Source organism: Snodgrassella alvi, assembly GCF_002777745.1.
Classification (GTDB): domain Bacteria; phylum Pseudomonadota; class Gammaproteobacteria; order Burkholderiales; family Neisseriaceae; genus Snodgrassella; species Snodgrassella alvi_D.
The window spans coordinates 1-57,671 of sequence record NZ_MEIO01000048.1; the positions used below are offsets into that span (position 1 = coordinate 1).

Consider the following 57,671-nt stretch of genomic DNA (forward strand, 5'->3'; position numbering starts at 1 on the left):
CCGTGGCAGGATAATATTGCCGGGCCGGATATTTTGATGTCCAAAAATGCGCAAGGTGAGATTAAAACCTATATTCAATGTGATTTTGTTGGCGAAGTTCAGCAATGCAAGCATCGATTTTATCTTGATAATTTACCCTTATTGATACGCATAACTTATAACCGCCAGTATTTGAAACTCTGGCAGCAAACCCAAAAAAATATAGCCGGCATACTGGATAGCTGGGTGGTTACGGATAAAGGCGCATTAATTAAGAAGCAGGCAGGGAAGGTGTAAAAATTCCTGCTGATTATGTCTGTTGGGAAGCAGGTGTCTAAACTACCGCTTTTAATAAAAACTGGCAGTCATCACTGGCAGAAAATCTTGCCATTTATTTTTATCAAACTATGCTTTTTCGCCATTAAATTCTACTTACCCCCACTACTGTGCATTAATCGTAAAAAATGATTGTTGCTTTCAGCTTACCATTTCATTACATAGATTAATTTTTGTATAACTGCTTATTTATTTTAGATTAAAACTGTGCTAATTTCTATACTCGTTGCTACAGAGGATACATCAGTATGAAGAGCATATTTAAACCGTATTTCAAGCTTATCTGTTTAAGCTGCCTGCTACTGCTGGCCGGTTGTGATGATAAGCAGGCTGGTGATAAAGCGGTGCAGCAGCAACCGGCACCTGTAGTGCCCCATCAGGACAGATTTGGCCGCTATGACTCTATTGGTAATCTGGGCGGTAAGCCGGTAAGTATCCCCGGCGGGGTGGTATTTACCTGGGTACGCTATATCGGCGACCCGGGCGATTTTGACTCCAGCAAACAAGCGCAAAAGTATCAGCGCCCGCCGATTACTTACCAATTGCCTATTGAAGGTTTTGATTTTCAGTACCGGCTGACAGATGGCGCGGTAATGAGCTATAGAGAGCAAACAGAAGAGGATTATCTGCGTGATAACAGAACTTTGATTCCAGAGGGGAAGCCGTTTCCATGGGGCTACACCATTGTTTACAATATTGTTGATCCACACCAGCCACTTAATTTTAATAAAGCACTGGCTGACGAATTACAAGCCACCAAGAAAGTCTGGCACTTTGACTATTTTGAACAACCACAAAAAATATATGGCTTAACTTATTTCAAAGCCAATAATGGGATTGATCCCAGCACCAATCAGCCGTGGCAGGATAATATTGCCGGGCCGGATATTTTGATGTCCAAAAATGCGCAAGGTGAGATTAAAACCTATATTCAATGTGATTTTGTTGGCGAAGTTCAGCAATGCAAGCATCGATTTTATCTTGATAATTTACCCTTATTGATACGCATAACTTATAACCGCCAGTATTTGAAACTCTGGCAGCAAACCCAAAAAAATATAGCCGGCATACTGGATAGCTGGGTGGTTACGGATAAAGGCGCATTAATTAAGAAGCAGGCAGGGAAGGTGTAAAAATTCCTGCTGATTATGTCTGTATTGTTAACAACTGATGAAAGAGATAAGAATATGTCTAAACCACAGGTATTAACTAAAGAGCAATTAAAAGCTTGGAGCGAGCAAATCAAAACCGGCGAGCTGTCGGCCATAGGAGAAGTGTATCAGGCGCTGGCCAAAAAGGGCTATGACTATGCCCACTGGGCATTTGGGGTGGCTACAGCTGATACCATCACCGGTAATGGCGCTTTGCAGTTTATGCAGGCCGTGGCTAAGGATCATAAACAAAAGCTCACTCAGGCGCGGGTTGACAGTGTACGGCGTGATATGGCGCTCGGCTATCTGGCCATGCTGCAAGACAAACTGGAAAACGGCAAAGGCGGTGAAGATATTACCTATTATGAAATGTTAGAATTTCATATAAAAGTGTTTAAAGACAATAAGCTGGATATCGGCTACTGGACGCTGTATACGCCGATGTCGATTATCCAGAACCATGCTTCGGCTACCGGCAGCAATGGTCAGGTGATTGGCGGTAAGCAGGTTGTGGAGAATATGTGGCAGCATATGCGGGCTACGCAGGGAACCGGGGTGACAGGCTCATGGGTAAGCCTGATGTTATACGGGGTGATGCAGGATGCGCAGAAGGGCTACATTTACGTGAATAAGTCCAACGGTGAGGTTGCACCATTAGACTATATTATCAAGACTGCTGCCTATTCAATTAATATTCCTATCGCTCATATTGTAGCAGGTACCCATGTGGAGAAGCTGGCTAATGTACTTGGCTATAAAAAGGTAGCAGTTTCCAGTGCTGAGCAGCAGCAGGCGCAGCAGTGGTGCAAAGACACGAATATGGCAGCTGCGTTCACTGCTTTTGCCAAGGAAATGGCTGGCGATAATATCCTTGTTTATGGCTCAACTCATACTTGGTATAAGGATTATGCTACGCCGGAAAACAGGCTTACCGGCAAGTTTTTTGCCAATCAGAATACTTCTGCGGCCACGCAAAAGCGGCTGGCCAATAACTGGCAACTGGTGGGCGGCGCAGGTATGACTAAATGGATTATCGCTGCGGTATTGAATGAAAATCTGGCCAATAGTTCCAGTGCGTTGCTCTCTTCCATTAATGAGACTAACTTTCTGGATAAAGGATTAGGGTTCGTGTTTGAGCCTAAATCCGGACACCGCAGGCCGGTAGCGGGTGCAAGAGATGAGTATGAATTCAGATATGAGCTGGAATATATTGATGCTACGCCGGATAGCGTGCTGAGTATTTTGCAGAATTTAACCAGTAATGGAGAAACAGCTAAGGTATCGCAGTATTTGCATGCGCTGTTGCAGTTGAATCCGGTGGTGGTATTGAATCCGGATTTTACACCACAGCAAAGAAGTGTGGATGATGTAGGTGAAGACTGGATTAAAATCCGCTGCTGGGCCATTCAGGAGATAAAATACGCTAAGGCAGTAGAACACAATGATTATGTACGCTCCCTGCTCAATGGGATGTCACCTACTCCGGCTCCCGAGATTGATATTAATCAGCAGCTAACCATGCATCTGCGGCAACAGAAAGAGCTGGTTGAGTCTATCCGGACGAAATATGGTTTTGGTAAAGATGATGTGATTCGTTTTCGTGATGAGAATACCGGCCTGAGCTGGGTGACCAATGGTGCAATAACTCAAGCCGGCCATGTGGTGATGATGCTTTCTGATAATGCCACTGGCACCTATTCTGGCAGTAGTTTAGGCGATGTGATTATGGGCGGCCGTGCCGATGATGTTATCGATGGCGGCGCCGGCGATGACTATTTATATGGTGGTGCCGGAAATGATACGTTGATTGGCGGTAGCGGCAATGATTTATTGTCTGGCGGTGCGGGAACAGACACTTATTATTTCAATGCAGGTGATGGGCAGGATCGCATTATCGATAGTGATGGTAATGGCCATATCTATCTGGACAATAAGATTTTTTCATCGTATCAGTGGATAGGGAAAGAGCTGAATGTATGGCAGTCAGAGGATAATAAATGGCAGGTATGGCTGAATAAAACCGGTGATTTATGCATTCAATCCCTGACAGACAATAAAGATATTCTTACTATTGAGGGATGGAAGGATCTTAAAGGAAATAAACTCGGCATTAATTTACCCAATATGCGTCCGCCTAAGGAAAAAAATAAAATTCTGGGCGACTGGCGCACGAAAATCATTCATGTAGAAGGCCATTTTGAAAAAGAGTTAGAGCACCGTAAAGGCCAATATCACCATGATTGGGATAAGCGCAATGCCGATGGCCATATTATTGATGGTAAACAAGAAAATGGCTTTGAGGATGTTATTTTCGGCACAGACAATGATGATGAAATTTGGGGGCTGGACGGCGGCGATGCTATTGATGGCATGGCCGGTGATGATGTGATTATGGGTGGCGATGGCACTGATCTGCTCGCAGGCGGCGGTGGCTCCGATACCATCAGGGGTGGTGCCGGAAATGATTATATTTTTGCCAATAATCATTTAACGATATATCCACGAAGGAAGCCGGATGAGCGCTGGCAGCTGCCGGATTTTAGTAAAAAACTGATTCATGCTGGCCCAAACTGGGGAGTATATCTTGACAAAGGCAATCATTTGAATATCTCCGGTATTAGCTACGACTGTTTTGATGAACCCATCCCTGCTTCGGGCGATATGTCATATGGTGGGGATTTTCTGTATGGTGATGAGGGCAATGACTTTATTGTCGGAGGCAATCTGAATGACTATATCGAAGGTGATTCGGTAGCACCGGGCAGTACGCAAGACGGAGATGATGTCGTTTTTGGTATGGGTGGTAATGATTATATTGTCGGTGGTAAGGGACAGGACATTTTATATGGCGATGGTCTTGTTAATCGAGGTCCTTTAAATCATCTTGCTGGCTGGGCTCATGGAGATGACCATATTGATGGTGGCGATGGTGATGATGAAATCATTGGTGGCGGTGGCAATGATTTGATTATTGGTGGCAATGGCGATGATTTTCTGTATGGCGATGATGGCGGAAAGACATTAAGAGAAATACTTAATAGCCAATATCATGGCAATGACACTATTTATGGCGGTGCCGGCAAAGACATTATTGCAGGTGGTGGCGGCGATGATTTTCTGTATGGTGGCAGTGGCGATGACATTATATATGGCGATTCTCCTGATGCGAATAGAAATTTTTCACAAATAAAATGCAATGATCATATCTGGGGCGATGACGGTAATGATCAGCTGTATGGTGGCTACGGAGACGATGTGATTCATGGCGGCGCTGATCATGACAAAATTTATGGCGGCCACGGTAATGATGAGCTTTATGGCGATGAAGGCAATGACATTATTTACGGCGATGATGCGAACACAAAAGAAATTCAGGGTGCAGACTATATTGATGGCGGCGCCGGCGATGATAGTTTAATAGGCGGCGGTGGAGACGACTGGATTTTCGGCGGCGATGGCGATGATAAGATATGGGGTGATGAGAATAAAAACTTTGTCGATGCAGACTATTTAATAAACGGCAATGATCATCTGTTTGGCGGAAATGGTAATGACATTATTGATGCCGGATACGGGGCTGATGAAGTTGATGGCGGTGAAGGAAATGATATTATATTCGGCGGCGGCGGTCATGATTACCTTTATGGTGGAAATGGTGATGATCTGATTGTCGGAGACTTCAATAATATTATTGGTTGGGGAATTGGTTGGGAAGGTTCTAGGAACCCTATTTTAATTACAACCGAAAATTCTAAATATACCGGCGATGATGTTATATACGGCGGAGAGGGTAACGACAGAATATATGGAGATGTTTTACAAGAATTAGAAAGTTTTTCTGGAAATGATGTTTTATATGGTGAAGGAGGAGACGATTATATTAATGGGGGTTATGGTAATGATTACATTGATGGAGGTATCGGCAACGACCTGCTGATTGGCAGTGGTGGTGATGATGTGATTTATGGTGGTAATGGTGATGATGTTATTTATGGCGACAGTAAAGAGCCTGTAAATAGCGCTAATGCAAAAACCAGTGGTAATGACGTTATCTTCGGAGGAGACGGAGACGATTTTATCAGTGGTGGTAGCGGCAATGATAATTTACAGGGTGATGACGGTAATGATCAGCTGTATGGAGGTCTGGGCGATGATAATTTATATGGCGGAGCCGGTAATGATCTGCTTAATGGTGGTAAAGGCAATGACTATCTGAATGGCGGTATGGGTGATGATATGTATGTAATTAAAAACGGCGACGGCATCACCACCATTGAAGACCATAATGGATTGTCTTATATTAAGGTTGATCAGATAAAGTCGCTTACTTTCAGTGCTTATAAAGACGGAATAGTGATTAAAAACGGGGTTAAAGGCGATATTATTTATCTGCTCGGCTATAATTTGAAAAACCGAGGCAAAAATTCTGATTTAGACAATATTATATTTACCGAAGATGGTAAGCATGGGCAGACTTTATTAAGCCTGATTACAAAACGAAAACCTGCTGATATGCCCCTTATTCCGCAGTTTGAAAAAGCTTCGGCTATCGATAATCACCCGTTCAGCTCTGCTGACAATAGTCTGCTTGATGATTCAGGCAATTATACCGCAGGCCTTGCCAGAATTCCTGTAAAGAATGCCGCGCCGGATAACCATGCCAGTGAAATTCTCAATTCCGGTTTTAATAATGCTGATGCGATGTTACTCCAGCAGGCAATGGCGACCATGAGTTCTGGACTTGCTGATAGCAGCATGGCAATATCACCGCCACAGGATAAACATTTAGATACTGCTAATAATTATCTGTGTATTTCGGCTGTATAAAAGCAAGTTTCTGTTCTGTTAATTTGAATTTATGCCTGTAACAACAGTTACAGGCTTTTTTTATGGACAAATATTGGCATCTGTTATCGATTACAGTAATCAGGATGTATAATATTTACCTGGTAAAACAGCAAATATTAAATTGTTAATTTAATTACGGAGAAATAACCCATGTGCCAGTTGTTAGGCATGGATTGCAATACCCCCACTGATATTGTGTTTTCTTTTGAAGGATTTCGTTTGCGAGGCGGGTTAACTGATCATCACGCTGATGGTTTTGGTATTGCTTTTTTTGAAGGCCATGGTGTACGCCTGCTTCAGGATGACAAGCCCTGTGCCAGCTCACCGGTAGCAGATCTGGTGCAGCAGTATAAAATTAAGTCGGAAAATGTAATTGCACATATTCGCAAGGCCACACAGGGACAGGTGCATCTGGTGAATACGCACCCGTTTGTACGCGAATTATGGGGAGAATACTGGGTATTCGCACATAATGGTAATCTGCGCCATTTTGCGCCAGCCAGAGGAGAATATTTTAATCCGGTAGGTTCTACCGATTCTGAACAGGCATTCTGCTATCTGCTTGAGCAGCTACGCCAGCGCTTTCGTCACAAGCCCTCGCGCGAGATTTTATTCCGTACAGTAGCAGAAATCACCAGCGAGCTACGCCAGTACGGGCTGTTTAATTACATGCTTTCCAATGGCGACTGGTTAATAGCCCATGCCAGCACCCTGCTTTTTTATATTATCCGGCAGGCTCCTTTTGGTAAGGCTGTTCTGGCAGATGAAGATGTGGCTATTGATTTTTCCGCTGTAACCACGCCGTACGATCGTGTGGCGGTAATTGCCACCCTGCCCCTTACCTGTAATGAACAATGGCAGCAACTGGCCATTAATGAACTGGTCATGTTTAGTCAGGGAGAAATTGTTTTGCGTGATTGTATTCAGCCAGCGCAATATATGAGTATTGAAGAAGGGCTGGCCATTGCATATAAAGCCGGTGTTAATATGTAATGTATTGTTGCAATAAATAGTTTACTGACTAAATGCCATAATTTTCAAACTGGCCGAAAATTAACAATTTTCGCCATATCCGCATAATTATCATTTATTTATTACTGAAAACCAGAGTGGGCTTATGCGAATCTTGTAAACTGATACATATAGATTTGGCTAAACTTGCCCTTATTTTTGAGATAATAAATTCTGATATGAATAAACAATATCCATGCGGATAATTCAACTACGGGCTAACTGATTTTATTGATAATCATAAAATATTAACAAACTGGCTCCTGATAGTTCAGGAGCCAGTTTATTCATATCATAAGCCTTGATTACAATACTTACTGTTCTAAATTACATAAAACCATATATCAGTATAGCAATTACCGCTACGGGAATAACAATCCGGCATAAGAATTTCCAACATGCAAATATTGCGGGGCTTAAATTCAATTCTTGCCGAATGGTTTCTTGCTGCATCATCCAGCCAGCAAAAATTATGGTACCCAAACCAGTTAACGGCAGCATAAGCTTACTGGTGACATAGTCCAGAAAATCAAAAATATTTTTTCCAAAAATAGTCACATCCTGCCACGCATTAAAGGATAACAGACAAGCAATGCCCAACGCCCAGATAACCACGCTACTAACTAATGTAGCTGACTTACGGCCTAAATGAGTTTTTTCTTCCAGCAATTCTACTGTTGGTTCCAGCAATGAGATAGAGGAAGTAAGTGCAGCAAAAGTAAGGAAGATAAAGAACAATATACCAATAATGGTGCCACCAGACATATTACCAAAGGCAATCGGCAAGGTAACAAAAATCAGGCCGGGGCCTTCAGCCGGTTGCAAACCGTTGGCAAATACCAATGGAAAAATGGCCATACCGGACAACACAGCCACGATTACGTCCAGAATTACCACGGTACGGGCAGTGGAAATCAGATTAACATCTTTGCCCAGATAAGAGCCGTAGGCCATCATGATGCCCATACCCAGAGACAGACTGAAAAACGCATGTCCCAATGCTGCCAATACTGCCTTACCAGTAATGGCAGACCAGTCCGGGGTAAACAGGAAAGCAAATGCCTTACCAAATGACGGACCACTGACAACGCCGGCATAAATCACCAGTCCAATCAGCAGGACACCCAGCCCCGGCATCATGATTTTGCATGAGCGCTCCAGACCGGCACCCACTCCCATAGCAACAATTAAGCCAGTAGCCAGCATAAACACAGTATGCCAAGTAAGCAGATGGTTTACACTGCCAAGAAATTGCTGAAAAACCAAACTGGTTCCATCGCCATGCAGTCCTTTAAAAGTACCATTGCCGGCAAGAAAAATATAATCAGTCGCCCAGCCACCTATCACACTGTAAAAAGACAATATCAGGAATGAACCAAGTACCCCAATAATGCCTACCCAGCGCCATGATTTAGACCGTCCTTCAGCAGCCGCTACATCTTCCATGGTATGAATCGGGTTTTTCTGTCCGCGACGGCCAATCAGCCATTCAGCTACCAGAATCGGCAACCCAATTATAAACATACAAATCAGATAGGTAAGCACAAAGGCAGAACCACCCATCTGACCGGCCATATAAGGAAATTTCCAGATATTACCCAAACCTACCGCTGAACCTGCTGCGGCAAGCATAAATCCCATCCGCGAGCTCCACTGTGAATGCGATTTTTTCTTTGTTCCGCCACTCATAATTGCCCTTTACTTCCTGATTCAAAATTCATAAAAAAATTCAACATTTAACTATATAATGTAAATTTAATCAGTAATCATGCCATGAATCGCTTTTTTGGACAAGAATTGATTGCTAATGCACCCTATTTCTAAGTATAAAATCTATTTTTTAGACATTATGTCCAAAATTATGCGTTTGTATTTCTGCATTTCACCGCCCACAGAGACAAACAACAATCGATGATTACAGTAAACGATGTTGTAGTGCTGGTAGTTTTGCGCGTACCGATTGCAGAAACTCAGCATTCAGCTCAGCACAAATCACGCCCTCACCTTCAGGTAATGAAGCCAGAACCTCACCCCACGGATTAATAATCAGGCTGTGGCCATAGGTACGACGGCCATTCTGATGCTGCCCGCCCTGTGCTGAAGCCAGTACATAGCACTGATTTTCAATTGCCCGGGCGGTTAATAGCGTATGCCAGTGTGCCTTACCTGTGGTATAGGTAAAGGCTGCCGGTAAAACCAGCACATCAAATGGGAGCTGGGCGCGGAAAAATTCAGGAAAACGCAAATCGTAACAAATACCCTGTGCTACCGCGATATTATCAACTTTCAGCTCTGGTACATCCATTCCCCGCAGTATGGTATCGGCTTCAGCATAATATTCATTGGCACCACTGTAACCAAACAGATGCATTTTGTGATAGAAACCAAGCAGCTCACCGGCACGCCCATACACCAGCATAGTATTAAGCACTTTGGTTTTGTCTGTACTTTGTAAAGGTATGGTACCTCCAAACAGCACAATACCCAATTCAGCCGCCAGTGTTTTTAAGGCAGTTTGCAGTGCGCCATCGCCAAATGTCTCTGCTACAGCTACTTTATCGGTATCGTTTTTACCCATAATTGGCCAGTATTCAGGCAAAACCACCCATTGCGCCCCTGCTGCGGCAGCCTGCCGCACTAAGCGCTGCATAGACTGGATATTTTCGGCAATGTCAGTGCCTGAAACCATTTGTACAACGCCAACATTGATATTGTTCATGTATCACTCCTTAAATACTGAAAAACTGATGCCATAACTGTAGCAATAAGATTATTTATAGCCTTAACTGGATTGATAAGCAAATAAATCAATATTTATTGTGATAATGCAGATAGTTGTGGTGATGGTAAAGCATTTGTTGAAAAAATGTTACTTTAATTTCTACTAATATATTAATATTAATTAATATATCTATACTAATATAAATATATTTTGACTTTGATATAAAGCTATTAATAGAATGATCATGAAGTTGAACAGAAGTTAATATTTAGCTGCTGCAACAGTATAAGAGGAGGAATAGACAGTAATACAAACCAAACCACTACTTTTAAATAATATCACCTGATTAGCTGATGATGCAGCTATATAAATAGTTACAGCAGAATTAAGTATCAATTTTTTCGGATTTACTCAGGAACAATCATAATGTATCTACAAAGCTTCACAATTAAAAATTTCCGCAAGTTCGGGGAACATGACAATGAAGTCATGTTTGTGAATTCTAAAGAAATATGCCATAACAATTCAGGACACGATACCCCACCACTGGTGTCACCCTCAAGTACGCTGATTATTGGCAAAAACAATACCGGCAAAACAACGATTACTCATGCTTTAACGATGCTTACTAACAATAAATTATCGATTAAATCCAGTGATTTTAATTTGAGTTATCTGAATAATTTAATAGATACTTATATAGCAGCCTATCAAAATGAAGACGAAAGCCCTCAACCCGATTTAAAAACGCCTTTAGAAACGCCGAAATTGGAATTTGAGTTAAAAATAAAATCAGATAATCCAGACGATGAATATATCCATAATTTATCTCAATTTATGCTGATTGGGAATGATTATGAGGAAGCAATCATTATTAAAGCTATTTACGAGGTGAAAGAAGAGGCTAATTTTTTTGCAGCGGTTAAAACCTTGGTTCAGCGAAAGCGGCAGGAACCATCTGGCAAGAATTCTGAAACGCCTAATGATGAAAAAGTAGATAAAAGAACGCTGCTGGAAGAAATCCTTAAATTGCTGGATGATAAAAATCAAACGGAATTTAAGTTAAGCTATAAAAATAAAATGGATCAGGAAGTAAAAAATTTTTCTTTAAATAAACTGTTGGAAATCAATTGTATTAAGGCTAATCGCCATCTGAATAAAAATGTTTTAACCGGTGTATTCAAGCGCATTGTTATTTCTTTATTCAGCGATGAAGAAAGTGATGGTTTGTTTAATCAGGAGCTGAAAGATATTAATGACATTATCACGGAAAAAGTAGAGCAAAAAAATAAATCGATTAGTGAGATACTGAGAGAAATTGAACAATTAAATCACATTGATATGAAACTAAGTGGTAATGTTACTAAAAACGATATTTTAGATAATCTGATTAAGTACAGCTTTAGTGATGGCGATAGCTATATACCGGAAGATCAGTTTGGTCTGGGCTATATCAATTTGGTTAATATTATTGGTGAAATCATTGACTATATTAATTCCTATGAAGAGAACAGTCATCGCAGCCGCATAAACCTGCTACTGATTGAAGAGCCCGAAGCTTTTATGCATCCACAAATGCAAGAATTTTTTATTAAACGCATTGACTTAGCGGTGAATAAAGCAATACAACAGAAAAAATCAGGAACTCCGACAATTCAGTCACTCAAATGTCAGATTGTGATCACTACCCATTCTTCGCATATTGTCAACAGTAAAATTCATAGCAGTAATTCATTCGATAATATCAATTATTTAACAACAGAAAACCGATGCAGCAAGGTGATACCGTTATATGATAAGTTATTAACAGAAAGCTCTCGGACATCCAACTCAAAATCTTCTAAAAAATCAGATGCTAAATCAGACTCAAACAATGGTTCATTAGATTATAAATTAGATTCTAATGATCTGCTGTTTCTGAAAAAACACATTAAATACAAAGTATCGGAATTGTTTTTTTCAGATGCAGTCATTTTAGTGGAAGGTACAACTGAGGAAATGTTATTAAATTATTTTCTTGAAAATGATAAAGATTTAAAGAAATATTATATTTCCATATTCAGAATTGATGGAGCATATGGCAAAGTTTATTTTCGTTTAATACAACAATTAAAGATACCTTGTTTGATAATTACTGATATAGATATTAAGCGGTATGACTGCGAGAAAAATAAAACATGTAAAAATTCAAAATGCCCAACATGCCAAGGTCAATCATCTGAACCTCAGAGATTTAAACAAATTACGTGTTTAAATAACAGAGAAACTACTAATGAAACCCTAAAATGTTTATTTGAAAATAATATTCTAAAAAATAATATGCAATATAAAGAACAAAAGAATATATATATTGTATTTCAAAAAGACCAAATTGAGGGGCAATATGCCACCAGCCTGGAAGAGGCAATTATTTTAACCAATCATGATAATGACATAATTCTCAAGTTATTATCAAAATTTTTTCCAAGAAAATCTAAAAATTTTATTATTGATAATAAAATTAAATGTGAATCTTCTTATGAAATTCAGCAACAGATTAGCCAGAATTGCGGCAAAACAGAGTTTGCCAGCACACTACTCTATAACATGATAATTTCAGATGCAAAATCACCATGTATTCAGTTACCTAGTTATATTGATGATGGGTTGAAGTGGTTAAAAAACCAACTGGCTAATCATTATGGAGAAAAAAAATGAGTCTGCAAGAGAATATACACAATGAAGAGCGACAACTAAAGGAAATATTCACAGCTATTGATGATGGCAAAAGCTTTATTGTTCACGCCGGAGCAGGTGCAGGTAAAACCTACACACTGATTGAATCAATTAAGTATATTTTAAGTCATAAATTAAATACTTTACGCAAACACAATCAAAAAATCATCTGTATTACTTATACCAATGTAGCCGTTGATGAAATCCGGCACCGGCTGGGCGAAAGCCAGTTTGTGCAGGTGTCAACCATTCATGAGATGCTATGGCAACAAATTAAATTGTATCAACAATATGAACTAGTTGAACTACATAAAAACAAACTTAAAAAGGAAATAGAAAATACTGAGTCGGAAATAACAAAGCTATTCTGTGATGTTAATCTGGCTTATCTCAATACTGAGAAAAATAAAGAATTATTCAGGCAGTTTGTACAGGAAAACAAAGACGAGTTTTTTAAACTGGAAAAGGAAAAAGCTAAAGCAGATAAATTTAGAAAAAGAATGTTTGAATTAGCTCAAACGATTGATTTGAAAAACGCTCTAGAAAATATTGACAATTTTAAAAAAATTTTTAAGCTTACTAGCCGGCTCAACAGCTATACACAAGCCTTAGAAAAAATAAATCATCCAGAAGAGCATAAGAGAATATCAGTTGAATATGACAGCAAGGCTAATTCTGATCGTCTGGCCTCAATGAAATTCAGCCACGATACATTGCTCGAATACAGCCTGCAATTAGTCAAGCAATATGATGTGTTCAGAAAACTGCTCACTGACCAATATCCTTATATTTTTATTGATGAATATCAGGACACTAATGAATCTGTTATCAGGTTGATGGCTTATTTACAGCAATACGCCCATCCGGAACGATGGCTGGTAGGGTATTTCGGTGATAGTAAACAAAATATTTATGATAGTGGTGTGGGTAATCATATTGAGAATATTTATCGGGAAATATCGGCCGAAGGTAAGGGGGAAATTAAGCTGGAAAAGATTGTTAAAGATTTTAACCGGCGCTCACAGATACAAATTATTAATCTGATTAATAAAATCAGAAATGATGAATTGACGCAAAAACCAATTGATCCAGATAGGACAAATGGAAAAGTTGAATTTTACTGCCTTAAAGCAGAAGCTGCTGAAAGAGATGAGGATGAAGCGATAATTGATCAGTTTATTGCACATCTTGTTCCATCGCTACCGAGAAATGAGCAAATCAATTGTTTGCTATTGCTTAATCGTTCTGTGGCCAGTATGAGTGGATTTGAACAACTTTATAACGCAATTGGAAAAGCAAAATTTATCCAATGGGATAACCTTAATTCCATGCTGCTTTCACGTATACTTAATAAATTGCATCCCGCAGTCCTGCGCCTGTATCAATTGGTCACAGCCTATAATAGTTTAAATAATCCGCACACTACTCTGTATGATTTATTCGGCAATACTCAGAGTAGCGTTACTTTTGCTGAGGCAGGTAAACTGGTGCAAATCCTTAAACAACAGCAACCACCTGCTACTTTAAATGAATTTATTCAGAATATTTCAACCAGATTAAATCAATTAGCTGAGAAAAAAAATAAAAGTGAAAATGACGCAATTAAATTCTGGCTGAAAAACTGCTTTGGGATTAATTATCCTAAGGATATAAAGCAAAATAATGCAGGTTTAGTAGACTTATCTTTTGCTGATTATTATATTGATTTTCTTCTGTATGAAGAAATGTATGGAAGCATTGATCATGCAGACACCGAAGTTGAAGAAACAGATGACGTGGTTGCCATTAATCAGCAATATATCAACGACATTCTGAACATTGATTTAAACCAATGGCTAAGCTGGGTAGCTTTTATTAATGATGAACATGCTAAACAGAAGCAAGTGATATACCATACCTATCACGGTACCAAAGGCAGTGAATATGACAATGTAGTAGTAATAATGAAAAATGATTTTGGCAAAAATAAAAAAAATAAATTTAAAAATTACTTTTCCAGCCTGTCTGCTGATGAGAACATTCAGGTTAGAGATGAGGAGGACAAAGAGCTGGAAAATACACGCAATCTATTCTATACAGCCTGTTCACGGGCACGTAAAAATTTATGGATTCTTTATCTGGATGATATTACTGAAATCAGAGATAAGATTGAATTGCTGTTTGGTACTGTTAATACATTTGAACCTGCCATAGAATAAGCAATTTTTTCATATAACTTTAATTATATTCAGATATTTTACTAAATATAGAATGGATTTTGGTTGCATCTTTAATGTGGATTAAGACAAAGATTGCAGTTTAGATTGGGGTGAGTAATTCAATATAATAATTTATTGATACTAAATATCAGTTGCAGAGAAATTCTGGATATTGTGCTTAATTGAAAAGCTGATATCCAGAATCATTCTTTAAACTAATCAGATATTTTACGACAGGCGCTGCTGGCATTGCTGGCAGATGCCGGTAAGTACGATATGTTCATCATTGAGCATAAAGCCGTTATCGGCCGCGCGCCGGCGCAATGCTGCCCATTCAGAGCTCAGGCTTTGTTCATCTACGGCGCCACACTGGTTACACACCAGTACAAAATCGCTGTGATGTATGTTGTCTTCCTGACAATGGCTGTCACATTCATGCTGTACGTGACGGCAGAGTATATAGCCGTTAACAGCCGGTATTTTATGCAATACGCCCTGCTCTGCCCAGAAATCCAGTGCCCGATAGGCGGTGGGCGGGGCTACGATGCTGCTGCTGTGCTGCTGCATATGTGCCAGTACCTGATAGGCTTTAATCACGCCGTTCATGTTTAAGACAATATCCAGCACCTGAGCACGTAGCTGGGTAACGGTTACGCCCTGCTCTGCGCACTGTGCCATGATACGTGCTTTATCTTCAGCTTTGGTTTGCCATGCTGTATTACTCATGCCTGCAAGCCTTATGCCAGATCACGGGTTACACTCAGGCCGGCAAAAGTTTGCGATACTGGCATGATTTCGATATGGTTAACATTCATATGGGCAGGAGTCTGATACAGCCATAATACGGTATTGGCGATATCTGCGGGTTGCAGATAGCTGATATTTTCATATACGGCTGCGGCCTGTTTGTCGTCTCCGCGAAAGCGCACATTGGAAAATTCAGTATCGCCACACAGGCCGGGTGCAATATTGGTGACACGAATGCGGGTGCCAGCCAGATCGGTACGCAAATTTAAGCTGAACTGGCGTACAAAAGCTTTGGTGGCTCCATAAACATTGCCACCTTTATACGGCCATGAACCGGCAGTAGAGCCCAGATTAATGATATAACCTGTATTTTTGGCTATCATGCGCGGCAGTATCTGCCGTGTTACATAGGTTAAGCCAAGGATATTGGTGTGAATCATGGTTTCCCAGTCGGCAAAGTTTGCTTCCTGAGCCGGTTCCATACCCAGTGCCAGCCCTGCATTATTCACCAGTAAATCAATATCCGCCCAAGTACTCTGTAAAGAAGCCAAGGCGCTATCGACACTGCTTTTGTCGGCCACATCCATTTGTAACGGTAAGAAGGCTGCGCCCAGCTCTGCCTGTAAATGGTGCAGTTTATCCAGCCGCCGTGCCGCGCCGATAACTTTATAGCCGGCATGAACCAGTACTCGACACATTTCCGCACCAAAACCGGCAGAAGCGCCTGTAATCAATATTGCCATATTCAGCATCCTTCTGTGTTATTCGCCAGATTATGTTTGTCTTCCAGCTACTAATCTTAGCACGTTCCGGCAGATTTTCTATTAAAGTAAGTAGCTGGTTTAATCAGCTATATAATATAAACCCCGTTAATGCTAACGGGGTGGTTAATTACAGACCAGTACTTACAGAGATTGCTGCATAGCCCATGAACGCAGTGCTCGGGCATCACTAACCCGGGTAGTGGAACTGGGAGAATTCAGCAGGACGATGGTTACTGGCTGATTCTGTACACTGGTCAGAAGTACCATGGAACGGCCGGCTTCACGGATATAGCCGGTTTTTTGCAGGGCAATCGGCCATGCGCCTTCGCGTATCAGTGCATTGGAATTGTGGTACTGCTCTATGCGGCCATTGCTGGTGTATACCGTACCGGAATTATCGGTTGAAAATTGTCGGATAAGCGGATACTGGCTGGCACCGCGTACCAGTAAAGCCAGATCACGTGCTGTGGCCTGATTACGCGGATCCAGACCAGTTGGTTCATAAAAGCGTGCATTGGTCATACCCAACTCGGCAACTTTATGGTTCATGGCTTCTACAAATGCCGGCATACCGCCCGGATAGGTACGTGCCAAGGCGTGGATTGCTCTGTTCTCACTACTCATTAATCCGATATGCAACAGTTCACGCCGTGTCATTACGGTACCAATGGACAGGCGGCTGGTTGAATTTTTCAGCCGGTCAATTTCCGCATTGGTGATGGTAATGGGTTCATTCATATTCTGGTTGGCATCCAGCACTACCATTGCTGAAACCAGCTTGGAAATGGATGCAATAGAACGTACCTGATTGATGTTTTTCTGGTACAGGATTTCACCGGTTTGATTGTTCATGATCAGTGCGGATTGCGAGCTTAATAAAGGACCGGCAATCTGGGCACGGGTTTCCAGATTGGCATCTGGATGATTGGTGATAAATGAGCTGAGGGTATCAGGCTGACTATCCATCTGCTTTTGTTCGATAAACTGACCGAGAACGTCCAGATCGTTAGCAAAAGCGGGGACGGCAAAAAATAGACTACTACTTAACAGGCTTACCCACTGCCAGCGACGCAGACAAGATAAACGTGACATGATAACTTCCTTTTTGACCCTGAATCAGGGTAATTTAATTCTCAATTAAGATGCTCATACTGAACGTAAGATCGGAACAGATAGTTCTGTTGCCTGCGATTAATAGAAGTTGTTAACGTCCAAATATTTAATTCAAAAAATCTATTTCTGTATCCAATTATAAGACAATTTTAATCACGGCCGGTACTTTCATTAGCCGTCCGGGTGGATAAAAGCTGTTTATAAACGATATTTTAACCAGATTTTCATTGCTAAACTGATTGCTGTAGTTACTAAAACTACAATAGCATTCAGTTTGATATCAGGCTAATAACACTATATACTCATTTTTTGGCTGAGTTTGGTTACGGTGGTTCATTCTGTATCCTGTCAGGCTCTCAATTATAAGCTCTATTTTCTCGATGAAATCCTGTTTATGAGTAAAGAAATTCGTTATTGTTCGTTTTGCGGGAAACCTGAAAACGAAGTTAAAAATTTGATTGAAGGTGAAAACGCATTAATCTGTAATGAGTGCGTAGATACATGCAATGAAATGCTACATAATCCGGGTGGTTCCTCTACAGAAAAAGGCATGTCAGCAGCTGCTGCTTCTGCCGGTCCGGATGCTGATACCAGTCAGGATAAACTACCTACACCAGCAGAAATTGTTGCCAATCTCGATCAGTATGTGATTGGGCAGGAAACGGCAAAAAAATCGCTGGCCGTAGCTGTATACAATCATTACAAACGCTTGCGTTTTGGCAAGGAGGAAGGTCAGGTAGAACTGTCTAAATCCAATATCCTGCTGATCGGGCCTACTGGTTCCGGTAAAACTTTGCTGGCTCAGACTCTGGCGCGCAAATTGGATGTGCCGTTTGTTATGGCTGATGCTACAACACTCACTGAAGCAGGTTATGTAGGTGAAGATGTTGAGCAGATTATCACTAAATTACTGGGTAAATGCGATTTTGATGTACAGAAAGCTCAAAGAGGCATTGTGTATATTGATGAAATCGATAAGATTTCGCGTAAGAGTGATAATCCTTCGATTACGCGTGATGTATCGGGTGAAGGTGTGCAGCAGGCTTTGCTTAAGCTGGTAGAAGGTACTATTGCTTCTGTACCGCCTCAGGGTGGCCGTAAACATCCTAATCAAGAATTCATTAATGTAGATACTACTAATATTCTGTTTATCTGTGGTGGTGCTTTTGCCGGTCTGGAAAAGGTTATCCGCCAGCGTACTGAAAAAGGCGGTATTGGCTTTGGTGCGGCGGTACACAGTAAAGATGAAAATACTAATATAAGCGAGCTGTTTCAAACGGTAGAGCCGGAAGACTTGATTAAATTCGGTTTGATTCCTGAGCTGATTGGTCGTTTGCCGGTAATTGCCACGCTAACAGAACTGGATGAAGATGCTCTTATCAATATTCTTACCGAACCTAAAAATGCATTGATTAAGCAGTTTCAGGCTTTGTTTGCGATGGAGGGTGTGGAGTTACAGGTTCAGCCCTCTGCATTGCGTGCTATTGCTAAGTTGGCTATGGCACGTAAAACTGGTGCCCGTGGTTTGCGCTCAATTGTGGAAAAAGCTTTGCTGAATACTATGTATGCGCTGCCTGATTTAACTGATGTGAAAAAGGTTGTGGTCAATCAGGATGTGATTGACAAAGGTGCAGAACCGGAATGGTTACTGGCTGATGGCAGTGCTTATAAAGCTGAAGCAGCAAGCTGAAATTTTGTCTGTATGAATAAAAAACCGGCTGGAATTTTAAAATTTCAGCCGGTTTTTTATTTGTTGAGGTAAATGTGATGCCGATTAAACTACAATGGATGCGGTACTGTGATATCGCTTTATCTGGCAAATATTTCAAGCCAGAGTTGAAATTATCGATATTTATAGGTATCGGCCAAACCACAAAACTTTGCCAATAATCTGCACATCATCGCTTTCGCTATCCAGCCGGATTTCAAAGCTCGGATAGGCATCGTTGGCAGAAATTACATTGACTACATTACCCGGCATTAGCTGTAGGCGTTTTACCAGCAAATTGTCGTTGATACGGAGTACATATAAGCCATCACGGCGAATATGATTCATTTGCTGCACCAGAATGGTATCCCCGTCATTGAGCACACCTTCCATTGAATCGCCTTTAACTGAAATAACTGATAAGCCACTGACTTCAGGACTAATCATTGAATTAATCCAGTCTTTGCGAAACGCCATTGTAAACATTGGCTTCTCATTGGCAACCAGACTGCCATGTCCGGCCGCAGCTTCAATCGCATACCGCGGTACGTAAACGAAGTCATCTGCATTTACCGGATTGCCCAGTGTATCATGGGCAGACTGAACAGGCTGTTCAGGAAAAGGCTCTCCTTCTCCGGTGAGCAGCCAATCGATACTGCATCCTTTTAATTCTTTGATACGCTTCAGGGTTTCTGCCTTGGGTAAACCACCTTCATGCCAGATACGGCTGAATCCGGCCATAGTCATATCAATGTCTGTGGCAATTTTGGATTGGCGCTCACCCGGCCATAATGAAGCCAGACGATCCTTAAATGTTTGCATACACAAACTCCAGCAATTTATTAGAAATATCGTCAGTTAATTAATTTTTATTATACTTGATTCTTAGAAAAATGAATAGTAATTATATATTTAAGAAAAAATTCTCTTGAATGTTTATTTTTTTCTAATTATTATAATAAAAAATAAATAATTTATTAGATTTATCTAATTTTTTGGAGTGGATTATGAAATTATTGAGTGTATCTGGGTTAATGGCTTTACTGGTGCTACTGGGAAATTTTTATTTTGCACCAGCCAGTGCCACTGCACCCTTAACCTCGAATACACTGATGCCAGATTGCCATCATCTAGCGCAATTAATCTATACTGAGATGAGTTCTGCTCAGATACGGGTAGCCAAAAGCTGTGACCAGCAAGAGGCAGCGCAAGACTGGATTAATACATATGGAAAAATGAACCATACTGAGCTAGTAAGGGCTATGGTTTATGAATCTTCCTAAATATTTTTTATTCTTTTGTTATGGAAATATTATATACAGCTACAGATCTGTTTTTGCATGCAGAGATATACGAGGCTGGCACTAAGCCAAATTTGTATAAAAGCCAGATTGACCATAATAATAGATCAATCTGGCTTTAGAGGGGTAAATCAGTATCCGGGGAAACTGCGCTAGAATTCAGATTTACTGCAATTAATCTGCGGCTTTCCAGGTTAGCTTTGCTAAAAGCTGCTGATGAATACCACCAAAGCCGCCATTACTCATCACCAGAATATGATCTCCCTGTTGCGCTTCGCCAGTGATGGCCTCAATCAGTGCCTGCATATCATGAAAAACTGCTGCTTTATCTTGTAACGGACTCAGCGCAGCAGTGACATCCCAGTCAACACCGCCAGCATAACAATATACTTTATCAGCCTCTGTCAAACTGGCTGGCAGTGCAGCTTTCATGGTACCCAGTTTCATGGTATTAGATCGTGGCTCTAATACGGCCAGAATGCGTGCAGCATTTACTTTCTGGCGTAAACCGGCAATGGTGGTGGCTATGGCTGTGGGATGATGGGCAAAATCATCATAAACAGTGATATTATTGACGATACCTTTGATTTCCATGCGCCGTTTGACATTTTCAAAACGAGCTAGTGCCGCACATGATTGCTGTACGGAAACACCTACATGGCGGGCTGCCGCAATGACTGCCAGCGCATTCATACGGTTATGCTGCCCCAGTAGTTTCCATTCAATATGGCCTACTTTCTGTTGCTGATATAGCACATCGAAGCCGCCAGTATCAGAGACTTCGCCTACTTGCCAGTCTTTGCTGGAACCAAAGCCTTCTACCGCAGACCAGCAGCCCTGTTGTAAGACTTCGGCCAATGCTTCAGACTTTTCATTGACAACAATCAGACCGTCGCCCGGAATGGTACGGATTAAATGGTGAAACTGGGTTTGGATTGCAGCCAGATTGGGAAAAATATCCGCATGATCATATTCTAGGTTGTTCAGAATTGCCGTACGGGGGCGATAGTGTACAAATTTACTGCGTTTATCAAAAAAAGCGGTATCGTATTCATCGGCCTCAATAACAAAAAAAGGGCTGCTTTCCGATGCGCTTGCGGACTGGTCTGCCAGAGGTATTTGTGGCAAGCGCGCTGATACAGCAAAATTCTGTGGTACACCGCCAATCAGAAATCCCGGTGCCAGACCTGCATCTTCAAGCACCCATGCCAGCATGCTTGCTGTGGTAGTCTTGCCATGAGTACCGGCCACCGCCAATACCCAGTGTTGTTGCAATATGTTTTCTGCCAACCATTGTGGTCCGGAAGTATACGGCAGATTACGATTGAGAATGGCTTCAACCACGGGCATTCCGCGGCGGGCAACATTGCCAATTACGTAGACGTCGGCAGGATAGTTTTCCAACTGCTCAGCTTCAAATCCTTCTACCACATCAATGCCTAAATCAGCCAACTGTGTGCTCATGGGCGGATACATTCTGGCATCACAACCGGTGACACGGTAGCCGGCCTGTTTGGCAATGGCGGCAACTCCTCCCATAAATGTTCCGCCGATGCCAATGATGTGGATATGCTGCATTTTCTGTCTCTACGCGGTAAAAACCTGCATTATAGACTGTACTTATGGTTACTACATGTATGTTTTTTATTTTCCGTATATTGTACTATTGTGAAAACGGATTTTATTGGAAATAAGCTTATTTTAAGCGTGGGCAATTTGATTATTGTCATTTTTTTATGATGATATGCAGTTAATAATCATAATTTAGCTATTCTGTGAATAGATTCTGCTTATGCTTGGTATGATTAAATTTTATTATTATGAGTATCTGATGATATAGCGTTCTAAAATATTTTTCAGATTACCTTTTTGCCATTTTGCTGTAACAATAAAGTTTGGTACTTTAATAGAGTATTTGTTTTGCTCATACGTAAATGTTAACTCTCCTCTGATAATGCCCTTCTTAAAGCTCAAATCAGTAATTTTTGTCATTGGGATAACGGTTATGGAATCGGTTAAATCTGCGCTTAGCGATAAACCTATTAGGATTATTTTTTCTGCATTGAAATAGATAAGCAGATGTTTGATACATAATGTAGCTAATCCCGAAAATAGTATATATTGCCACGCTTTTGCATTAATCATGCCATAAAGCACTGATGAACTGTCAAAAGAAGGTAATTGATGTTGTTCAAAATAGGTTTTGATGTGTTCCAACTTTAAGCCATTACTCATGTAAACCACCTTGTGTTAATAGAATCATATTCAGGATAAACATTATAATCTGATAAGCATAGATTTTGTATGAATTAGTTAAAAATTTGTTAACATATATTTTTCATATTAGTTGATATGACTGATTTGTATAACGAGTTAGAAATAATCAATTATTGCTGATGTGTTGTAGATTTATGTTTTTAGCAGGTTGAGTATATATTTCAATGGTATAAAGTACTCCTTGCTGTGACTGTTATGTCGCAACCAATATTGATGGTTTGGTTTATCCACAACTATGACGTTTTAGGTAGTATTTTTTATCTTCTTTTGTCGGCTATGTTATCAACAGGTGCGATACGCTGGATAAATACACATTATTCCTGTCATTACTGGGATGGTATTGCACATAAACTGTGGATAAGTAATTTAGATTATTGTTATCTATAAATTAAATTCCACTGCTTAATTTTTAGGCAATAATTTGTAATGAGATTAGATTTGATACATTCAGCGGGCTAGTCAACTTATAGATGGTGATATTCAGGTCATATAAATGCCTGTAATCAGCATTTGAATTTTCTGGCACTATGGTAGCCGGGTAAGTTTAGATGTGTGTATCTCTGGCCTGGCTTTGGAAAAGTGAAAATAGCTGTCAGACAAAAGAAAAAGCTGCCTTGTATGTAAGGCAGCTTGAAGGATGAACACTAAAAATCAATTTTCAGCCGGTTTTTGTTCCTGTGGTGCTTTTTCCAGCAGCGCTTTGATAGATAAACGCACGCGGCCGCGATCGTCGATTTCTAGGGCTTTAACTTTTACTTGTTGTCCTATCTGTAGATAATCGCTGACATTTTTTACGCGCTCGTGTGAAATCTGGCTAATGTGCACCAGACCATCCTTACCGGGTATTACTGATACAATCGCACCAACATTATTATCCAGAATCTTGATAACTGTACCTTCATATACTTTGCCTACTTCCACTTCTGCGGTGATTTCTTCAATACGGCGTTTGGCCGCTTCACCTGCTTCGCTGGTGCTGGCAGCAATGGTAATGGTGCCATCTTCGGCAATATTAATTTCGGTGCCGGTTTCGGCAGTTAGTGCACGGATGGTTTCGCCGCCTTTACCAATGACATCGCGAATTTTGTCCTGATGGATTTTCATGGTAAATAAACGCGGTGCATGGGCTGATAACTCCTGTGGCCCTTCTACGGCATCCTGCATCTGGCTGAGGATTTTCAGGCGTGCTTCTTTGGCCTGAGCCAAAGCAATCTGCATGATTTCTTTGGTAATACCTTGAATTTTGATGTCCATTTGCAGGGCTGTCACACCGGTGGTGGTACCTGCTACTTTGAAGTCCATATCGCCCAGGTGATCTTCATCACCTAGAATATCAGTCAGAACAGCAAATTTATTGCCGTCCAGTATCAAGCCCATGGCGATACCGGCAACATGGCTTTTCAGGGGTACACCAGCATTCAGCAGACTCAAACAACCGGCACACACGCTGGCCATGGAAGAAGAACCGTTGGACTCGGTAATTTCTGATACTACGCGCATGGTATAGCTGAAGTCTTCCACCTCAGGCAGAACAGCCAGTAATGCGCGTTTTGCCAGTCGGCCATGGCCGATTTCACGCCGTTTTGGTGCACCCATACGGCCTACTTCACCAGTTGAATAAGGCGGGAAGTTGTAGTGCAGCATAAAGCGATCGGTATATTCGCCGCTCAGTGCATCAATAATTTGCTCATCACGCTGGGTACCTAAAGTAGCGGTAGCCAGTGACTGGGTTTCACCACGGGTAAATAATGCTGAGCCATGAGTACGTGGCAATACGCCGGTTTGGATATTAATCGGGCGTACGGTGCGAGTATCGCGACCATCAATACGTGGCTGACCATCAAGAATCTGGCCACGAACAACTTCTTTTTCCAGATCTTTGAAAATACCGCGAATCTGGTTGGCCAGTAATGTATCGGTTTCTTCGGTAATCAGGGCTGCTTCTACGGCTGCCCACGCTTCATCAAGCTTGGCTGTACGTGCCTGTTTCTGTTTGATTTTAAATGCTGCATCGATGGTCGCTCCAGCTAGCTCGCGCACTTTGTCCATCAGAGTTTGGTCTGCAACCGGTGCCTGCCAGTCCCATACTTCTGGATTCACTTCGTCAGCAAATTCATTAATGGCGCGGATGGCGGCCTGCATTTGTTCATGTCCGAATACTACTGCGCCGAGCATGGTTTCTTCTGACAATACATCTGCTTCAGATTCTACCATCAGGACTGCTTTTTCAGTACCGGCAACAACCAGATCCAGTTGTGACTGGGTTAGCTGGGCTTTAGTCGGATTCAGTACATATTCGCCATTTACGTAACCAACGCGGGCTGCACCAATCGGGCCTGCAAAAGGCACACCTGTGAGCAATAATGCGGCTGAGGCGCCCAGCATGGCCGGAATGTCTGAATCTATTTCCGGGTCAACTGATACTACCATAGCTACAATCTGGATATCGTTAAAGAAGCCTTCCGGAAATAAAGGACGAATCGGACGGTCAATCAGGCGGCTGGTAAGAATTTCTTTTTCGCTCTGTTTGCCTTCCCGTTTGAAAAAACCACCCGGGATTTTACCGGCTGCATAGGTTCGTTCGAGATAATCCACTGTAAGCGGGAAAAAATCCTGCCCGGGTTTTACTTCTTTAGCAGCAGTGACTGCCACCAGTACTACGGTGTCGCCCATTGAGATTTTCACTGCACCGGCTGCCTGACGGGCAATTTCACCGGTTTCTAGTGTTACTGTCTGGTTACCGTACTGGAATGTTTTCACATGTTTATTAAACATACTGGACTTTCTGTTTTGTATTTTACAAAAGCCGCACCTGCTAAAAAACCTAACAATGTATACGTACCTACACACATACATAGGTAGGGTTTCTGGCTGGGCGAAATTTGCAAAATGATTATTAAATGAGGTTTATACGTGTTTGTAGCACCCACAAATACATTTTGTGTTATGGTCAAATTCTAACATATATTTTTTACCTTATCGCAAGCGCAATGACAGCCTGTTGGAATCTAGTTATTTAATTTATGTCTTTGCAGTCTTTTTTATGGCTAAAATATCAATATTCCATTAGACATTGAAATCATTTCTGGTAATTATCTAGAGATATTAAAGCTGGTTGTTTATCTATGGTAGAATAAATTTTTCTATGTAAATCAAATTGATTTAACCGGATCTGGCTGTACCGGTATCAATGTGGAACAATCTATGTCTGAACTTTTATATAAGAAACCAACTGACAGTGATGTTTTGTTATCAGTGGTGATGCATCCAGAAGATACTAATGCCAATAACACTATTTTCGGCGGGCGTATTCTGGCTCTGATGGATCAGGCGGCCTATGCGTGTGCCTGCAAACATGCCCGTGCTGTAACGGTGACTGCGTCTATTAATACAGTTAATTTCCGTACACCGATTTATGTTGGTGATCTGGTATCCATTAAAGCGCGGGTAAATTATGTGGGGACATCATCCATGATGATTGGTATCCGTGTGGAAGCAGAAAATCTGCTTACCGGAGAAATACGCCACAGTAATTCCAGCTATTTCACGATGGTGGCAATTGATTCTGCTACCGGCAAGCCGCAAACTGTACCCGGCCTGATTCTGGAAACACCCAATGAAGTACGCCGTTTTGTACGCTCATATACGCGTAAAATGGAACAACAGGAAAGTCTGAAAGATTTTCAGGTTAAAGCTTTCCATTTGAATAAAGAGCATCTGGACTGGTGTCAGACTCAGAATGCACGGCTAAATGCTGATTTGTATAATGAAATAGAATAATGCAGATTTGTTTGCATTTCTCTTCTGCCGGTGTGTAGTATTGATTTTTCAGCCTTGATTCAAGGCTATTTGCTCTACTTATCACCATATCCCTGTCTGGTGTTATTGCACAATCGCCAGTATGGATTTGAAATTAATGACTTTAGAGAATTTTTTAGCTATTGGTGACAAATACAAAGAAATTAGTAGCCTTAAAAGATTCGTAATTGCTCCAGCAGTTGAACAAATCAATACCAATATTGATTTTAATATTGATATTTCATTTAGAAAATGTAAGCGCAAAAATGCTAGATACAGCTAAGATTTAACCAAAAACAGGAAGCCAAAGCATTGGCCGATGAAGCTAAAGCAAAGCGTAAAGCCAGAACCATACAAAACCAAGTGGCAAAACAAAATCGCTTGATTATTGATTGAAGAACAGAAACAAGCTAACCAAGCCAGTGAATAACGAGCAGCAATTGACTGGGAAAATGTTCCAGTTGGCACGATATATCACGACAAGACTGGCAAGCAATGGCAGAAGGAAGTCAGCGGCTTCCTACATTATTCTGAAGACAATGCCAGTATTCCTCTGGTCAAATCGGTAAAGCTTTAGCATCAGGGGCACTCATACGAAAAGATGTACCAACGTCACAAATGCTAAATCTGGACTGAGTGATGAAGCAAACAGCCATATCAGGGCTGAAATTGCTAAAAAGCTGGTTGATAATCCGACAGCATTCAGTCTGGACATGGCTGCCACACTTTATCAGGCAATGACAGTCAAACCATTTTAATTGCGGTGGAATCTGTCATGAGTGGGTAGGAGAAGCCTTTGTGATTCGCCGTCCTCCTTATGTGGCGGTTACCGCTAACCCTGCCTATTCCCAAGCGTTTAGCGGCGCTAAGGTTAGTGAGATTCAACTAACATAAGGAAACATTTTAATGTACTCATACAAAAGAAAAATTCTGAATCTTGTCGACATTTCCATACCTGAAACAGACAGTACACAATTAAGCCATGATATTCACCAGGCGATTTGTGAGTTGTCTTATAGCTTGCAAGGTATTAGTTGTAGTGCTTATGCCGCTGCCTGCTCTTTCTGGCAGAAGATAAAATGTGGCTTGAAACAGGGACGCTAGAACAATTACAAGCTGTCTGAATCATAAGCGAGCTATTAAATTTTATGGTACATACTGAAGCGCGATTAAGTCATAGACTGTAAGCTAAACAAATAAAGCCCCGTTTGGGGCTTTATTTAATTTCACAAAGATTTTGCAGCTTGTTCCTGTTCATATCGCGCTATCTCATTATCAAACTCTTGTTTTTCTTGTTTGATCCTTTCAACAACAACGGAATAATCAGTACCTTATAAATAAGGTGGTGCTAATTCAGGACACAAATTATAGACAAGCATATTTATGTTAATCATATTACCTAAAGCTGTTCCACATGCATGAACAGTTAGATCAGGGTAAAAATGATATTTATGTCGTAGATCAAGAGCAAATTGATCAAGAGCCTTACCTAATTCATTAGCTCTCTGGTTAATCTCAACTAGTTGCTCATGAGAAAATTCTGATTTGTCCATATCCATTACCAATGATGATTCACCGCCTCGCCAGGTAAGTCAAAAATACCTCCACTATCAGAACCAAGACAACACGTATAGGCCGCATAACACTGATGAAACCCTATATTAGGAATAAGGCCTTCAGTACAGCGATTATATTGCTGGCTGCACCGTTTAAGCTGACTTGCTGAAAAACGCAGCAATCCTTCATTATCTTGTTTTTGATTCTGTTTCTTACTACTCAACATACTAGCTACACTAGAATGCTTTTGGTCAGCCGCGGTAGCAGTTACTGCTGATATACTTAAAGCTACCAGTTACTTAAAGCTACCAGTATTGATAAAGAAATTAAACGCTTTAACATCAAAATTCCTCCTGTTTACTAGAAGATAAGTAAATTTATAGCAAATCTAATTAAAATATAAATCAATATGTTAAAGTTTATTTTGTTTCAATTTTGTTACATACTTGGTTCGTCATCATCCTTATCATTACTCGGCGCAATCGCAACCCTTTTAGTTTTCTTCTGGTCAAGTACTCTGTCGCACGCTCAACCTATTCTCTACCGTTGTTTTAAGCTTGTTATAGGCATTCCGAAGGCTGTCTATGCTTCGGTCAATTACCACTGTTGCTCGCTCAAAGTAGTAAGGTACGATAAGGTATAAAAAAAGCCGTCTTTAAAAAGACGGCTTTTTTGGTCAAACGGGATATGCTTATTTACGCAGACCCAGACGGCCAATCAGTTCGCGATAGGTATCCGGTTTGGTGCGACGGATATATGCCAGCAAACGACGACGGGCACTTACCATTTTCAACAGACCACGACGGCTGTGGTGATCTTTTGGGTTGGCTTTGAAGTGGCCAGTCAGGTCATTAATACGGAAAGTTAACAACGCGATTTGTACTTCAGAAGAACCTGTGTCTCCTTCAGTACGCTGATAATCTTTAACGATTTGTGCTTTTTGTTCAACAGATAACATGTAATTCACTCTTACAAAAAAAAAGCCTTGCGGCAGACAAGTTGGCCAAGCTAATCATGTTGTGATTAACAACTACCAACTCCAATACGTATTTAACTTGCAGAAGCGGTATTCATCAGACGTAATACTTTCAAACGCCTGCTGGCAGCCTGATATTGCACCAGTCCGATAAAGCGCCCATTGGCAGCATAAATACGCAAGGGAGATATTGTGCCATAATTTTGCTCACAATGCACGGCTACACCGTGTTGTAACTGTAAAATATCTTTGTCGGTGAGGGTAACTGCCGGAAAATGTTGTACCAGTACATCACAGGGTAAGAGCCAGTTATCGCGGGCAGTTTCATCCTCACTGTTAATGGCTGCCAGTGTGTGTGTTTTTCCGATCATAAAACCGGCTGTTGCTGTACGCCGTAAGGCAGTGAGATACGCTAGTGTACCCATGTGTTTGGCCATATCTTCGGCCAGTGTACGGATATAGGTTCCTTTACTGCAACGCACATTTATTACCAGTTTAGGAAAGGCAAATTCCAAAATATCGATCTGGTAGATAGTTACCTGCCGGCTTTTACGTTCGATGGTGATGCCGGCTCGAGCATACTCGTACAGGGGTTTACCCTGATGTTTGATGGCTGAGTACATGGGCGGGGTTTGGGTAATTTCACCGCTGAAAGCTGCGATTGCTGCCTCTACTTGTGCCATTGTGATACTGGTATCAGCTGTGGCCACAATTTCACCCTCTGCATCGCCGGTACTGGTGGCCACTCCAAGATGTAATGTGGCTATGTAAGCTTTGTCGGCATCCAGTAAATACTGGGCAAATTTGGTGGCTTCACCAAAACACACTGGCAACAGACCAGTAGCCAGCGGGTCGAGTACGCCGGTGTGTCCGGCCTTGGCAGCACCATATAAAAACCGTGCTCGCTGTAATGCGCTGTTACTACTCATACCGCTGTCTTTGTCCAGCAGCAGCACTCCATTAAGGGCGCGTTTGCGCCGGCTAATCTGGTTATTCATAATGATTCTGATGTAATCCGGTTTCAGAGTAATTAAGCGTGCGCATAATAACATGCTTTAACCCATAGCTATGTCGTTAGGACTTTGCTGGCTAATATGATATAAGCTTCTTACGCTAAAGCAGGCTAATTTTGCATATTAATTTGTTTTCTTAACTTTAATACGCTTTCTGTTATGCTGGCTCTAGGCCATATTAGTTGATTTTTTACATTGATACTAATTCAATCTGAAATGAATAATTAAAATTTATTATAAATTCTTGTGCATATATTGTATCTGGCAAAAATTAAGTCTTACGCAAATGCTTAGTTTAGAGTTACAATTATTTAAGTTTTACTGCTGGTACTGTACTGATATATCTGTCAGAATTACTGCCAGATATAATTACACTCAATCCTGACTTAAGCGACAATTAGCCTGCGTGATGAAAATATTCACATTGTTAAAAGAATTATTTGTCATTTTCATTCAGGATGATGTTTACACTGGTATTGATTCTTTCCGGTGATTGATTTTTGTTGTACTGGTCTGACTGTCTGATAACAGAAATAAACAGGCCAAACATTTCTATCTTTACTGATGAAAAGGGTTCATTATGAAAGCAGCCGTAGTAACAAAAGACAAAAAAGTAGCCATTCAGGACAAAGCTGTACGTCCGCTGAAAGCCAATGAAGCATTACTGAAAATGGAATGTTGCGGGGTTTGCCATACTGATTTGCATGTTAAAAATGCAGATTTTGGTGATGTTACTGGTGTCACTCTGGGACATGAAGGTATCGGGGTGGTTACTGCTGTAGGTGAAGATGTTACTTCTTTAAAAGTAGGCGACCGTGCCAGTGTTGCTTGGTTCTTTGAAGGCTGCGGCCATTGTGAATACTGTAATAGTGGCCGTGAGACATTCTGCCGTGAAGTTAAAAATGCCGGTTATACCGTAGATGGTGGTATGGCAGAAGAATGTATTGTGGTTGCAGATTATGCTGTTAAAGTACCGGATGGTTTGAGTTCTGAGGCTGCCAGCAGCATTACCTGTGCTGGTGTAACTACTTACAAGGCTATCAAGGTATCTCATATTCAGCCTGGCCAGTGGATTGCAATTTACGGTTTGGGTGGTCTGGGTAATCTGGCTTTACAATATGCCAAAAATGTCTTCAATGCTAAAGTGATTGCCATTGATGTAAATGATAAGCAACTGGAGCTGGCACGGGAAATGGGTGCAGATATGACTCTGAATCCTGCCAAAGAAAAAGTAGAAGAAATCATTCAGGAAAAAGTGGGCGGCGCTTATGCAGCCGTTGTTACTGCGGTAGCCAAATCAGCATTTAATTCTGCTGTAGCTTCTGTACGCGCCGGAGGACGTATTGTTGCTGTAGCGTTGCCGGTAGATACTATGGATCTGAATATTCCACGTTTGGTGCTGGATGGTATTGAGGTGGTTGGCTCTCTGGTAGGTACACGTGAAGATTTGCGTGAAGCATTCCAGTTTGGTGCGGAAGGTAAAGTGGTACCAAAAGTAACCTTGCGTCCTCTGGAAGACATCAATGATATTTTTGATGAAATGACTGCCGGCAAATTCACTGGTCGTATGGTAATTGATTTCAAAAATGCCTGATTTTTAGCTAATCAGCAAAAAAGCCATAGTTTGACTATGGCTTTTTTGTTAATAGGAAATATGGTCATTAACAGGCTTCCCCTACCTGTACACCATTAAAAGTATCCTGAGCAGAAGCAAGGCTGGCTACCAACTGCTGTGCTGCCTGAAATTCAGGCGTTTGCATACTGGCAGCGTATTGTGCTGCTGTACCGTGGCCTGCAATCATTTGCCAGCGCTGTGCCAGCCGGCTGGTATTCGGCCAGACAAAACCGTCCAGTAAGTTATCTACCCAGTCTGGCTTGTTGCATACCAGTGCAATATCACAACCAGCGGCAAATGCATGCGCTGCACGCTGTTTAATATTGCCGGCGCTACTGGCACCTTCCATTGTCAGGTCATCAGAAAAAATCACGCCATCAAACTGCATTTTATCGCGCAGAACTTCTTCCAGCCAAATAGTGGAAAATCCGGCCGGTTCGGTTGGGTCAATTTTCGGATATACAACATGTGCCGGCATTAGTGCCGGCATGCCATGATGAATCAAATCATTGAATGGCTGAATATCATCAGCCCATAATTCTTCCCAGCTGCGTTTATCCTCAGGTAAAGTCAGATGGCTGTCGCCACTGGCAGCACCGTGTCCGGGGAAATGCTTACCACAGCAAGCCATGCCGCCACGTGCCAAACCACGCTGCACGGCAGTTGCCAGAGCGCTGACTACGGCTGGCTGCTGATGAAAACTGCGATTTCCGATAACAGCACATTCTCCCCAGTCCAAATCGAGCACAGGTGTGAATGACAAATCTATACCGCATGCACGTAATTCAGTAGCCAGTACCCAGCCTACTGTTTCAGCCATTTTATCGGCCATTGCTGCACCATGCTGTTCCCAGCACTGTCCCAATGTATGCATTGCCGGTAAACGGGTAAATTCTGGGATAAAGCGTTGTACTCTTCCACCTTCATGATCAACAGCCACTATCAATTCAGGGGTTCGTAGCACTTTAATTTCTGCAACCAGCTTGGTCAGTTGTGCGCGGGATTGATAATTGCGCCGAAATAGAATTACTCCACCAATTGCTGGATGGCATAAACGTTCACGTTCTGCGACACTGAGATGAAACTCTGCTACATCAGCCATAATTGGGCCACGAGCTAATGCTTTGGGTTGTGCTGACAACATAGATTTATTCCAGAAAATATTAAATGAATTAACTGTCTAGCCAGATTGAAAGTCGATTTCTCACCATAATTAAGCAATTGTGTACAGAAAAACTGCATTAAAGTGTGCATTATTATCTGCCTGATTAAACCTAAACAATCAAATCAGCAATAATTGATTGCAATCTTACTATCTGTATATGCTATATATCATGGCAGTATCAGGGCAATAAATAGTGTGTTACTGGCACGTCTGATTAACAGTGGTACGCTTTTACCACTGGCTTCTACCGCCTGCTCGAAATCATTTTCATCATGCACCAGTTTTTGCCCAACAGCCACGATGATATCACCACGGCGTAAATCCACTTGTGCAGCCAGTCCTCTGACTTCTTCTATCACCAGCCCTTTTGTTGTTACCCGCAAGCTCAGACCAAGGTGCTGTTCAGTAAAATTGATACCGTCAGTTGGCATAACGGCACTGGCTGTACTGGGTGAATTATTGATGGCCGGCGACATATCATCCAGTATGACTTTGATTTCCTCTTTTTTGCCTTTGCGCCAGATACCCAGAATAATTTGTTTACCCGGTTGCAGCAGACCAACTTTGACCGGTAAATCACTAGAACTATCTAGTTTTTCACCGTTTATACTTTCCACAATATCGCCTGTTAACAAGCCGGCCTTGGCTGCTGGCCCGCCGGCAATCACCTGAGTAATCAGTGCACCATGAGCTTTATCTAAACCAAAAGATTTTGCCAGATTATAGTTAACCTCCTGAATGACTACGCCCAGACGACCGCGCTGTACTTTACCTGTCATTTTCAATTGTTCAGCAACATTCATGGCCACATCAATCGGAATGGCAAAGGAAATACCCATAAATCCGCCACTGCGACTGTATATCTGTGAGTTAATCCCGATTACCTGCCCTTTCAGATTAAACAGTGGACCACCCGAATTTCCCGGATTGATGGCGACATCAGTCTGAATAAACGGAGTGTAATTTTCTTCCGGCAGACTGCGCCCTTTGGCAGAGACAATGCCCGCAGTCACGGTATTATCAAAACCAAACGGTGCGCCGATTGCTGCTACCCATTCCCCCACTTTTAAATCTTTTGGATTACCCGGCTCCACTACGGGTAATTCAGTGGCACTGATTTTTAATAATGCAACATCAGACTGAGTATCAGCACCGATCAGTTTGGCCTGAAATTCACGTTTATCATTCAGTAATACCTTGATGTTGTTCATGCCATTGACAACATGGGTGTTGGTAAGGATATAGCCATCTTTACTGATGATGAAACCTGAACCGAAATTGTATTCATCATCATTTGCCTGCGGTGTTTGCGGTACATTCGGTAAAAGATGCCTGAAGTACTCATAAAATGGATCATTATCAGGCAGAGCATCCGAGCTAACTTCACTGTCACCATCAATATTGCGGTTATCACGTGTTGCCTGAATATTCACTACGGCCGGACCCTGCTGGTCAACGAGCTGGGTAAAATCAGGCAATAGCATGGCTACCCGATTATTGTTGCCATCAGTGCCGGCAGGTATTTCCTTCACAAAACGCTGATTGGGGCTTTCTGTGCCAAACCAGTGTTCTAGCCGGTCACAACCAGCAGCTACTAATAACATTGACATAATTATAGTCAACACATATTTGCGATTTATCCGCATCAACATCCCTATCTTGTTTGTTTTCTTACACAAGCGGTTATCAATAATATTGTAGCGAAAAGAGGCGTTAAATTACACAATTACACAGTTAAAATTATCTTTGCCGGATATTCGCACAAATCGTTAATCAAACAATGCTCGCACACGGGTTTACGCGCTTTACATATGTAACGTCCATGTAAAATCAGCCAGTGGTGCGCATCTACCCTGAATTGTTTGGGTACCACCTGCATTAATTTATCCTCAACCTCACGCACGGTTTTGCCCGGTGCAAGGCCAGTACGGTTACATACTCGGAAAATATGGGTATCAACAGCAATTGTTGGCTGACCAAATGCTGTATTCAGTACCACATTGGCTGTTTTTCGTCCTACACCGGGTAAAGCCTCCAGTTGCTCCCTGGTTTGCGGCACTTCACCATCATACTGCTGCACCAGTATCTGGCAGGTTTCCAGCACATGTTTGGCTTTGGTTTTGTACAAGCCAATGGTACGAATGCAATCCATGACTTTATCCATGCCCAAGGCCAGCATAGCTTCTGCTGTTGGTGCCAATTGAAACAGGTGCACGGTACATTTATTTACGGATACATCAGTAGCCTGTGCCGAGAGCATAACTGCAATTAATAACTCAAATGGTGAGTGGTATATCAGCTCTGTGGTCGGATGCGGACAAGCGGCCTGCAAACGAACAAAAATTTCCTTGCGTTTATGTGCATTCATGAAATTCGACTATTATCTGTTTTTCTGTTGCTGACGAAACTGCCAGGGTGCAATTGCTCGGGCATTGTGCCACAAACCGAGACGGTTTTGGCGCGCCTTAAGCTGAGCATCCTGATAACGGCTAAAACCAAGGCGATCTTGCTGTTTTTTAGCAATAGAATTGTAATGCCAGGCATGACCCTGTTGTACCATCCATAAATTGATATCCACATTATTCAGCATAATTTGGCCAACTTCGCGCTGATACTGGTCGATGGCAACCACATTGACATCCACCGGCTTGCCTTCAATGCGTGCCTTTAAAGCGTCACGACTGGCCACTCCGTAGGCTTGTTTGATTTCCGGTGCATCTATATTAGCCAGACGCACTTTATGCATGTGTCCATCCTTGTCCCTGACATGTACTGTATCGCCGTCATGTACGCTATCAATGCTGCCAGAATAATGTCCTTTACTGGCTACCGCCCATTTCTTTCCCCTGTTACCTGTACCTGCCGGTCTGCCATTGAAAATGTCCTGCACAGAACGCACAATACTATCGGCTTTATGCACCCATTTTTCTAATGGTGCAATCATACTGTCCGGTAACCAGACTTTAGCTACTGTCAGAATAATCGCTATCCATACCAAAAGTTTACGCCATTTTGTCAAAATTTCTCACCTCTTTTACATTTATCAGAAACCATGTTCTGAGTATATTCTGCCAGCTCAACAGGCGGCCACCAGTTGCTGCCGAATATGCTGGCAACATGACAGGTGTTTTAAACAGCAGCAGCCAGTCCCCCTTTTAAGGCAACTGGCCACATAGTTATTAATTCAAAATGTTGTTACATACTGCTATCGCAGCGAATTTAAACTTTAGCTGTTAATACCTGAACGCCACTGCTGCAACCTAACACCAGCAAATCAGCTGCATGATGGGTAAACAAGCCATTCTCTACCACACCAGGTATAGCGTTAATTGCGTCTTCCATTTTAATCGGTTCGTTCAGATTCAGATTGGCTACATCCAGAATCTGATTACCATTATCGGTGGTAAAGCCCAAACGTAATTCTGGCTCACCACCCAGCTTCAATAATCTGCGTGCGACCAGTGAGCGTGCATTTGGAATGACTTCTACTGGCAACGGGAAATGACCAAGACGACTGGTATACTTGCTTTCATCGGCAATACAAATGAATTTTTCAGCAGCACTGGCTACAATCTTTTCATTTAATAATGCGCCACCACCACCTTTAATCATCTGCAATAAATGATTAATTTCATCAGCACCATCGATATATAACGGTAAACCATTAACTTCATTCAAAGTTACTTCTGGAATACCAAAGTTTTTCAGAGCCTCACTGGTCTGAACAGAAGTAGAAACCGCACCTTTGATTCTTTTCCTGCTTTGCGCCAGAGCTTCAATAAAGAAACGTACAGTCGAACCAGTACCAATCCCCAAATATTCATTTTCCTGTACATATTCCACTGCTTTTTCAGCGGCCTGACGCTTCAGCGCATCTTGTGCTTTCATACTTACTGCTCCTTCTTTACTCTGTTCAATATTCAGACAATATTTATCTGCATAAAAATTATAGCTCAAGCGCATACCAGATTAAACTGCTGTCAGTAAGACAATAGCCTGAGCTTCAATAGCTTCTTCCCGTCCCAGATAACCTAATTTCTCATTGGTTTTCCCCTTAATATTCACCGCTTCAAGGGGCAGATTCAGATCGGAAGCAATGTGCATTCGCATCTGGTCTATATAAGGACGCAATTTTGGCTGCTGAGCAATCACCGTACTATCGACATTGACCACCCGCCAGCCAGCAGCCTGTACAGCAGCATATGCACCACGCAACAGCTCACGGCTGTCTGCGTCTTTATTCGTAGCTGCCGTATCTGGATAAAGTTTACCGATGTCGCCTAAAGCCGCTGCACCCAGCAATGCATCGGTAATGGCGTGCAAGAGGGCATCGGCATCAGAATGGCCAAGCAAGCCCTTATCAAAGGGAATATTCACCCCGCCCAGTAACAGTGGCCTGCCGGCTACGAGCTGATGCACATCATAGCCCTGCCCGACTCTTATCGAATTCATTCAACGGTTTCCTGTTGTAAAAAATAGGTGGCTAATAAAGCATCCTGTGCACTGGTTAATTTCAAGTTACGTATATCGCCCAGCACCAGCAACGGTGACAGACCGAGTGCTTCCACCGCGGACGATTCATCAGTTATCACATCCAGATCCACCTGTGCCAGTGCTCTGGCCAGAATACCGGCACGGAACATTTGTGGTGTTTGCGCCTGCCATAAGCCATCACGGCTCACCGTACAGCAGACATGCTGCGCTGTATCAGCCTGCTTCAAGGTATCGGCTACCGGCAACGCCAGTAATCCGCCTACGGCATGATTATGTACGGCCGCAAGCAGACGCTGTACCGAGTCAGCACTCACGCAGCAGCGTGCAGCATCATGTACCAATAGCCAATCATTATCTTGTAAGTCAAACTGCTGCTGTGCATGCATAATGCCATTGCGCACTGTCTGTGCACGCGTGGTACCACCACAACGCAGAATATGCACATTTGATGGTAGTTCTGCCGCCGGATAGATGGTATCGATATATTCATCCTGTTCAGAGACCACAATCAGTAATAGATCAATTGCATTGATTTGTACCAGCCGCGACACAGTATGCTCAAGAACAGTTTTACCAATCAGGCTGACATACTGTTTAGGACAGGCTGCACCAAAGCGTGCTCCTACACCGGCGGCGGGAATCAACGCTACATGGCGGGTCATTTGGATTTATCCTCGGTATCTTGCTGCCACTGCCGCCAGACACAAGGCGCACCAGCAATTTTGTCCAACGCCTGCAAATAGTTTTCATGCTCAGCCAGCTCTTCACTACTGGGTGTCACTACCGGCAGTGCTGCATGTTTAATCTGATACTGGCCGCCGGCAGCCGGATTATTGCTGGTAGTAGTGGTGGCCATCAGTTCATCCACTAAACTGAACTGGCTGCGTGTCATAGCCAGATAAACTTCACCCAGTAATTCACAGTCAATCAATGCACCATGCAGTACACGTTTGCTACGGTCAACCTCCAGACGCGTACATAAAGCATCTAGCGAATTCTTCTGCCCCGGATATCTGTCCCGTGCCATTTTTAGGGTATCAGTGATATCGCTGGTAATGGTTTTCGTTCTGGGCATTCCCAGACGTTTAAACTCCATATCCAGAAAACCTTCATCAAACGAGGCATTATGAATAATCAGTTCGGCGCCACGTATGTAATCAGCAATTTGCTGCGCCACGTCGGCAAATACCGGTGCATTCATTTCGTTCAGCTTTTCCAGCGTAATCCCGTGGACAGCGACTGCCTCTTCAGGGATATCACGCTCAGGATTAATATACAGATGCAGATTATTACCAGTAAGGCGCCGGTCTATCATTTCCACTCCGGCAAATTCAATTAAACGGTCGCCATTGTTTGCTGACAGGCCAGTGGTTTCAGTATCAAGAATTATTTGACGCATATTGATGCTTTAAGCGGTTGAACACCGCAGACTTAAAACAACGATAATACTAAAAAATCTATGACTGCGCATATCTGCTGATTCAGTCGGCAGCAGATTTACCCTTTTAAGCCTGCATTTTTAACAGCATATGCAGGTAAAACCGGCACATACTCCAAATAAATGTCATATGAACCACTTGCCTGCAAACTTGTTACTATTTTTATCATTAATAAAATCAAATATATAATTACTAACTACTATTATTTTAGTAAATAATAATGAATATCATTTGCAATTATAAATTAATTTGTTTATGATGTACTTATGCTCACGTAACAACACAAATATTGACATATAACATGTTGAATTTGCAGAACATGTAAATCGATTTAAAAATAAATTGTTGCCTTTCCGACAATTTATTATGGCAGTTAACTATTGGTAGTGGTTTGTGTTCCTTTTTACGCCCCTTGTTTTAGGGGCGATTTTTTTGTTTGGCGATTTAAAAATATAAATTATGATCAATCAACCATTTGCGCAGACAAATATCAGCACATAAACAAACAAATGAGGCTGTTATCACTGCGGCTGATAACGCCCAGCCATGGCCTGATAAATCAGATTTTCATTCTGCAAAACGTTATAACGATTGTTCAATACATTTTGTGCGGAAGAATATTGCGTATTCAGGGCATCCAGCCAGTCACTGAGCGGATTAGTACCATACTGATAACGTGCATAATAATAGCGGCTATTTTTCAAATCGTATTGATATTTTTGCTCAGTATTGGTCAAAGAGGCGCGGCTAAGCTTATATTGCTGATAATAGCGTTCCACCTCATTGAGTGCCGTAGTCAACGATTGTTCGAAAGTTAATTTTGCACTGTCAAAGTCCGCCTTGGCCTGTTTATTCTGCCAGTACAGAGTTTGCCAGTCGAGAAACGGCAGATTCACATTGACGCTCGCTGTACCAACAGGAAAACGCAAAGCTGAAGCTGCCGTATCAGAACGCGAATTAACCGCAGTGCTCAGGCTGATACTCGGATACCAATTTCTCCGCGTAGCTTGTTGACTGGCATAAGCAGACTGCAAACGATACTCTGCCGCACGTAAATCGGGGCGATTGGCCAGTACTGACAACGGTACATCGAGATTTACCCCACTAAAATGAATCTGATCTAGTGGTGTTGGGCGAATATCTGCTTGCTCATTCGGACGTTGATTAAGTAAATTATGCAGATTTTGCACTACTTCAACCCGATTCTGTTGCAGTGAATTCAGACTGTTTTCAGCATTCAATAACGATTGTTCAGCATTGGTGACATTAATACTGCTTATCTTACCCACCTGATACTGTGCCTGCGAAATACGCGCAATCCGGCGGTATTGCTCAATGCTGTCTGTTGTCAGGCTGATAGCACCATCAATATAAGCCAAATGGAAATAGTTATCGACTACGCTGTTAATCAGCGACAATCGGCTTGCAGCCATATCCTGTTCACTGGCCTGATAACGCCAGATGGCTGCATTGGTATTCGCCCGGATTTTCTGCCACACATCCAGCTCATAGCTCAAGCCAAGCTGTCCGGTAAAGTTGCGGCTGGAAATGCCACCTTGCTTTAAATCTTTAGAGCTGCTGGCACCAAGTGAACCGTTGGCTTTAGGTAATAAATCCACACCTGTCAGCCGAGCACTGTAGCGCGCTTTTTCTGCGGTTAACGCCGCCTGACGTAAATCAGCATTATTGGTAAGCGCTGTGCTGATTAATTGATTCAGGGTGGCATCCTGATAGATTTCCCACCAGTTTGGATTAACCTGATATTGCGCTGCAATTTCTGCACTACTTAACATTCCGGCTGTACGCAGGCTTTGCTGCGGATAGGAAGTATGAGTAGCACACGCAGCTAACAATACATTTAAACTGAGCACCAGCACAGCAGTGCTTCTTTTCACAGAAATATTTTTCATCATGGTTACTTTAACTTCCAGCTTCAACCGAATCCGGGATGATAAATACAATCACCGCAAACATCTTCCCATACCCATAACTGCTAAATCCAGAAAAAGCAGGCTTAATCACGCGACAATGCATCAATCGGATTCAGTTGTGAAGCTCGTTTTGCCGGCATAAAGCCAAACAGTACCCCAATCACACTGGAACACAGCACTGCCATCACGATAGAAACCGTAGAAAACGACATAGCAAAATCGGTAGCCAGCAGATTAAACAACATACTGATAGCAAAAGAAAACAATACGCCTACCACCCCGCCAATCAGGCAAATCAGCACAGCCTCAATCAGAAATTGCTCAAGTATATTGTGCTGACGTGCTCCGATAGCCATGCGGATACCAATTTCCTTTACTCGTTCGGTGACTGACACCAGCATAATATTCATCACCCCGATACCGCCCACTACCAGTGAAATCAGGGCAATACTGGAAATCAACAGAGTCATGGTACCGGTGGTACTTTCAATAGTCTGCTTGATGGTATCGCTGTTACGAGTAAAAAAGTCTTCTGCGCCGTGGCGAGCTTTCAGTAACTCAATAATACCTTTTTCAGCCGTTTGCGAATTAACATTATCTTTTATCTTTACTGTTACCGAAGTAATGTATTTTGAACCAGAAATCCGGTTCATCAGCGTGGTATAAGGAGTATAAAGTTGTAAACTGTCACTATCCATAAAGCCATTATTATTCGGCGCTGTCACTCCTATAACCCGTAATGGTCGTTTGTTAAGCAGAATCACCTGCCCCAGTGGATCAGTGCCATCAGCAAACAGCTTATTTTTAGTATTGTTATCAATCACCACTACCTGACTGTTCTGAGTAACATCATCCTCATTAAACAGACGGCCTAGAGCAATTTTAATACCGCGTACATCGAAATACTGGTCGCCCACCCCATACAACTGAGCAGAAAGTGACTGATTATCATACGTCAGCGTGCCACTGGTACTTACTCCCGGCGTAACACTGTCAACATAATCCTGCTGTTTCAATACCTCTGCATCGCCTACAGTGAGAGTCTTAATCCGTGATGAACGGCGATCACCAAATCCGTAACCCGGATAGACTGAAACAGTATTTGTGCCCATAGCATTGATGTTTTCCAGAATTTTTTCCTGCGAACCTCGCCCCAAAGCCACCACCGAAACCACCGAGGCAATACCAATGATAATCCCAAGCATGGTGAGAAAAGAACGCATCTTATGCGCCATAATCGCCTGAATAGACATGCGAAACGATTCAAATAGCTGGTCGCGATAAAAATGCCAAGAATTATGTTCTTTAATACTTTCAATATTGCTGGGAGCAATAGTTGTATTTTTACTGTGGTCGGCGATAATACGTCCGTCGCGAATTTCAATCACCCGATTAGCATTAGCAGCGATGGTTGGGTCATGGGTTACCATTACAATGGTATGACCTGCATCATGCAGTTTATGCAGAATTTCCATCACATTCTGCCCGCTGCCAGTATCCAGTGCACCAGTTGGTTCATCCGCAAGAATGATTTCACCACCATTCATCAGCGCCCGAGCAATACTTACCCGCTGCTGCTGACCACCAGATAGCTCACTGGGACGATTTGCTTCCTTACCGGCAAGCCCGAGCTGCGCCAGTAATTCATCTGCCCGTTTCAGCCGTTCATCATGTTCCATACCTGCATATACCGCCGGCAGTGCCACATTTTCACGCGCATTTAACGAACTGAGTAGATTATAACGTTGAAAAATAAAACCAAAGCTACGGCGTCGCAAAGCAGCCTGCTCGTCCGCAGTCATAGCAGCAGTTTCCACACCATCAATTCTGTACGAACCGCTGGAAGGCACATCCAGACACCCTATAATATTCATCAGGGTAGACTTACCAGAACCAGACTGGCCGATAATAGCCACAAAATCGCCTTTTTCAATGTTCAGGTTGATATCCTTTAACACCTGTACCCGGTTTTCACCATGGCCAAACCAGCGATTAATTGCCTTAATTTCCAATAAACTCATGGCTTACATTCTCGAACCGCGCATTTTGGGTTCTCTGCTAACGCCATTTCTGGCCTCAGCACTGCTTAATGCAGATAGCACTACCTGCTCACCTTCCTTCAAACCTGATTTCACTTCTGTACGCATCCCGTCTGTAATACCAGTTTGAATCTGTCTGTCGAGTACCTGCTGATTATTACCCAGTACTTGCACTACCTTTTTACCTCGATGATGTCTGATGGCCTGATTGGATACCGTAAGCGCATTTCTGGCAGATTTCACAAATATATTATTCTGAGTTGTCATACCGATATGCAGCGCACCGTCATCATTCGGAACCAGTGCACGGGCATAATAATAGATAGCCGTATCAGTGGTATCAGTACTGGTGTTGTAACCGCCCTGTGACATCTTGGTTAAACCCGGATCTACTGCTTCCAGCGTAGCATTACGCACCTTACTGTTATCCGCCAGCGTTGTGAAAGTTAAAGGCATGCCTGCTTTAACCTTATTCATATCTCCCTCTGCAATCTGCATTTTATTCAGCATTTTGCTCAAATCTGCCAGTTGAACGATAGTCGGCGTATTCTGGCTGGAGTTTACCGTTTGCCCTTCCTCTACCGGAATAGAAACTACTGTGCCGTCCATCGGTGCAGTAATACGCGTATAACCCAAATCAGCTTCGGAGGTATTAATCGCAATCTGGGTTTGCCGGATCTGGGATTTCAACTCAGCCACATTAGCGCGTGCTGCCGCCAAATTGTCCTGTGCATTATCAAAATCCGCTTTAGAAGTAGCATCCTGATCCATTAACGCCTGTTCACGGCTAAACGCTCGCTGCTTCATTTTTAAAGTGATTTCAGCCGACACCAGTTGTGCCCGATAAGTATCCAGCTTAGCTTTATTGGTATTGAGTGTGTTTAACTGGGTGGTAGAATCGATATCAGCAATCAAATCCCCCTTTTTCACCTGCTGCCCCAGTTTGACATACAATTTTTTAATCTGGCCTGACGCCTGTGCTCCCACGTCAACCAGCTGGGCAGCGGCAATTTCCCCCGTAGCGTTGACCGTCTGAGTTATATCACTGCGGCGCACCTCATCAGTGACAAAATTCATCTGATTTTTGGGTTTAAAAAACAGGCTCCACAATATGGCCGCCAGCAGCACCAAAACCAGTAACCACACTACCCTCTTAACCCATTTTTTTTTCATATGCTTCATTATCCGTATAACACTCAAGCGTTTTTGCCCGATTGATACATCGCGGCAAAAGATTAAGATTGTAAAGGATGAAAACCATTATCATCAACTTATCTTCCAGATAATGCTGCAAATCTGCCATATACCAGATAAAATATATTGTTTATTAACCATTTTTCACCTTTTCTTAAAATATCTCATTTTCTTCAGAATTCAAACACATTGCGCTTTGACAATGCCAGCATAACCGATTAAGCTGCGCAGCTTTGCATTCACGGCATTGAAAATAAACACTAACCGTTTACAATCAAATCCATAATGTGCAGTATCAGCATACTGACAAATCATTCCGGCACATATCAGAAAGCAGTTTGGAATATACAATAATGACTAACTCAACCATTCGCCGTGCAGTGTATGCCGGCAGTTTCGACCCACCTACCAATGGTCATTTATGGATGATTCGTGAAGCACAGCCATTGTTTGATGAGCTGACTGTTGCTATCGGGATTAATCCGGAAAAAACTACAACATATTCAATTGAAGAACGTAAACAAATGCTGCGTGCCATTACCGCCAATTTTCCCAATGTAAAAATATCCTGCTTTGAGAATCAGTATTTGGTGAACTATGCGCGCAGTATAGGTGCGGATTTTATCGTACGCGGAATTCGTACTGCCTCAGATTATGAATACGAACGCTCCATGCGGCATATCAATCATGATTTACAGCCAGATATATCCACCATTTTTCTGATGCCACCTCGCGAATATGCCGAGGTTTCCTCAACCATGGTAAAAGGCATGGTAGGCCCGCAGAACTGGCAGGCCATGATACGCCGCTATGTGCCTGATGCTGTTTATGAAAAAATCATGCAAGATCATATGTACCATGAAAGCTGAACTGGCCAACTTTTAAAATTCAGCATCTGACTTTTTCTATAATATATAGAGGTATAAATAATGGCTTTCTGTTGAAACAAAAAGCCATTATTTATACAGATTTGATTCTAAATTATACAAGAAAAATTTCTATGTTCGGCTTTGCTGATATGCATTAGAAACCATGGGTACCCTTGCTGTACGCCTAGTTATTTTGCCAGCAAATGCAAGGCATGAATTTCCTAGTTTTCGGTGGCTTCAACAGTACGCCAGCACGAAACCGTAATATCCATGCCTTCTAAATTTCTTATACTGTCCGCACCTAAAAAATTTCTTTTATCTGAAACTAATTTAGTAATTTATATTTTATTTCTAAGTGACTCAGGCAGTCTTCACCTCGTCTAAAGATGAAAATAACATTATAATAATACGATCATCCAAATATTTTACTCATCTTTTAGCACTTTCATTCTTATTGTCGGTAACTATAATATAACTATTAGGTTGGCTAAGTTCAATTATGTTTCCATAAAACCTGCACACCACTTTACAAAAACTCTACCACTGCCATACAATCATCTTAGACACTGATTCTATTCCTTATTTCGTTTAAGTCATACAGGTCTGAGCCGTACAATAAGTTTCTCCTGTCTCACGTATTAGCAGACAAAATATTCTTACCATTATATCTATAAGGAGTAGCAGCACATGGCTTACCAATCTATCAACCCGTTTAACAACGAACTGATTAAAACCTTCACCAATCACACCGATGCAGAAGTAGAAAGCGCACTGGCTCAAGCCTATGCCCTGTATCAGTCTGCATGGGCACAACCTGAAAACATTGGCGACAGACAAGCCTTATTACGCCGTCTGGCCGATGTCATGACCCTGCATCAGGAAAAAATTGCCCGTATCATCACATTGGATATGGGTAAACGTCTGGCTGAAAGCCGCGGTGAAATTGCCTGTTGTATAGAAATAGTACAGTACTATGCCCAACATGGTGCAGAACTACTTAAACCAGTAGCTTACCCAAGCAAACTAGGTAAAGGCTGGGTGGAACATCATCCTATTGGCATTATTCTAGCTGTTGAACCATGGAACTTTCCGATTTATCAACTGATTCGCGTGATTGCTCCTGCAATGGCAGTAGGCAATCCCGTAGTAGCGAAACATGCCAGCAATGTACCGCAATGTGCGCAGTTGGTAGAAGATTTGCTGCGCGAAGCCAATGCACCAGCTGGTGCCTATACTAATCTGTTTGTCAGCCCGGATCAGATTGCTAACATTATCAGCGATCAACGAGTACAGGGTGTAGCCTTAACTGGTTCCGAAGACGCCGGCAGTATTGTGGCCGGACAGGCTGGTAGCAAGCTGAAAAAGGCTACCATGGAACTGGGCGGCAATGATGTATTCATAGTTACAGACGATGCCGATGTGGTAACTGCTGCACATACCGCAGTAGGCGGCAGATTGTATAACGCCGGACAGGTATGTACTGCGGCAAAACGTTTCATCGTACATGAAAAAGTAGCAGAACAATTTATTAAAATTGTTCAGGAAGACTTTGCCAAAGTGGTAATGGGCGATCCACTGGATGAAAACACCACGCTGGCACCACTTTCCTCACGTAAAAGCAAGGACAATTTGCAGAAACAGCTTGATGCAGCTATCGCTCATGGTGCTAAAGTATTGTGCGGCAATCAGCCGGCTGAAGGTAATTTCTTCACCCCTACCCTGATTACCGATATCAGCCGCGACAATCCTGCCTATTTTGAAGAATTCTTTGGTCCAGTAGCCCAGCTATATGTAGTTAAAAATGACGATGAAGCCCTTGCACTGGCCAATGATTCCCATTTTGGTTTAGGTGGCACCATTTTCTCCACAGATATTGAACGGGCGAAAAAACTGGCCTCCCGAATTGAAACCGGTATGGTATTTATCAACCGTATTGGCGACTCAGTAGCCGAATTACCGTTTGGCGGAGTAAAACGCTCCGGTTTTGGACGTGAACTAAGTGATTTAGGCATTAAAGAGTTTGTTAATCACAAGCTAGTAGTCATTGGACAGAAATAATTTATCCGTTTTACCCGTTTGAAAAAGCAGTCTGTAACTACAGACTGCTTTTTTAGCGGATTAAAAAGTATATTCCAGCTAATCACTTCTGCACATTAAATTCCACATTATCAGGCAAGTTTTTCGCTACAATCAATAACAAAAACGGATGCATCTGATAGCTCAACGCTGCGCCAGAACGGATGTGCAGATTTAATACCAGCTTGTTCTGAACTCGGTTTAAAGCCAGTGGTATGATATCTAGCTGCTGTTGTACTATTCCTGCATCAAATACCAGCACATCCTGAGTGGTGAAATCTATTGGGGTTGGTGTTCCAGTTCTACCCATGGTTGCAGCCATAGCAAAATAATGCGCAAACTCTTCTGCTGAAGTAATATGCCGCGGCACAGGCTCAGTTATTGTATTTTTAATAAAGTAATTTCTAGCCTGTTGGTAAGCAACCGGTATTGCTGTTTGATTCATACCCTGAACCGCACCAGTGGCTGGCAGAGTGGCTGAATAACTACAACCACACAGCGAACCAGCCAGTAACAAACCAGACAACATCGAGTAAACACAACAACGCATGGCATATCTCCTGTCAAGTTCAGTAAGAACAACTACTGCTTAAATGCCAGCCATGCCAGAGTCAGCCAGCCAGTTATCATTAATACCCCACCAACCGGCGTAATCGCTCCCAGCCAACGCGGCAGCCCCAAAGCCATCAGATACAGCGAGCCACAAAAAATAATCAGCCCCAGTTGCAACAAGCAAAATGGAGTTTTAACCGCAAATGACGGCACAGCTTTTACCAACACACCGAGTACCAGTAAACCCAGCGCATGCCAGAAAAAATACTGTGTAGCGGTATGCCACCATTCCAATTGCTGTGCACTGGCCGTATGCTTTAACCCATGTGCACCGAATGCTCCCAGCATTACCGCCAGAGCCAGATTACAAGCTGCCATACCTAACCACATAAATACCCCCCATTATTAACTCAGCCAGCAAGGCTGATTCTCTGTCCAGCCACATCATTCAGCCAGACAGCCATAGTATATAGGCCACAATTACGGATAACAAATCGTCTTATTGGCCAGATCTTAAATCTTTCAACAACAGCTACTGCAAATCCATACTTTTCATACCTGTTGCCAGACTGCCCTGACCACAAATAAAAACTGACCAATCTACCAGATTGGTCAGTTCTCAGCATTCAGCTTTATATTAACTTTCTTATCATATTATTTACAGCTAATACCAGCAATCTGTGGCGCTTTCGCCGTACCTACCTTAATTACACAATTGGTAGTGTTACTGCCAGATACAGTCAGATTACCGGCAGCCAGATTCATATTCAAAGGTTCTTTTACACCCATTTTTACCGCAGTGCTGGCCAGTTTCTGTATATCTTCCGGCGCATAATCAGTATTATTAGTCGCTATCTTGATATCCTTGGCACCAGCACTTACCGCTACCAGCAGCCCTAAAGAGAGCGTCAGCCCATTGCGTATCAATTTATTCATCGGACTCCTTTCCGAATAGAATATCCACTGAACATGCTAATACAAAAACGTAAGATTTTCCAGCAAAATTATTGCAATTTATTCCAAGCAAACAGCAATTACCTTACTCCCGCAATAATGCTTATATCCACACCAATATTATACTCTTGCCACAAATAAAAAGGCTGTATACCAAACCTCCGGTATACAGCTAACTAAGGGAAACTTGTAAATCGAGAAATAATCAATATGTATCAGCTCAGGCTAAATCAGTACATTATTTTCTGCTATTGCGACTGCTGGTCTAGGACATCCCTGTCCTGCTGATATTCGCCCCATAAAGCATTTACTATTCCTAACAGTACCGCAAAGCCAATTCCTAAACACCAAGCAAAATACCACATAAAACACTCCTTGATTTGTGCATTACCTACCAGCCATACCGTTGGCAGACAAAACTATTTTTAATATGCACTGTGATCATTCTTGCGAATCAGCTCACTGGTTACCTTACCACGCATTACTCGATAACACCAACTAGTATAAAGCAACACAATCGGTACAAAAATAATTGCAGCCACCAGCATCACAGTTAAGGTAAATTCACTGGAACTGGCATCCCATACTGTCAGGCTGGAACGCAGGTCAGTACTGGACGGCATGAGAAAAGGAAACATCGCCACACCGGCTGTACCGATTACCCCGGCCAACCCCAGCGCAGACAACCAGAATGCTATAAAGTTTTTGCCATTCTTAGCCAGTAACCATGCCAAAATAAAGCCCACATACGCCAATACTGGAATCAGTAATAGCAGCGGATATTGCTGAAAATTATGCATCCATGCACCAGCGGCAGTTACCACTTGCTTATGCAATGGATCGGGAGCAGCAGCAGGTAAATAACTTCCAGCCACAATACTATAGCCATCGATACCCGCATTAATCCAGATACCGGCCAGCGAAAACGTAACCACCACCACAATCAATGCAATTGTACTGGCACGCAGCGCACGCTCTCTTACCACATCTTCAGTACGCAAAGCCAGATAAATCGCACCATGGAAAATAATCATCGCCGCAGATACCACACCGCACAGCAGACTGAACGGATTGAGCAGCTCCCAGAATGTACCGGTATAGAAAGAACGCAAATCATCATCAAAATGAAACGGCACACCCAGCAGCAGATTGCCAAATGCCACCCCAAAAATCAACGGTGGCACAAAGCTGCCAGCAAACAGTAACCAATCCCAAGTGGAACGCCATAAAGAATTATTGATTTTACTGCGATAATCAAAACCTACCGGACGAAAAAATAAAGCCCATAATACCGCCATCATTGCCCAGTAGAAGCCAGAAAAAGCTGTTGCATAGGCATAAGGCCAGGCAGCAAAAATAGCACCGCCACCAGTAATAAACCATACCTGATTTCCATCCCAGTGCGGACCTACTGTATTAATAATCACTCGACGTTCATTATCGCTTTTACCTACAAACGGGAGCAGAGCGCCTGCACCCATATCCTGCCCGTCCATAATGGCAAAACCAATCAGCAAAACACCCAGCAACAACCACCAAATGAATTTCAATACCGGATAATCTAAGAATTCCATAGTTTACTCCTAATGCTCAGCTTCATTGGCGTAACGTCCCGTGCCCAGCGAGCCCGGCCCCTGACGCGAAAATCGTACCATCAGATACACTTCCACAATCAGCAATATCGTGTACAGCGTCACAAACCCGAAAATCGATCCCCAGATATTGGCTGCGGTCAACGAAGAAACAGACAGATTGGTTGGCAGTACCCCATATACTGTCCATGGCTGGCGGCCATATTCTGCCACAAACCATCCGGCTTCACAGGCCAACCACGGCAATGGCAAGCTCCAGAAAGCCCACTTGAGCAGCCAGCGCTTTTCAGCAAAATTATTTTTAACCGAAGCATAAAAAGCTACAGCCATCAACATCAGCATCAGAACGCCACACAATACCATAATGCGGAAACTCCAGAACATCGGAGTTACACGCGGGATAGTTTCCCGCGCTGCATGCGCAATATCGGCTTCGGTAGCCAGACGCACATCCGGCACATAAGATTTCAACAATAGTCCAAAGCCCAGATCATCACCGTATTGCTTCAGACTGGCCTGCGCCTGTTCATCTGTGCGGTTTTTTCGCAATGTTTCCAGTGCAATCACTGCCTCACGACCATTGCGGATACGCTCAATATTTTCGGCAATAATTTCTTTTATCCCCGGAATCTGCTTATCCAGCGACCGAGTACCAATCAGCCCCATTGCCCACGGAATTTTTACCGCAAAATCATTTTTCATTGCCTGTTCATTTGGCATAGCAATCAAATTAAACGAAGCTGGAGCCGGTTCTGTTTCCCACATAGCTTCCAGCGTTGCCATCTTAGTTTGCTGTGATTTACCAACCGTATAGCCAGACTCATCACCAAGCACAAGCACCGATAAAATTGAGGCCACACCAAAAGCAACGGCAATACGGAAACTTTTTTTAGCAAAGTCTACATCCTGACCTTTTAACAGATACCAAGCAGAAATAGCCATCACAAAAATCGAACCAGTAACATACCCAGCAGAGACAGTATGCACAAACTTGTTTTGCGCCACCTCATTGAAGAAAATATCCGCAAAACTTGTCATTTCCATACGCATAGATTCAAAGTTGAAATGTGCACCTACCGGATCCTGCATCCAGCCATTGGCTACCAGAATCCATAGCGCAGACAGATTGGTACCCAAAGCCATCAGTATCGTAACCATAAGATGGCCGGGGCGACTCAGCCTCTCCCAGCCAAAAAAGAACAAACCCACAAAGGTAGATTCCAGAAAGAAAGCCATCAGCCCTTCAATCGCCAGCGGCGCACCGAATATATCACCCACATAATGCGAGTAATACGACCAGTTGGTACCAAACTGGAATTCCATCGTAATCCCCGTTGTTACCCCCAGAGCAAAATTGATACCGAATAACTTACCCCAGAAGCGCGTCATATCCTTGTAAATCTGGTTACCAGTTAACACATAGACCGATTCCATAATTACCAGAATCCAAGTCATCCCCAGAGTTAGCGGCACAAACAAAAAGTGATAAAGCGCAACCAAAGCAAACTGTAGTCTCGACAGTTCTACCAAATCCATAGCCGTGTTTCCTGTTCCATATTAATAAATTCTTATTCGATAATTACATCTATAGTCACAGTTAGAAAACCATCCTGATTTAATAGAACAAGATGTACTATTCAAATTGGAAATATTAAACTTAAAATAAAAATTTCCTCATACAACTTCATATTTAAGCTTACATTAAAAAAGTAAAAATTAAAATAAATAAAACCTATATTAGATACATATGGTTAAATTTATGCAAAATTAATGCAAACATATAACAATTAATTATAAAGCAATGGATTTTTTATCATTTGCCTGTACATAATTAACTTGACCTAAATCAAACATATTATATTATTCAAAATAAAAACAGCCACAACAATGTGGCTATTAAAACACAAAAAGAATAAATAACTTAGAAAGAATATCTTCAACCTACATACAGCACCTGCGCATCAGGCCATGGATTCGTCTGGTGACTGGCCACAATCAGAATCCCATGTTGCTGATGCTGCTTCAACATCACAGCCAGCGCTATTTGAGACTGCTCATCGATACCAGCAAAAGGTTCATCCAGAATCATCAATGCATAAGGCCGCAGCAGCAAACGCGCCAGTGCAATTCGCCGCGCCTGCCCGCCAGACACCGCAGCACCGTATTCACCCAGAGGCGTATCCAGCCGCTCAGGCTGATTTCTAGCCCATTCAGCCAGTCCAACACTGGCCAATACCGTCCATAACTCATCCTCGGTTGCCTCTGCTTTACCCAAACGCAGATTTTCTGCCAGAGTCAAATCAAATATATCAAGCTGTTGTGCCAAATAAGCCACCTGCCCTTGCCATTGCCAGACCGCAAATGGCTGTTGATTACAGTACAATTCACCACTCACAGGTTGCAATTCATCCGCTAAAACAGACAATAACGTTGATTTCCCTGCACCCGATGCGCCCTGTAACAGCAGAATATCGCCATTAATCACATCAAAACTGATATTTTCAGCTCCATTCAGCGCCTCCGGCCAGCGCGCACACATGCCTCGCGCCTGTAAATGTAATTGAGCAGGCAAGGCAGGTTTGGCAGATTCCTGTAGGAGCTGTGGCGGCATAATAGCATTCAGACGCGCACACGCTGCCCGACACAAACCATATGTCATCATATTCATACCCAGTACCAACACCAATTCCGCAAATCCAAACACAGCCAGCAACAAGGCCAGCAGCATCGCTATCGATAAACCGCTATTACCACTTCCCTGCCACAACAAAATAGCTGCTGCTACCGCCAGACACACCTGCTGTAGCAGCACTACCTTCCCTGCCAGCTGTTGCTGGCGTAACTGACCACTTACATAAACCCCGTCTTCAGCAAAAAAAGCCGTAGCAAAACGCGACCATTGTTGCCACTGCAACAGTGCAGTTAATGCCTCCAGCGGTTGCAGCAAAGCTGTGCGCCGCTGTTCAGACTGTACAGCCTGCTGACTGCCCCAGTTTTGTCCGCACCACGCGGCCACAGCAGGAATTACTACTGTAGCCAGCAATAAGGGAATGCCCAGATACAATGCCAGCAACCCATCACCTACAATTGCGGTTAGGCCGAGAATGCACAGCAATACGATCAGTGCCCACAGCCATGGCAATACCATATTCAGCGGCCAGTTATTAAGAAGCTCAATGTCACTGAGCAAACGATGCATCTGGCGCACTGATGTCGATTGCTGCTGTTTACCTGCTGCCAGACGGGCAAATAGCCCACTGCGCAAATCGGCCAGTAAACCAAGTACCGCATCATGCGATCCCAGCCGCTCCCCATAACGGCCGGCGGTACGCACAATAGCCAGCAAACGAATAATCCCTGCCGGTGTAAAATAATTAAATGTATAGGCTGTTGCCAGACTCAGCAGTCCTGCCAGTCCGGCAGCAGTAATAAACCAACCGGATAAAGCCAACAAAGCAATACTGGCAATCGCTGTTACCTGTCCTAAAAACCATGCCAGTATCCAAGCACGCTTGCGACTCAGTAAAAGATTCACTAATTTTAACTGCTGCCCCGACCACAATAAATGATAGCGTCTCATCCTAATTGCTCCCGCTGGCCAGACAATATAATCTCCCGGTCTACCCACCTTGCGTAACTGACATCATGACTAACCAGCAGCACCGTTTTACCAATACTCAATCGCGCCAGCAACTGCATAATATCCGCCGCAGTCTGCGGATCCAAATGAGCCGTTGGTTCGTCCAGCAGCCACAGTGGCGCATTGCGCAATAGCATTTGTGCCAGTGCCAGCCTCTGTAGCTGCCCGCCGGAAAATCCTCGTCCGCGTTCTCCCAATAACGTATCCATCTGTTTAGGCAAACGCTGTACCAACTCCCACAGCCCTACCAGCTGCAATACCTGCCGCAACTCCTCATCAGTGGCACTGGCACTGGCCAGACGCAGATTTTCAGCAATTGATAACGGCAGAATCGGCGGAGTCTGCGCCAGATAAGCCACCGACTGGCGCAAAAGTGGCAGATTCAAATCAGCATAATTATGCTGATTAATCCACAAAGTACCCGAGTAAGGCGCAAAGCCCAGCAAAGCCTGCAACAAACTGGATTTACCGCTACCACTAACCCCGCTGAGCAGAACACGTTCACCAGCTTGCACACTGAAACTGAATTGCGGCAAACGGATACGCTTATCCCGTCCGTACACCACCAGATATTCTGCCCGCAAGCAAGGTGGTGTCTGTAACACAAAATCCACTTCAGCAGAGACAGCAGTCATATTATTTGCTACCTCATACAACGGAATTACTGCCTCTGCCGCCGCCTCAGCTTTAGCTTTGTCATGATAATCAGCCCCGAGCTGACGCAGTGGTGCATAAAATTCCGGTGCAAGCAATAAAATAAATAACGCGCCCTGATAAGGTACCGGTATCCGGCCATTAGCCCACGGCAACACACCCAACAGCCCCAACCCCAGATAAACCGCTACCAGCGCAATCGCTAACGATGCAAACAACTCCAGTACCGCTGTAGACAGAAAAGCCAGGCGTAACACTGCCACAGTACGCATACGATAAGACTCCGCTGCCGAATCAATAGCCTGCTGAGCCTGTAACTGCGCTCCTAAACGGCGTAACGTCGGCAAACCGCGTAACAAATCAAGAAAGCGCCCGCTTAAAGCGGACAGAGCAGACAACTGCGCCCGATTTTTGCGTGCCGCAGCCTGCCCCAGCAAAATCATAAAAACCGGCACCAGTGGCGCAGTAAGCAACAACAGAGCAGCAGCAAACGGACTATAAAAACAGGTTGCCGCAGCAATCAGTAATGGCATCAATACTGCTAACTGTTGTTGCAGCACATAGCGGCTGAAATAGCCATCCAAAGCATCCACCTGCTCCAGCACCAGCGTTGACAGCGCACCATCACTACCGTACTGGCTACGTTCCGGCCCCAGAAAAGCCAGTGCTTTTAATAACTGGCTGCGCAACTGCAACCGAATCGATACACTAGCACGCAACAGCAGCCGCTCCCGGGCATAATTCAACAACGGCCGCAACAACCAGCAAGCAAGCAGATAAGGTAAAAACTGCTGTAATGCCACCGTCCCATTCTCACCGTTAAGCCACAGAGCAAACAGATTGGCCAGAAGTGCACTTTGCACAATAATCAGTATTGCCACAGCAATCATCATTATCCATGCCATCCGGAACGAGCGGCGTTGCTGCTTTTGCCATAAGCGCAGATAAGACCGCGGCGAGGATACATATAAATTCTGTTCAGCCAACCTGCTTCTCCCTTTGCATAAAACATCTGTCCAAAACTATGCAGTCACAATCGCCTGTGGCGAAACCAGCCCAAGCTGCCAGTGCTGCACTGCCCAGTCAAGTAAATCAGCCAGACTATCCACCTGCGGCGCCTGCGGCAGCCCCAGATAAACCAGAACCTGACGCAATAAAGTCTCTCGCCGGCGCAGATCCAACGCCGGTGCCTGCGTCTGTTTCGACCATTTCTGCCCCAAAGCATTGGTTAAAAGCGGCAAATGGGCATAGCTGGGCTGAGGCAAGCCCAGTAACTGCTGTAAATAAATCTGGCGCGGAGTAGATACCAGCAAATCCTGCCCGCGCACCACATGATTAATTCCCTGCGCAGCATCATCTACCACCACAGCCAACTGATAAGCCCAGAAACCATCAGCCCGCAATAAAACAAAATCACCCACATCAGTGTTCAGGCACTGCTGCTGCCAACCTTGCACTGCATCAAAAAAACTGATTAATTCAGTACCAACCCGCAAGCGCCAAGCTGGTGCTTTATCGGTACACAAACGTTTATCCGTACCCAGCAACGCACAACGTCCGCCGTAAACAACCCCATCTACACCCATACCTTGAGCCTGCGCATGTACCGTTTTACGGCTGCAATAACACGGATAAACCAGCTCACGTGCACGTAACTGCGCCAATGCCGCCGCATACAGGTGATGGCGCTTGCTCTGATAAACCACCTCACCATCCCAGTGCAGCGCAAAAGCTTCCAGCGTAGCCAGAATAGCGGCTGACGCACCGGGCTTTTCCCGGGGCGGATCCAAATCTTCCATGCGCACCAGCCAACGCCCGTGCCGGCCACGTGCATCCAGATATGAAGCTACCGCTGTTAACAGCGAACCAATATGCAATAAACCAGTAGGACTGGGCGCAAAGCGCCCCACATACAACTCAGACACAGACCACATCCATCCTTAATACTGCCAGCACAGCAAATAACTTAACATTACCCTCGCAAAAGTACAAACCAACATGTCCTATTAGCAGCAATCTCAACAATATAAACAATTATTTATCAAAATTTTATTCAGAATTAGCATTTATTATTTTTACCTTTGCCATTAAAGCCACGCCAAACCTGAAAAGACAAACCATAAAAAGGTATAATCAACCCTATCTGAACACATTGACACACCATGATTAGCACCGAATCGCAACTGCTTGTTATTGACACAAGCACCAGCTATCTGTCACTGGGAATCTATCAGAATGGGCATACCCATAGCATTTACGAAGCAGTGGGTGCGAAACAGTCCGAACTGATATTACCGCGCATCCAACAATTATTAAACACAGCCAGCCTGACACTGGCGCAGCTAGATGCCATAGTATATGCACAAGGACCAGGTGCCTTTACCGGATTACGCATCGGGCTGGGTGTGGCTACCGGTCTGGCACTGCCGCACAACCTACCCCTGATTGGCATACCCTGTCTGGACGCCGTGGCAGCACTGGTACCCAACCAACCGTGCGTACTGGCTGCTACCGATGCACGCATGAACGAATTGTTTTTTGCATGGTATGACACCCAAAAGCACAAATGCCTGAGTGATTATTTAGTTGGTTCGGCCGATAGCATCCGGCTGCCGGCCGGCCAGCATACCGCTACCGGAGTGGGTAATGCCTACGCTCTCAATATCACCTTACCGGTATCTGGGCAGAATCTCATGCCCAGCGCACAAGAATATGCCCAACTGGCCTTATCCGGCCGCTATACCACTACCGATGCCGCCCATGCCAGCCTGCATTATGTACGCAACAAAATTGCATTAACCGCTACCGAACAGGCAGCCAGACGTGCCGCAGGTAAAACAGCATGAATATCCGCGCCGCCACCCTTGCCGACATCTCCGCGTTGCAAATACTGGAGCAACAATGCAATCCCTCGCCGTGGTCAGCAACGCAACTCACCAGCAGCATTGATGCATCACAGCCCGTGTGGGTAATCGACCTGCCCGAACACGGAATTGTCGCCATGCTGGTCTGGCAAAAACTGCCAGATGAAGCAGAAATCCATCTGCTCAATACCCATCCGGCACATAGACGACAAGGGTATGCACAACAATTACTCGGGCACTTATTTCAGTGGGCACAGCAGCAACACATCAGCCGCATACTGCTTGAAGTTCGTGCCAGCAATTGCGGCGCATTACAACTATATGAACACAATGGCTTTGAGCGTTGCGGCCTGCGCAGAAGCTATTATCAGAATGGCGA

49 protein-coding genes (1 of these 49 running past the window's edge) are annotated in these 57,671 nt (G+C 43.2%); 16 read left to right on the plus strand and 33 right to left on the minus strand.

The features are described from left to right. The 4 genes from BHC51_RS12720 to BHC51_RS05355 all read left to right on the plus strand — a co-directional run. The coding region (locus BHC51_RS12720) for a hypothetical protein (protein ID WP_180296435.1) at nucleotides 1–276 on the plus strand (276 nt) is incomplete at its 5' end. A gap of 287 nt (nucleotides 277–563) precedes the next feature. Continuing rightward, nucleotides 564–1,448, plus strand: a complete 885-nt coding sequence (locus BHC51_RS05345; RefSeq protein WP_100153112.1) for a hypothetical protein — start codon at nucleotides 564–566, stop codon at nucleotides 1,446–1,448. A 54-nt stretch (nucleotides 1,449–1,502) separates the two neighbouring features. Beyond that, nucleotides 1,503–6,293, plus strand: a complete 4,791-nt coding sequence (locus BHC51_RS12725) for a calcium-binding protein (protein WP_180296436.1) — start codon at nucleotides 1,503–1,505, stop codon at nucleotides 6,291–6,293. Between the two features lie 171 nt (nucleotides 6,294–6,464). Continuing rightward, the gene (locus tag BHC51_RS05355) at nucleotides 6,465–7,307 is read left to right on the plus strand and encodes a class II glutamine amidotransferase (RefSeq protein WP_100123272.1); all 843 of its coding nucleotides are present in this window, start codon (nucleotides 6,465–6,467) and stop codon (nucleotides 7,305–7,307) included. Nucleotides 7,308–7,652: 345 nt separating this feature from the next. On the opposite strand, the gene BHC51_RS05360 is transcribed toward BHC51_RS05355, so the two are convergent. Then, the gene (locus BHC51_RS05360; protein ID WP_100100241.1) at nucleotides 7,653–9,014 is read right to left on the minus strand and encodes a sodium-dependent transporter; all 1,362 of its coding nucleotides are present in this window, start codon (nucleotides 9,012–9,014) and stop codon (nucleotides 7,653–7,655) included. 226 nt (nucleotides 9,015–9,240) lie between these two features. Next, on the minus strand, nucleotides 9,241–10,044 hold the full coding sequence (locus tag BHC51_RS05365) for a carbon-nitrogen hydrolase family protein (protein WP_100153514.1): 804 nt from the start codon (nucleotides 10,042–10,044) through the stop codon (nucleotides 9,241–9,243). Between the two features lie 429 nt (nucleotides 10,045–10,473). Between BHC51_RS05365 and BHC51_RS05370 the strand changes: the two genes are divergently transcribed. Then, nucleotides 10,474–12,744 (plus strand): AAA family ATPase, encoded by a 2,271-nt coding sequence (locus BHC51_RS05370; protein WP_100153515.1) that lies wholly within the window; start codon nucleotides 10,474–10,476, stop codon nucleotides 12,742–12,744. Continuing rightward, a complete protein-coding gene (locus BHC51_RS05375; RefSeq protein ID WP_100153516.1) occupies nucleotides 12,741–14,960 on the plus strand; it encodes a UvrD-helicase domain-containing protein in 2,220 nt (739 codons plus the stop codon). The genes BHC51_RS05370 and BHC51_RS05375 overlap by 4 nt, the downstream gene beginning before the upstream one ends. Nucleotides 14,961–15,188: 228 nt before the next feature. On the opposite strand, the gene BHC51_RS05380 is transcribed toward BHC51_RS05375, so the two are convergent. The 3 genes from BHC51_RS05380 to BHC51_RS05390 all read right to left on the minus strand — a co-directional run bounded on the left by BHC51_RS05380 (nucleotide 15,189) and on the right by BHC51_RS05390 (nucleotide 17,563). Further along, nucleotides 15,189–15,686 (minus strand): Fur family transcriptional regulator, encoded by a 498-nt coding sequence (locus BHC51_RS05380; RefSeq protein WP_100123275.1) that lies wholly within the window; start codon nucleotides 15,684–15,686, stop codon nucleotides 15,189–15,191. An 11-nt stretch (nucleotides 15,687–15,697) separates the two neighbouring features. Continuing rightward, the gene (locus tag BHC51_RS05385; RefSeq protein ID WP_100153562.1) at nucleotides 15,698–16,450 is read right to left on the minus strand and encodes an SDR family oxidoreductase; all 753 of its coding nucleotides are present in this window, start codon (nucleotides 16,448–16,450) and stop codon (nucleotides 15,698–15,700) included. A gap of 162 nt (nucleotides 16,451–16,612) precedes the next feature. Further along, the gene (locus tag BHC51_RS05390) at nucleotides 16,613–17,563 is read right to left on the minus strand and encodes a serine hydrolase (protein WP_100153517.1); all 951 of its coding nucleotides are present in this window, start codon (nucleotides 17,561–17,563) and stop codon (nucleotides 16,613–16,615) included. A gap of 415 nt (nucleotides 17,564–17,978) precedes the next feature. Here BHC51_RS05390 and clpX point away from each other — a divergent pair, with 415 nt between their 5' ends. Continuing rightward, nucleotides 17,979–19,274 (plus strand): ATP-dependent Clp protease ATP-binding subunit ClpX, encoded by a 1,296-nt coding sequence (gene clpX / locus BHC51_RS05395; RefSeq protein ID WP_100123276.1) that lies wholly within the window; start codon nucleotides 17,979–17,981, stop codon nucleotides 19,272–19,274. Between the two features lie 162 nt (nucleotides 19,275–19,436). Here clpX and BHC51_RS05400 read toward each other — a convergent pair whose 3' ends face one another. Further along, nucleotides 19,437–20,114 carry a S24 family peptidase gene (locus BHC51_RS05400; RefSeq protein ID WP_100100235.1) on the minus strand — a complete coding sequence of 226 codons (678 nt, stop codon included), beginning with the start codon at nucleotides 20,112–20,114 and terminating at the stop codon, nucleotides 19,437–19,439. A 185-nt stretch (nucleotides 20,115–20,299) separates the two neighbouring features. On the opposite strand from BHC51_RS05400, the gene BHC51_RS05405 reads away from it, so the two are divergent. Further along, entirely contained in the window at nucleotides 20,300–20,575 is a 276-nt protein-coding gene (locus BHC51_RS05405) for a hypothetical protein (RefSeq protein WP_100123277.1), read from the plus strand. Nucleotides 20,576–20,767: 192 nt separating this feature from the next. On the opposite strand, the gene mpl is transcribed toward BHC51_RS05405, so the two are convergent. From mpl to pnp, 3 genes are all read right to left on the minus strand, one after another. Further along, on the minus strand, nucleotides 20,768–22,171 hold the full coding sequence (mpl, locus tag BHC51_RS05410) for a UDP-N-acetylmuramate:L-alanyl-gamma-D-glutamyl-meso-diaminopimelate ligase (protein ID WP_100153518.1): 1,404 nt from the start codon (nucleotides 22,169–22,171) through the stop codon (nucleotides 20,768–20,770). 240 nt (nucleotides 22,172–22,411) lie between these two features. Next, a complete protein-coding gene (locus tag BHC51_RS05415) occupies nucleotides 22,412–22,828 on the minus strand; it encodes a PH domain-containing protein (RefSeq protein ID WP_100123279.1) in 417 nt (138 codons plus the stop codon). 693 nt (nucleotides 22,829–23,521) lie between these two features. Then, nucleotides 23,522–25,645: a polyribonucleotide nucleotidyltransferase gene (gene pnp, locus BHC51_RS05420; RefSeq protein ID WP_100123280.1), complete on the minus strand. Its 2,124-nt coding sequence runs from the start codon at nucleotides 25,643–25,645 to the stop codon at nucleotides 23,522–23,524. A gap of 429 nt (nucleotides 25,646–26,074) precedes the next feature. Here pnp and BHC51_RS05425 point away from each other — a divergent pair, with 429 nt between their 5' ends. The 3 genes from BHC51_RS05425 to BHC51_RS12445 all read left to right on the plus strand — a co-directional run bounded on the left by BHC51_RS05425 (nucleotide 26,075) and on the right by BHC51_RS12445 (nucleotide 27,772). Further along, nucleotides 26,075–26,650 (plus strand): acyl-CoA thioesterase, encoded by a 576-nt coding sequence (locus BHC51_RS05425; protein WP_100123281.1) that lies wholly within the window; start codon nucleotides 26,075–26,077, stop codon nucleotides 26,648–26,650. 136 nt (nucleotides 26,651–26,786) lie between these two features. Next, complete coding sequence (locus BHC51_RS05430; protein WP_180296437.1) at nucleotides 26,787–26,951, plus strand: RepB family plasmid replication initiator protein; 165 nt, start codon at nucleotides 26,787–26,789, stop codon at nucleotides 26,949–26,951. 623 nt (nucleotides 26,952–27,574) lie between these two features. Then, nucleotides 27,575–27,772 (plus strand): hypothetical protein, encoded by a 198-nt coding sequence (locus tag BHC51_RS12445; protein WP_143558794.1) that lies wholly within the window; start codon nucleotides 27,575–27,577, stop codon nucleotides 27,770–27,772. A gap of 227 nt (nucleotides 27,773–27,999) precedes the next feature. On the opposite strand, the gene BHC51_RS05435 is transcribed toward BHC51_RS12445, so the two are convergent. The 4 genes from BHC51_RS05435 to truB form a co-directional block, all read right to left on the minus strand. Further along, nucleotides 28,000–28,221, minus strand: coding sequence for a hypothetical protein (locus BHC51_RS05435; RefSeq protein ID WP_143558795.1), 222 nt, complete (start codon nucleotides 28,219–28,221; stop codon nucleotides 28,000–28,002). A gap of 5 nt (nucleotides 28,222–28,226) precedes the next feature. Beyond that, entirely contained in the window at nucleotides 28,227–28,451 is a 225-nt protein-coding gene (locus BHC51_RS05440; RefSeq protein ID WP_100123284.1) for a hypothetical protein, read from the minus strand. Nucleotides 28,452–28,916: 465 nt separating this feature from the next. Continuing rightward, nucleotides 28,917–29,183 carry a 30S ribosomal protein S15 gene (gene rpsO / locus BHC51_RS05445; RefSeq protein WP_100090079.1) on the minus strand — a complete coding sequence of 89 codons (267 nt, stop codon included), beginning with the start codon at nucleotides 29,181–29,183 and terminating at the stop codon, nucleotides 28,917–28,919. A gap of 92 nt (nucleotides 29,184–29,275) precedes the next feature. After that, nucleotides 29,276–30,199 carry a tRNA pseudouridine(55) synthase TruB gene (gene truB / locus BHC51_RS05450; protein ID WP_100153563.1) on the minus strand — a complete coding sequence of 308 codons (924 nt, stop codon included), beginning with the start codon at nucleotides 30,197–30,199 and terminating at the stop codon, nucleotides 29,276–29,278. 595 nt (nucleotides 30,200–30,794) lie between these two features. Between truB and adhP the strand changes: the two genes are divergently transcribed. Beyond that, nucleotides 30,795–31,808 (plus strand): alcohol dehydrogenase AdhP, encoded by a 1,014-nt coding sequence (adhP, locus tag BHC51_RS05455; RefSeq protein WP_100100226.1) that lies wholly within the window; start codon nucleotides 30,795–30,797, stop codon nucleotides 31,806–31,808. 67 nt (nucleotides 31,809–31,875) lie between these two features. Here adhP and nagZ read toward each other — a convergent pair whose 3' ends face one another. The 11 genes from nagZ to BHC51_RS05510 all read right to left on the minus strand — a co-directional run bounded on the left by nagZ (nucleotide 31,876) and on the right by BHC51_RS05510 (nucleotide 44,070). Further along, entirely contained in the window at nucleotides 31,876–32,973 is a 1,098-nt protein-coding gene (gene nagZ, locus BHC51_RS05460) for a beta-N-acetylhexosaminidase (protein WP_257384774.1), read from the minus strand. A gap of 188 nt (nucleotides 32,974–33,161) precedes the next feature. Continuing rightward, nucleotides 33,162–34,634, minus strand: coding sequence for a DegQ family serine endoprotease (locus BHC51_RS05465; protein ID WP_373885682.1), 1,473 nt, complete (start codon nucleotides 34,632–34,634; stop codon nucleotides 33,162–33,164). Nucleotides 34,635–34,720: 86 nt separating this feature from the next. After that, complete coding sequence (gene nth / locus BHC51_RS05470; protein ID WP_100100224.1) at nucleotides 34,721–35,362, minus strand: endonuclease III; 642 nt, start codon at nucleotides 35,360–35,362, stop codon at nucleotides 34,721–34,723. 12 nt (nucleotides 35,363–35,374) lie between these two features. Then, nucleotides 35,375–36,013 (minus strand): thermonuclease family protein, encoded by a 639-nt coding sequence (locus BHC51_RS05475; protein ID WP_143558796.1) that lies wholly within the window; start codon nucleotides 36,011–36,013, stop codon nucleotides 35,375–35,377. A 200-nt stretch (nucleotides 36,014–36,213) separates the two neighbouring features. After that, entirely contained in the window at nucleotides 36,214–36,882 is a 669-nt protein-coding gene (gene rpiA / locus BHC51_RS05480; protein WP_100100222.1) for a ribose-5-phosphate isomerase RpiA, read from the minus strand. 81 nt (nucleotides 36,883–36,963) lie between these two features. After that, nucleotides 36,964–37,446: a 2-C-methyl-D-erythritol 2,4-cyclodiphosphate synthase gene (ispF, locus tag BHC51_RS05485; RefSeq protein WP_100100221.1), complete on the minus strand. Its 483-nt coding sequence runs from the start codon at nucleotides 37,444–37,446 to the stop codon at nucleotides 36,964–36,966. Continuing rightward, nucleotides 37,443–38,150, minus strand: coding sequence for a 2-C-methyl-D-erythritol 4-phosphate cytidylyltransferase (ispD, locus tag BHC51_RS05490; RefSeq protein WP_100123286.1), 708 nt, complete (start codon nucleotides 38,148–38,150; stop codon nucleotides 37,443–37,445). The genes ispF and ispD overlap by 4 nt, the downstream gene beginning before the upstream one ends. Continuing rightward, nucleotides 38,147–38,887, minus strand: a complete 741-nt coding sequence (gene dnaQ / locus BHC51_RS05495; RefSeq protein ID WP_100123287.1) for a DNA polymerase III subunit epsilon — start codon at nucleotides 38,885–38,887, stop codon at nucleotides 38,147–38,149. Before dnaQ ends, ispD begins: the two co-directional genes overlap by 4 nt. 561 nt (nucleotides 38,888–39,448) lie before the next feature. Continuing rightward, entirely contained in the window at nucleotides 39,449–40,840 is a 1,392-nt protein-coding gene (locus tag BHC51_RS05500; RefSeq protein ID WP_257384775.1) for a TolC family protein, read from the minus strand. 101 nt (nucleotides 40,841–40,941) lie between these two features. Continuing rightward, complete coding sequence (locus tag BHC51_RS05505) at nucleotides 40,942–42,879, minus strand: MacB family efflux pump subunit (protein ID WP_100153520.1); 1,938 nt, start codon at nucleotides 42,877–42,879, stop codon at nucleotides 40,942–40,944. A gap of 3 nt (nucleotides 42,880–42,882) precedes the next feature. Continuing rightward, nucleotides 42,883–44,070: an efflux RND transporter periplasmic adaptor subunit gene (locus BHC51_RS05510; protein WP_100100217.1), complete on the minus strand. Its 1,188-nt coding sequence runs from the start codon at nucleotides 44,068–44,070 to the stop codon at nucleotides 42,883–42,885. Between the two features lie 374 nt (nucleotides 44,071–44,444). On the opposite strand from BHC51_RS05510, the gene coaD reads away from it, so the two are divergent. Both coaD and BHC51_RS05520 read left to right on the plus strand, forming a co-directional pair. Beyond that, on the plus strand, nucleotides 44,445–44,960 hold the full coding sequence (gene coaD / locus BHC51_RS05515) for a pantetheine-phosphate adenylyltransferase (RefSeq protein WP_100100216.1): 516 nt from the start codon (nucleotides 44,445–44,447) through the stop codon (nucleotides 44,958–44,960). Nucleotides 44,961–45,647: 687 nt separating this feature from the next. Then, nucleotides 45,648–47,018, plus strand: coding sequence for an NAD-dependent succinate-semialdehyde dehydrogenase (locus BHC51_RS05520; protein ID WP_100153521.1), 1,371 nt, complete (start codon nucleotides 45,648–45,650; stop codon nucleotides 47,016–47,018). Nucleotides 47,019–47,100: 82 nt separating this feature from the next. On the opposite strand, the gene BHC51_RS05525 is transcribed toward BHC51_RS05520, so the two are convergent. From BHC51_RS05525 to gluQRS, 9 genes are all read right to left on the minus strand, one after another. Continuing rightward, complete coding sequence (locus BHC51_RS05525; RefSeq protein WP_143558797.1) at nucleotides 47,101–47,586, minus strand: hypothetical protein; 486 nt, start codon at nucleotides 47,584–47,586, stop codon at nucleotides 47,101–47,103. Nucleotides 47,587–47,618: 32 nt separating this feature from the next. After that, the gene (locus tag BHC51_RS05530; RefSeq protein ID WP_100100212.1) at nucleotides 47,619–47,978 is read right to left on the minus strand and encodes a DUF423 domain-containing protein; all 360 of its coding nucleotides are present in this window, start codon (nucleotides 47,976–47,978) and stop codon (nucleotides 47,619–47,621) included. A 264-nt stretch (nucleotides 47,979–48,242) separates the two neighbouring features. Next, on the minus strand, nucleotides 48,243–48,524 hold the full coding sequence (locus BHC51_RS05540) for a hypothetical protein (protein WP_100100210.1): 282 nt from the start codon (nucleotides 48,522–48,524) through the stop codon (nucleotides 48,243–48,245). A 266-nt stretch (nucleotides 48,525–48,790) separates the two neighbouring features. After that, complete coding sequence (cydX, locus tag BHC51_RS05545) at nucleotides 48,791–48,907, minus strand: cytochrome bd-I oxidase subunit CydX (protein WP_100100209.1); 117 nt, start codon at nucleotides 48,905–48,907, stop codon at nucleotides 48,791–48,793. A 60-nt stretch (nucleotides 48,908–48,967) separates the two neighbouring features. Continuing rightward, on the minus strand, nucleotides 48,968–50,116 hold the full coding sequence (gene cydB, locus BHC51_RS05550) for a cytochrome d ubiquinol oxidase subunit II (RefSeq protein WP_100100208.1): 1,149 nt from the start codon (nucleotides 50,114–50,116) through the stop codon (nucleotides 48,968–48,970). Between the two features lie 9 nt (nucleotides 50,117–50,125). Then, nucleotides 50,126–51,670: a cytochrome ubiquinol oxidase subunit I gene (locus BHC51_RS05555; RefSeq protein WP_100153523.1), complete on the minus strand. Its 1,545-nt coding sequence runs from the start codon at nucleotides 51,668–51,670 to the stop codon at nucleotides 50,126–50,128. Between the two features lie 400 nt (nucleotides 51,671–52,070). Next, nucleotides 52,071–53,714 carry an amino acid ABC transporter ATP-binding/permease protein gene (locus BHC51_RS05560; protein WP_100123292.1) on the minus strand — a complete coding sequence of 548 codons (1,644 nt, stop codon included), beginning with the start codon at nucleotides 53,712–53,714 and terminating at the stop codon, nucleotides 52,071–52,073. After that, nucleotides 53,711–55,414, minus strand: a complete 1,704-nt coding sequence (gene cydD / locus BHC51_RS05565; protein WP_100153524.1) for a thiol reductant ABC exporter subunit CydD — start codon at nucleotides 55,412–55,414, stop codon at nucleotides 53,711–53,713. Before cydD ends, BHC51_RS05560 begins: the two co-directional genes overlap by 4 nt. 36 nt (nucleotides 55,415–55,450) lie before the next feature. Beyond that, nucleotides 55,451–56,344 carry a tRNA glutamyl-Q(34) synthetase GluQRS gene (gene gluQRS / locus BHC51_RS05570; RefSeq protein ID WP_100153565.1) on the minus strand — a complete coding sequence of 298 codons (894 nt, stop codon included), beginning with the start codon at nucleotides 56,342–56,344 and terminating at the stop codon, nucleotides 55,451–55,453. A 246-nt stretch (nucleotides 56,345–56,590) separates the two neighbouring features. Between gluQRS and tsaB the strand changes: the two genes are divergently transcribed. Then, the gene (gene tsaB, locus BHC51_RS05575; protein ID WP_100100204.1) at nucleotides 56,591–57,274 is read left to right on the plus strand and encodes a tRNA (adenosine(37)-N6)-threonylcarbamoyltransferase complex dimerization subunit type 1 TsaB; all 684 of its coding nucleotides are present in this window, start codon (nucleotides 56,591–56,593) and stop codon (nucleotides 57,272–57,274) included. After that, nucleotides 57,271–57,671 carry the 5' portion of a ribosomal protein S18-alanine N-acetyltransferase gene (gene rimI / locus BHC51_RS05580; protein WP_100100203.1) on the plus strand. Its footprint extends 31 nt past the window's final position, so the window shows 401 of its 432 coding nt (coding positions 1–401); it begins with the start codon at nucleotides 57,271–57,273; the stop codon falls past the right edge of the window. Before tsaB ends, rimI begins: the two co-directional genes overlap by 4 nt.

Bases quoted from the DNA above. Each gene is read 5' to 3' on its own strand.
- pnp (WP_100123280.1), bottom strand. From the start codon at position 25,645: ATGTTTAATAAACATGTGAAAACATTCCAGTACGGTAACCAGACAGTA.
- nagZ (WP_257384774.1), bottom strand. From the start codon at position 32,973: ATGTTGTCAGCACAACCCAAAGCATTAGCTCGTGGCCCAATTATGGCT.
- BHC51_RS05530 (WP_100100212.1), bottom strand. From the start codon at position 47,978: ATGTGGTTAGGTATGGCAGCTTGTAATCTGGCTCTGGCGGTAATGCTG.
- BHC51_RS05440 (WP_100123284.1), bottom strand. From the start codon at position 28,451: ATGTTGAGTAGTAAGAAACAGAATCAAAAACAAGATAATGAAGGATTG.
- coaD (WP_100100216.1), top strand. From the start codon at position 44,445: ATGACTAACTCAACCATTCGCCGTGCAGTGTATGCCGGCAGTTTCGAC.
- BHC51_RS05500 (WP_257384775.1), bottom strand. From the start codon at position 40,840: ATGATGAAAAATATTTCTGTGAAAAGAAGCACTGCTGTGCTGGTGCTC.
- ispD (WP_100123286.1), bottom strand. From the start codon at position 38,150: ATGACCCGCCATGTAGCGTTGATTCCCGCCGCCGGTGTAGGAGCACGC.
- BHC51_RS05560 (WP_100123292.1), bottom strand. From the start codon at position 53,714: ATGAGACGCTATCATTTATTGTGGTCGGGGCAGCAGTTAAAATTAGTG.
- BHC51_RS05425 (WP_100123281.1), top strand. From the start codon at position 26,075: ATGTCTGAACTTTTATATAAGAAACCAACTGACAGTGATGTTTTGTTA.
- BHC51_RS05355 (WP_100123272.1), top strand. From the start codon at position 6,465: ATGTGCCAGTTGTTAGGCATGGATTGCAATACCCCCACTGATATTGTG.
- mpl (WP_100153518.1), bottom strand. From the start codon at position 22,171: ATGCAGCATATCCACATCATTGGCATCGGCGGAACATTTATGGGAGGA.
- BHC51_RS05430 (WP_180296437.1), top strand. From the start codon at position 26,787: ATGACTTTAGAGAATTTTTTAGCTATTGGTGACAAATACAAAGAAATT.
- BHC51_RS05505 (WP_100153520.1), bottom strand. From the start codon at position 42,879: ATGAGTTTATTGGAAATTAAGGCAATTAATCGCTGGTTTGGCCATGGT.
- truB (WP_100153563.1), bottom strand. From the start codon at position 30,199: ATGAATAACCAGATTAGCCGGCGCAAACGCGCCCTTAATGGAGTGCTG.
- adhP (WP_100100226.1), top strand. From the start codon at position 30,795: ATGAAAGCAGCCGTAGTAACAAAAGACAAAAAAGTAGCCATTCAGGAC.
- BHC51_RS05390 (WP_100153517.1), bottom strand. From the start codon at position 17,563: ATGTCACGTTTATCTTGTCTGCGTCGCTGGCAGTGGGTAAGCCTGTTA.
- nth (WP_100100224.1), bottom strand. From the start codon at position 35,362: ATGAATGCACATAAACGCAAGGAAATTTTTGTTCGTTTGCAGGCCGCT.
- BHC51_RS05365 (WP_100153514.1), bottom strand. From the start codon at position 10,044: ATGAACAATATCAATGTTGGCGTTGTACAAATGGTTTCAGGCACTGAC.
- BHC51_RS05370 (WP_100153515.1), top strand. From the start codon at position 10,474: ATGTATCTACAAAGCTTCACAATTAAAAATTTCCGCAAGTTCGGGGAA.
- cydB (WP_100100208.1), bottom strand. From the start codon at position 50,116: ATGGAATTCTTAGATTATCCGGTATTGAAATTCATTTGGTGGTTGTTG.
- BHC51_RS05345 (WP_100153112.1), top strand. From the start codon at position 564: ATGAAGAGCATATTTAAACCGTATTTCAAGCTTATCTGTTTAAGCTGC.
- BHC51_RS05380 (WP_100123275.1), bottom strand. From the start codon at position 15,686: ATGAGTAATACAGCATGGCAAACCAAAGCTGAAGATAAAGCACGTATC.
- BHC51_RS05405 (WP_100123277.1), top strand. From the start codon at position 20,300: ATGAAATTATTGAGTGTATCTGGGTTAATGGCTTTACTGGTGCTACTG.
- BHC51_RS05360 (WP_100100241.1), bottom strand. From the start codon at position 9,014: ATGAGTGGCGGAACAAAGAAAAAATCGCATTCACAGTGGAGCTCGCGG.
- BHC51_RS05555 (WP_100153523.1), bottom strand. From the start codon at position 51,670: ATGGATTTGGTAGAACTGTCGAGACTACAGTTTGCTTTGGTTGCGCTT.
- BHC51_RS05375 (WP_100153516.1), top strand. From the start codon at position 12,741: ATGAGTCTGCAAGAGAATATACACAATGAAGAGCGACAACTAAAGGAA.
- BHC51_RS12725 (WP_180296436.1), top strand. From the start codon at position 1,503: ATGTCTAAACCACAGGTATTAACTAAAGAGCAATTAAAAGCTTGGAGC.
- BHC51_RS05385 (WP_100153562.1), bottom strand. From the start codon at position 16,450: ATGGCAATATTGATTACAGGCGCTTCTGCCGGTTTTGGTGCGGAAATG.
- BHC51_RS05400 (WP_100100235.1), bottom strand. From the start codon at position 20,114: ATGCAAACATTTAAGGATCGTCTGGCTTCATTATGGCCGGGTGAGCGC.
- rpiA (WP_100100222.1), bottom strand. From the start codon at position 36,882: ATGAAAGCACAAGATGCGCTGAAGCGTCAGGCCGCTGAAAAAGCAGTG.
- BHC51_RS05525 (WP_143558797.1), bottom strand. From the start codon at position 47,586: ATGCGTTGTTGTGTTTACTCGATGTTGTCTGGTTTGTTACTGGCTGGT.
- BHC51_RS05510 (WP_100100217.1), bottom strand. From the start codon at position 44,070: ATGAAAAAAAAATGGGTTAAGAGGGTAGTGTGGTTACTGGTTTTGGTG.
- rpsO (WP_100090079.1), bottom strand. From the start codon at position 29,183: ATGTTATCTGTTGAACAAAAAGCACAAATCGTTAAAGATTATCAGCGT.
- BHC51_RS05540 (WP_100100210.1), bottom strand. From the start codon at position 48,524: ATGAATAAATTGATACGCAATGGGCTGACGCTCTCTTTAGGGCTGCTG.
- tsaB (WP_100100204.1), top strand. From the start codon at position 56,591: ATGATTAGCACCGAATCGCAACTGCTTGTTATTGACACAAGCACCAGC.
- ispF (WP_100100221.1), bottom strand. From the start codon at position 37,446: ATGAATTCGATAAGAGTCGGGCAGGGCTATGATGTGCATCAGCTCGTA.
- clpX (WP_100123276.1), top strand. From the start codon at position 17,979: ATGAGTAAAGAAATTCGTTATTGTTCGTTTTGCGGGAAACCTGAAAAC.
- BHC51_RS05415 (WP_100123279.1), bottom strand. From the start codon at position 22,828: ATGAGTAATGGCTTAAAGTTGGAACACATCAAAACCTATTTTGAACAA.
- BHC51_RS05435 (WP_143558795.1), bottom strand. From the start codon at position 28,221: ATGGACAAATCAGAATTTTCTCATGAGCAACTAGTTGAGATTAACCAG.
- dnaQ (WP_100123287.1), bottom strand. From the start codon at position 38,887: ATGCGTCAAATAATTCTTGATACTGAAACCACTGGCCTGTCAGCAAAC.
- BHC51_RS05520 (WP_100153521.1), top strand. From the start codon at position 45,648: ATGGCTTACCAATCTATCAACCCGTTTAACAACGAACTGATTAAAACC.
- cydX (WP_100100209.1), bottom strand. From the start codon at position 48,907: ATGTGGTATTTTGCTTGGTGTTTAGGAATTGGCTTTGCGGTACTGTTA.
- BHC51_RS12445 (WP_143558794.1), top strand. From the start codon at position 27,575: ATGTACTCATACAAAAGAAAAATTCTGAATCTTGTCGACATTTCCATA.